Origin of the sequence: Mycobacterium sp. RTGN6, from assembly GCF_033804605.1 — a bacterium.
GTDB lineage: Bacteria > Actinomycetota > Actinomycetes > Mycobacteriales > Mycobacteriaceae > Mycobacterium.
This window is the reverse complement of sequence record NZ_JAPZKZ010000018.1, coordinates 1-55,092: the sequence shown is the minus strand read 5'-3', so window position 1 is coordinate 55,092 and position 55,092 is coordinate 1. Positions and strand designations below refer to the sequence as shown.

General features: G+C 66.8%; 58 protein-coding genes and 1 pseudogene (1 of these 59 only partly in view). 28 read left to right on the top strand and 31 right to left on the bottom strand.

What is annotated here, in order from left to right:
* On the top strand, positions 1 to 40 hold the 3' portion of the coding sequence (locus SLQ33_RS32375) for a pentapeptide repeat-containing protein (protein WP_319458030.1). Its footprint begins 1,526 nt before the window's first position; 40 of the gene's 1,566 nt are visible here — the last part of the coding sequence; its start codon lies off the left edge, out of view; its stop codon occupies positions 38 to 40.
* Between the two features lie 335 nt (positions 41 to 375).
* On the opposite strand, the gene SLQ33_RS32370 is transcribed toward SLQ33_RS32375, so the two are convergent.
* The 3 genes from SLQ33_RS32370 to SLQ33_RS32365 form a co-directional block, all read right to left on the bottom strand.
* Positions 376 to 1,566 carry a hypothetical protein gene (locus SLQ33_RS32370; RefSeq protein ID WP_319458029.1) on the bottom strand — a complete coding sequence of 397 codons (1,191 nt, stop codon included), beginning with the start codon at positions 1,564 to 1,566 and terminating at the stop codon, positions 376 to 378.
* Between the two features lie 105 nt (positions 1,567 to 1,671).
* Positions 1,672 to 2,181 carry a DUF4189 domain-containing protein gene (locus SLQ33_RS33680; protein ID WP_413653783.1) on the bottom strand — a complete coding sequence of 170 codons (510 nt, stop codon included), beginning with the start codon at positions 2,179 to 2,181 and terminating at the stop codon, positions 1,672 to 1,674.
* A gap of 205 nt (positions 2,182 to 2,386) precedes the next feature.
* Positions 2,387 to 3,199, bottom strand: a complete 813-nt coding sequence (locus tag SLQ33_RS32365) for a hypothetical protein (RefSeq protein WP_319458028.1) — start codon at positions 3,197 to 3,199, stop codon at positions 2,387 to 2,389.
* 373 nt (positions 3,200 to 3,572) lie between these two features.
* Here SLQ33_RS32365 and SLQ33_RS32360 point away from each other — a divergent pair, with 373 nt between their 5' ends.
* Both SLQ33_RS32360 and SLQ33_RS32355 read left to right on the top strand, forming a co-directional pair.
* Positions 3,573 to 4,646 carry a toll/interleukin-1 receptor domain-containing protein gene (locus SLQ33_RS32360; protein ID WP_319458027.1) on the top strand — a complete coding sequence of 358 codons (1,074 nt, stop codon included), beginning with the start codon at positions 3,573 to 3,575 and terminating at the stop codon, positions 4,644 to 4,646.
* A gap of 135 nt (positions 4,647 to 4,781) precedes the next feature.
* Entirely contained in the window at positions 4,782 to 5,621 is an 840-nt protein-coding gene (locus tag SLQ33_RS32355; protein ID WP_319458026.1) for a L,D-transpeptidase, read from the top strand.
* Between the two features lie 127 nt (positions 5,622 to 5,748).
* Here the strand turns inward: SLQ33_RS32355 and SLQ33_RS32350 are convergent, their stop codons facing one another.
* Complete coding sequence (locus SLQ33_RS32350) at positions 5,749 to 6,234, bottom strand: hypothetical protein (RefSeq protein ID WP_319458025.1); 486 nt, start codon at positions 6,232 to 6,234, stop codon at positions 5,749 to 5,751.
* Positions 6,235 to 6,998: 764 nt separating this feature from the next.
* On the opposite strand from SLQ33_RS32350, the gene SLQ33_RS32345 reads away from it, so the two are divergent.
* Positions 6,999 to 7,961 (top strand): hypothetical protein, encoded by a 963-nt coding sequence (locus SLQ33_RS32345; protein ID WP_319458024.1) that lies wholly within the window; start codon positions 6,999 to 7,001, stop codon positions 7,959 to 7,961.
* On the opposite strand, the gene SLQ33_RS32340 is transcribed toward SLQ33_RS32345, so the two are convergent.
* Positions 7,958 to 8,839, bottom strand: a complete 882-nt coding sequence (locus tag SLQ33_RS32340) for an LLM class flavin-dependent oxidoreductase (RefSeq protein WP_319458059.1) — start codon at positions 8,837 to 8,839, stop codon at positions 7,958 to 7,960. The genes SLQ33_RS32345 and SLQ33_RS32340 overlap by 4 nt on opposite strands.
* Before the next feature lie 52 nt (positions 8,840 to 8,891).
* Between SLQ33_RS32340 and SLQ33_RS32335 the strand changes: the two genes are divergently transcribed.
* Positions 8,892 to 9,305, top strand: a complete 414-nt coding sequence (locus tag SLQ33_RS32335) for a VOC family protein (protein ID WP_319458023.1) — start codon at positions 8,892 to 8,894, stop codon at positions 9,303 to 9,305.
* Position 9,306: 1 nt separating this feature from the next.
* Here the strand turns inward: SLQ33_RS32335 and SLQ33_RS32330 are convergent, their stop codons facing one another.
* Positions 9,307 to 9,732, bottom strand: a complete 426-nt coding sequence (locus tag SLQ33_RS32330; RefSeq protein ID WP_319458022.1) for a DoxX family protein — start codon at positions 9,730 to 9,732, stop codon at positions 9,307 to 9,309.
* A gap of 152 nt (positions 9,733 to 9,884) precedes the next feature.
* On the opposite strand from SLQ33_RS32330, the gene SLQ33_RS32325 reads away from it, so the two are divergent.
* From SLQ33_RS32325 to SLQ33_RS32305, 5 genes and pseudogenes are all read left to right on the top strand, one after another.
* The gene (locus SLQ33_RS32325) at positions 9,885 to 11,213 is read left to right on the top strand and encodes a sensor histidine kinase (protein WP_319458021.1); all 1,329 of its coding nucleotides are present in this window, start codon (positions 9,885 to 9,887) and stop codon (positions 11,211 to 11,213) included.
* A complete protein-coding gene (locus SLQ33_RS32320; protein ID WP_319458020.1) occupies positions 11,201 to 11,845 on the top strand; it encodes a response regulator transcription factor in 645 nt (214 codons plus the stop codon). The genes SLQ33_RS32325 and SLQ33_RS32320 overlap by 13 nt, the downstream gene beginning before the upstream one ends.
* Positions 11,846 to 11,866: 21 nt before the next feature.
* Positions 11,867 to 12,769, top strand: a complete 903-nt coding sequence (locus SLQ33_RS32315) for a DUF4097 family beta strand repeat-containing protein (protein WP_319458019.1) — start codon at positions 11,867 to 11,869, stop codon at positions 12,767 to 12,769.
* A 73-nt stretch (positions 12,770 to 12,842) separates the two neighbouring features.
* Positions 12,843 to 13,610, top strand: a complete 768-nt coding sequence (locus tag SLQ33_RS32310) for a response regulator transcription factor (RefSeq protein ID WP_319458018.1) — start codon at positions 12,843 to 12,845, stop codon at positions 13,608 to 13,610.
* Positions 13,607 to 15,126 (top strand): annotated as a pseudogene (locus SLQ33_RS32305) (sensor histidine kinase). Before SLQ33_RS32310 ends, SLQ33_RS32305 begins: the two are co-directional and overlap by 4 nt.
* Positions 15,127 to 15,205: 79 nt before the next feature.
* Here the strand turns inward: SLQ33_RS32305 and SLQ33_RS32300 are convergent.
* From SLQ33_RS32300 to SLQ33_RS32265, 8 genes are all read right to left on the bottom strand, one after another.
* Positions 15,206 to 15,505, bottom strand: coding sequence for a hypothetical protein (locus tag SLQ33_RS32300; protein ID WP_319458017.1), 300 nt, complete (start codon positions 15,503 to 15,505; stop codon positions 15,206 to 15,208).
* 152 nt (positions 15,506 to 15,657) lie between these two features.
* A complete protein-coding gene (locus SLQ33_RS32295; protein ID WP_319458016.1) occupies positions 15,658 to 16,989 on the bottom strand; it encodes a flavin monoamine oxidase family protein in 1,332 nt (443 codons plus the stop codon).
* Between the two features lie 46 nt (positions 16,990 to 17,035).
* Complete coding sequence (locus SLQ33_RS32290; RefSeq protein ID WP_319458015.1) at positions 17,036 to 18,418, bottom strand: hypothetical protein; 1,383 nt, start codon at positions 18,416 to 18,418, stop codon at positions 17,036 to 17,038.
* A gap of 11 nt (positions 18,419 to 18,429) precedes the next feature.
* A complete protein-coding gene (locus SLQ33_RS32285) occupies positions 18,430 to 18,762 on the bottom strand; it encodes a hypothetical protein (protein ID WP_319458014.1) in 333 nt (110 codons plus the stop codon).
* Between the two features lie 46 nt (positions 18,763 to 18,808).
* Positions 18,809 to 20,161: an ATP-binding protein gene (locus SLQ33_RS32280; RefSeq protein ID WP_319458013.1), complete on the bottom strand. Its 1,353-nt coding sequence runs from the start codon at positions 20,159 to 20,161 to the stop codon at positions 18,809 to 18,811.
* The gene (locus SLQ33_RS32275; protein WP_319458012.1) at positions 20,154 to 20,819 is read right to left on the bottom strand and encodes a response regulator transcription factor; all 666 of its coding nucleotides are present in this window, start codon (positions 20,817 to 20,819) and stop codon (positions 20,154 to 20,156) included. The genes SLQ33_RS32280 and SLQ33_RS32275 overlap by 8 nt, the downstream gene beginning before the upstream one ends.
* 60 nt (positions 20,820 to 20,879) lie before the next feature.
* Complete coding sequence (locus tag SLQ33_RS32270; protein ID WP_319458011.1) at positions 20,880 to 21,896, bottom strand: nitronate monooxygenase; 1,017 nt, start codon at positions 21,894 to 21,896, stop codon at positions 20,880 to 20,882.
* 1 nt (position 21,897) lies between these two features.
* Positions 21,898 to 22,428, bottom strand: a complete 531-nt coding sequence (locus tag SLQ33_RS32265; RefSeq protein WP_319458010.1) for a GNAT family N-acetyltransferase — start codon at positions 22,426 to 22,428, stop codon at positions 21,898 to 21,900.
* 55 nt (positions 22,429 to 22,483) lie between these two features.
* Between SLQ33_RS32265 and SLQ33_RS32260 the strand changes: the two genes are divergently transcribed.
* Positions 22,484 to 22,873 (top strand): VOC family protein, encoded by a 390-nt coding sequence (locus tag SLQ33_RS32260; RefSeq protein ID WP_319458009.1) that lies wholly within the window; start codon positions 22,484 to 22,486, stop codon positions 22,871 to 22,873.
* On the opposite strand, the gene SLQ33_RS32255 is transcribed toward SLQ33_RS32260, so the two are convergent.
* Positions 22,845 to 23,498 (bottom strand): maleylpyruvate isomerase family mycothiol-dependent enzyme, encoded by a 654-nt coding sequence (locus tag SLQ33_RS32255; protein WP_319458008.1) that lies wholly within the window; start codon positions 23,496 to 23,498, stop codon positions 22,845 to 22,847. The two genes, SLQ33_RS32260 and SLQ33_RS32255, sit on opposite strands and share 29 nt — an antisense overlap.
* On the bottom strand, positions 23,485 to 24,390 hold the full coding sequence (locus SLQ33_RS32250) for an alpha/beta hydrolase (protein WP_319458007.1): 906 nt from the start codon (positions 24,388 to 24,390) through the stop codon (positions 23,485 to 23,487). The genes SLQ33_RS32255 and SLQ33_RS32250 overlap by 14 nt, the downstream gene beginning before the upstream one ends.
* Positions 24,391 to 24,476: 86 nt before the next feature.
* Between SLQ33_RS32250 and SLQ33_RS32245 the strand changes: the two genes are divergently transcribed.
* Positions 24,477 to 25,097, top strand: coding sequence for a TetR/AcrR family transcriptional regulator C-terminal domain-containing protein (locus tag SLQ33_RS32245; protein ID WP_319458006.1), 621 nt, complete (start codon positions 24,477 to 24,479; stop codon positions 25,095 to 25,097).
* On the opposite strand, the gene SLQ33_RS32240 is transcribed toward SLQ33_RS32245, so the two are convergent.
* Genes SLQ33_RS32240 through SLQ33_RS32225 form a run of 4 tightly spaced genes read right to left on the bottom strand, consistent with a single transcriptional unit; the run spans position 25,094 to position 28,291 of the window.
* A complete protein-coding gene (locus SLQ33_RS32240; protein ID WP_319458005.1) occupies positions 25,094 to 25,564 on the bottom strand; it encodes an RrF2 family transcriptional regulator in 471 nt (156 codons plus the stop codon). The two genes, SLQ33_RS32245 and SLQ33_RS32240, sit on opposite strands and share 4 nt — an antisense overlap.
* A gap of 37 nt (positions 25,565 to 25,601) precedes the next feature.
* Entirely contained in the window at positions 25,602 to 26,273 is a 672-nt protein-coding gene (locus tag SLQ33_RS32235; protein ID WP_319458004.1) for a pyridoxamine 5'-phosphate oxidase family protein, read from the bottom strand.
* A gap of 13 nt (positions 26,274 to 26,286) precedes the next feature.
* The gene (locus tag SLQ33_RS32230; RefSeq protein WP_319458003.1) at positions 26,287 to 26,883 is read right to left on the bottom strand and encodes an isochorismatase family protein; all 597 of its coding nucleotides are present in this window, start codon (positions 26,881 to 26,883) and stop codon (positions 26,287 to 26,289) included.
* Between the two features lie 28 nt (positions 26,884 to 26,911).
* Positions 26,912 to 28,291: an MBL fold metallo-hydrolase gene (locus SLQ33_RS32225; protein ID WP_319458002.1), complete on the bottom strand. Its 1,380-nt coding sequence runs from the start codon at positions 28,289 to 28,291 to the stop codon at positions 26,912 to 26,914.
* Between the two features lie 201 nt (positions 28,292 to 28,492).
* On the opposite strand from SLQ33_RS32225, the gene SLQ33_RS32220 reads away from it, so the two are divergent.
* The 4 genes from SLQ33_RS32220 (at position 28,493) to SLQ33_RS32205 (ending at position 32,106) form a co-directional block, all read left to right on the top strand.
* Positions 28,493 to 29,083 (top strand): rhodanese-like domain-containing protein, encoded by a 591-nt coding sequence (locus SLQ33_RS32220; RefSeq protein WP_319458001.1) that lies wholly within the window; start codon positions 28,493 to 28,495, stop codon positions 29,081 to 29,083.
* Between the two features lie 5 nt (positions 29,084 to 29,088).
* Entirely contained in the window at positions 29,089 to 29,964 is an 876-nt protein-coding gene (locus SLQ33_RS32215) for a sulfite exporter TauE/SafE family protein (RefSeq protein WP_319458000.1), read from the top strand.
* A gap of 68 nt (positions 29,965 to 30,032) precedes the next feature.
* Complete coding sequence (locus SLQ33_RS32210) at positions 30,033 to 30,302, top strand: metal-sensitive transcriptional regulator (protein WP_319457999.1); 270 nt, start codon at positions 30,033 to 30,035, stop codon at positions 30,300 to 30,302.
* Between the two features lie 157 nt (positions 30,303 to 30,459).
* Positions 30,460 to 32,106, top strand: coding sequence for a GAF domain-containing sensor histidine kinase (locus tag SLQ33_RS32205; protein WP_319457998.1), 1,647 nt, complete (start codon positions 30,460 to 30,462; stop codon positions 32,104 to 32,106).
* Here the strand turns inward: SLQ33_RS32205 and SLQ33_RS32200 are convergent.
* Positions 32,096 to 33,070: an Acg family FMN-binding oxidoreductase gene (locus SLQ33_RS32200; protein WP_319457997.1), complete on the bottom strand. Its 975-nt coding sequence runs from the start codon at positions 33,068 to 33,070 to the stop codon at positions 32,096 to 32,098. The two genes, SLQ33_RS32205 and SLQ33_RS32200, sit on opposite strands and share 11 nt — an antisense overlap.
* A gap of 127 nt (positions 33,071 to 33,197) precedes the next feature.
* Complete coding sequence (locus tag SLQ33_RS32195) at positions 33,198 to 33,602, bottom strand: pyridoxamine 5'-phosphate oxidase family protein (RefSeq protein ID WP_413467766.1); 405 nt, start codon at positions 33,600 to 33,602, stop codon at positions 33,198 to 33,200.
* Between the two features lie 205 nt (positions 33,603 to 33,807).
* On the opposite strand from SLQ33_RS32195, the gene SLQ33_RS32190 reads away from it, so the two are divergent.
* The 5 genes from SLQ33_RS32190 (at position 33,808) to SLQ33_RS32170 (ending at position 37,359) form a co-directional block, all read left to right on the top strand.
* Complete coding sequence (locus SLQ33_RS32190) at positions 33,808 to 34,824, top strand: zinc-binding alcohol dehydrogenase family protein (RefSeq protein WP_319457995.1); 1,017 nt, start codon at positions 33,808 to 33,810, stop codon at positions 34,822 to 34,824.
* Positions 34,825 to 34,930: 106 nt separating this feature from the next.
* Complete coding sequence (locus SLQ33_RS32185; protein ID WP_319457994.1) at positions 34,931 to 35,800, top strand: universal stress protein; 870 nt, start codon at positions 34,931 to 34,933, stop codon at positions 35,798 to 35,800.
* 101 nt (positions 35,801 to 35,901) lie between these two features.
* Positions 35,902 to 36,549 (top strand): hypoxia response regulator transcription factor DosR/DevR, encoded by a 648-nt coding sequence (gene dosR / locus SLQ33_RS32180; protein ID WP_319458058.1) that lies wholly within the window; start codon positions 35,902 to 35,904, stop codon positions 36,547 to 36,549.
* A 16-nt stretch (positions 36,550 to 36,565) separates the two neighbouring features.
* A complete protein-coding gene (locus tag SLQ33_RS32175) occupies positions 36,566 to 36,934 on the top strand; it encodes an STAS/SEC14 domain-containing protein (protein ID WP_319457993.1) in 369 nt (122 codons plus the stop codon).
* An 86-nt stretch (positions 36,935 to 37,020) separates the two neighbouring features.
* A complete protein-coding gene (locus SLQ33_RS32170; RefSeq protein ID WP_319457992.1) occupies positions 37,021 to 37,359 on the top strand; it encodes a cupin domain-containing protein in 339 nt (112 codons plus the stop codon).
* 49 nt (positions 37,360 to 37,408) lie between these two features.
* Here SLQ33_RS32170 and SLQ33_RS32165 read toward each other — a convergent pair whose 3' ends face one another.
* Positions 37,409 to 38,632, bottom strand: coding sequence for a globin domain-containing protein (locus tag SLQ33_RS32165; RefSeq protein ID WP_319458057.1), 1,224 nt, complete (start codon positions 38,630 to 38,632; stop codon positions 37,409 to 37,411).
* Between the two features lie 264 nt (positions 38,633 to 38,896).
* Here SLQ33_RS32165 and arcD point away from each other — a divergent pair, with 264 nt between their 5' ends.
* From arcD to arcC, 4 genes are read left to right on the top strand one after another with little or no spacing between them, the layout of a single operon-like run.
* The gene (gene arcD, locus SLQ33_RS32160; protein ID WP_319457991.1) at positions 38,897 to 40,375 is read left to right on the top strand and encodes an arginine-ornithine antiporter; all 1,479 of its coding nucleotides are present in this window, start codon (positions 38,897 to 38,899) and stop codon (positions 40,373 to 40,375) included.
* Positions 40,372 to 41,631: an arginine deiminase gene (locus SLQ33_RS32155; protein WP_319457990.1), complete on the top strand. Its 1,260-nt coding sequence runs from the start codon at positions 40,372 to 40,374 to the stop codon at positions 41,629 to 41,631. Before arcD ends, SLQ33_RS32155 begins: the two co-directional genes overlap by 4 nt.
* Positions 41,632 to 41,657: 26 nt before the next feature.
* Positions 41,658 to 42,662 (top strand): ornithine carbamoyltransferase, encoded by a 1,005-nt coding sequence (locus tag SLQ33_RS32150; protein WP_319457989.1) that lies wholly within the window; start codon positions 41,658 to 41,660, stop codon positions 42,660 to 42,662.
* 5 nt (positions 42,663 to 42,667) lie between these two features.
* Positions 42,668 to 43,621 carry a carbamate kinase gene (gene arcC, locus SLQ33_RS32145; RefSeq protein WP_319457988.1) on the top strand — a complete coding sequence of 318 codons (954 nt, stop codon included), beginning with the start codon at positions 42,668 to 42,670 and terminating at the stop codon, positions 43,619 to 43,621.
* A gap of 26 nt (positions 43,622 to 43,647) precedes the next feature.
* Here the strand turns inward: arcC and SLQ33_RS32140 are convergent, their stop codons facing one another.
* Genes SLQ33_RS32140 through cysD form a run of 3 tightly spaced genes read right to left on the bottom strand, consistent with a single transcriptional unit; the run spans position 43,648 to position 47,158 of the window.
* On the bottom strand, positions 43,648 to 44,382 hold the full coding sequence (locus tag SLQ33_RS32140; RefSeq protein WP_319457987.1) for a 3'(2'),5'-bisphosphate nucleotidase CysQ: 735 nt from the start codon (positions 44,380 to 44,382) through the stop codon (positions 43,648 to 43,650).
* Positions 44,379 to 46,229, bottom strand: a complete 1,851-nt coding sequence (gene cysN, locus SLQ33_RS32135) for a sulfate adenylyltransferase subunit CysN (protein WP_319457986.1) — start codon at positions 46,227 to 46,229, stop codon at positions 44,379 to 44,381. Before cysN ends, SLQ33_RS32140 begins: the two co-directional genes overlap by 4 nt.
* On the bottom strand, positions 46,229 to 47,158 hold the full coding sequence (cysD, locus tag SLQ33_RS32130; RefSeq protein ID WP_319457985.1) for a sulfate adenylyltransferase subunit CysD: 930 nt from the start codon (positions 47,156 to 47,158) through the stop codon (positions 46,229 to 46,231). The genes cysN and cysD overlap by 1 nt, the downstream gene beginning before the upstream one ends.
* A gap of 120 nt (positions 47,159 to 47,278) precedes the next feature.
* Here cysD and SLQ33_RS32125 point away from each other — a divergent pair, with 120 nt between their 5' ends.
* The 3 genes from SLQ33_RS32125 to SLQ33_RS32115 all read left to right on the top strand — a co-directional run bounded on the left by SLQ33_RS32125 (position 47,279) and on the right by SLQ33_RS32115 (position 48,833).
* Entirely contained in the window at positions 47,279 to 47,881 is a 603-nt protein-coding gene (locus tag SLQ33_RS32125; RefSeq protein ID WP_319457984.1) for a TetR/AcrR family transcriptional regulator, read from the top strand.
* 154 nt (positions 47,882 to 48,035) lie between these two features.
* Positions 48,036 to 48,449 (top strand): PaaI family thioesterase, encoded by a 414-nt coding sequence (locus SLQ33_RS32120; protein WP_319457983.1) that lies wholly within the window; start codon positions 48,036 to 48,038, stop codon positions 48,447 to 48,449.
* A gap of 114 nt (positions 48,450 to 48,563) precedes the next feature.
* Positions 48,564 to 48,833 (top strand): hypothetical protein, encoded by a 270-nt coding sequence (locus SLQ33_RS32115; RefSeq protein WP_319457982.1) that lies wholly within the window; start codon positions 48,564 to 48,566, stop codon positions 48,831 to 48,833.
* A gap of 21 nt (positions 48,834 to 48,854) precedes the next feature.
* Here SLQ33_RS32115 and SLQ33_RS32110 read toward each other — a convergent pair whose 3' ends face one another.
* From SLQ33_RS32110 to SLQ33_RS32090, 5 genes are all read right to left on the bottom strand, one after another.
* Positions 48,855 to 49,895: an NAD(P)-dependent alcohol dehydrogenase gene (locus SLQ33_RS32110; protein WP_319457981.1), complete on the bottom strand. Its 1,041-nt coding sequence runs from the start codon at positions 49,893 to 49,895 to the stop codon at positions 48,855 to 48,857.
* A gap of 1 nt (position 49,896) precedes the next feature.
* Positions 49,897 to 51,168 (bottom strand): cytochrome P450, encoded by a 1,272-nt coding sequence (locus SLQ33_RS32105; protein ID WP_319457980.1) that lies wholly within the window; start codon positions 51,166 to 51,168, stop codon positions 49,897 to 49,899.
* 10 nt (positions 51,169 to 51,178) lie between these two features.
* A complete protein-coding gene (locus SLQ33_RS32100) occupies positions 51,179 to 52,582 on the bottom strand; it encodes an NAD(P)/FAD-dependent oxidoreductase (protein WP_319457979.1) in 1,404 nt (467 codons plus the stop codon).
* On the bottom strand, positions 52,579 to 52,794 hold the full coding sequence (locus SLQ33_RS32095) for a ferredoxin (protein WP_178357354.1): 216 nt from the start codon (positions 52,792 to 52,794) through the stop codon (positions 52,579 to 52,581). The genes SLQ33_RS32100 and SLQ33_RS32095 overlap by 4 nt, the downstream gene beginning before the upstream one ends.
* Before the next feature lie 137 nt (positions 52,795 to 52,931).
* Complete coding sequence (locus tag SLQ33_RS32090; protein ID WP_319457978.1) at positions 52,932 to 54,926, bottom strand: glycoside hydrolase family 15 protein; 1,995 nt, start codon at positions 54,924 to 54,926, stop codon at positions 52,932 to 52,934.
* Positions 54,927 to 55,092: the final 166 nt, after the last annotated feature.

Genomic DNA, 55,092 nt, shown 5'->3' with positions numbered 1-55,092 from the left:
GCAAAGCAGAAAAGCGAGAGGCGCAGGTGATCCGAATTGAATCACCTGCGCCTCAATGGCTTACGGATGTAACTACCGTCGTGGCGATGGTGGTACGCCAGCATGCAGACCTGGTGTCGGCCGTGATGGTGCCTGCGGTTTCGCGTCGTCGCTGGGGCTCACGATCCGTGCCTCACGGTCGTAGCCGCTACCGCCGAATTCGACAAGTGGTTGCCGCATATCTTGCATTGCCGTTGTCTCCTTTGACTTTTCGCAAATCTCGACCTGCTTGCCGTTTAAGCCCCGGTTCGTGAGCGCCGTGCAACAACCGGACGACTCGGCCGTCGGGAATCACTTCATGCTCGGCGCTGATCCTGAGGTGCCGCGTTCGACCGCCTATTTTTCGGCACCGCTCCCGTGATGTGGATTTGCTTCGGCGTTCTTGGCCGCGAGCGTCTTGGTGGGGTCCTTCGACACCGCGTCGTGCACCGCCTTGCGAACTTCGGCCGCGAGGTTGCGTAGCGGATGTGACGTGGCCGGCCGGGCGCTCGAGGACTTCGGTCCCGCCAGCTTCGAATCCGTCGCAGGACGCGAAGCTGGCGTCGGGTCGAGTTCCGCTGCCGGACCCGACGTCGCCGTCGGCTTCGAACGAATCGTCGTGCCCGGGGTCGCGGGTGTCTCGGCATCGACGGATGGTTCGGACTTGGTTGCCGCAGAGGTTGTTTGCAATGCAGCGGCGCTGCTCGTGCGCGCAGCGGGCCCGCTCGCCGCACGAATGTCGTCGACCGCGGTGACAACGGCGTCGGCGATGACCGACACGGCTGCGTTCCCCACTTCGGCTGTCTTCGCGACCCCCGCGGCGATCGCCCGGGCCGGATCGCCCGTGGCCGCCAGTTCCTGCGCGACGGCGTCAGGTACCCACGTCGTCGCGCCAAGCACCTCGTTGAAGGCCGGGAAGATGATGGCTCCCCCCACGTTGAGCAGGGACACCACGGCGACCTGTAGGACGCCGTTCGGCGTGACGGTCGGCGTGGGGTTGGGCACGATGGGTGCGTTGAGCGCGTCGAAGGTGTCCTGGCGCGCGGTCTGCACGGCCGCGAGGAACTCCGGGAGTCCGCCGGCGGCCGACGGAACCACGTTGAGCAGCCCGACCACGCCCACCTCGAAGGCGTTGAACGCACGTGGCGCGACTTCCGATCCGTCGGCGAGGATGGTCGCCGCCGCCGCGGCATTCGTCGGGCCGGTCACCGACGCGGCAGCGGCCCCGAGCGCCCTCAATAGATCACCGGTTTGCAGTGCGGCGAAGAATGTCGCGGGGGTCTGCGTCGTCGTCACGAAGGCCGTCGCCCCGGTCTGCACCAGTAGCGGGCAGATGATGGAGCAATAGATCACCTGATTGCCAAGGAAGCTGGTGACCAGTCCGCCGGGAGGCACTTCCACCGCGGCCAAGCGGACGTCCGCCGAAACCACCGGTGGCGAATGCCCGGGACCAACGGGAGCACTGTGCGCGACCGCCATCGCTGCGGTGCTCACGATCGCGAGACCTGCGGCAGTAAGGCCGGTGTGCGTGCGGGTCGACGACAGCATGATGCCCCCTCTTCGACGCTGGTACCCGTGACACGTACTGCGCGCGGGCACAGTTCAATCCGCACGACGGTCGGGCTCGAAGCGCTGGTTACCTCGCGCAGGAATTCACCGGAGGGTAGGTGGTGCGGGGAGAGGTGCTGGAGCAGGCGGTGCCGGTGAGTGAGGGTGCACAAATGAGGTTGGCGCCGGTGTATTTGGTGGTGGTGCGAGCGGCGCTGGTGAGGTACCGGCGATGAACCCGCAGGTAGATGTCACTTCGCTGCCCGGCTCGCCAAGATCGTCCATCGCGCTCCGCCTGGCGTCCGCGGGAGCGTGCGCAACCCCCCAGGAGTACAGGGACTCATTCGCGACAAGCGAGGCACAATTTGGTCTTTGAACCGTGACGACGATTTCGCAGGCAGCTCCGCCTTTGTTGCCGCAGTCGAAGAGGGCCGCGCTCCTGGCGTCGGACTCATTGGCGTGCTGCGACGACGTGCCAGAAGCTCCGTCGGCAAGCGAGTACGCGATAGCGCCCCAGTACTGCTGATCGGCGAGGGTGGGCGCGGCGGTGACGATCACCGTTGCGCCGACCACGGCGGCCGCCGCGCTCGCGGCGAGAAGTCCCTTGGTGATCATTTGCCCGCTCCCTGAGATTGAACGGACTCGGAAATCCCCGACTCCCCGTGCCATCGCAACACCCTTTACGCGGGCGCGTGGTCGATCCGCAATAATTGACGTCTACGTAAGCAGGGGCGTTTGCCGGGCGCGGGCGCGCCATATCGTGACAACGGCTCGTCGCCGGTCTCTCACACTCGTAGCGATGCGGTAGCGCGGGGCGCTGCTACACGTGTGATACGTCCGCAGTGCCGGGTGCGGAATCGGCCGGTTCGGCCGGGCGGTATTGGAAGCGGCGCAAGGCCCGTCGGCTGCGGCCGAATCTCCAGACCACCTTCAACGCCCAACTGTCCGAATGCACCTCGCCGTATTGAAGAACCAACGTCGCGCGAAGCAGCCCGGGCGCACAGACAAGATTTCCGTGATAGGTGCGGTAGCCCCAAAACAAGCAGGCGTCGCCGGGTTGAAGCGCAACGATGTACTTCTCGGGAGCGTCAAGAACCGCCTTTGTGATGCGGCGGCGGTACACCGAGTTGTAGGTCATGAGCAGATCGACGAGATGTGAAGCGACGATGCGGCGGAACGGGCGCTTGTTGCCGAAGGCTGCCAACTCACCACAGCTGCCGACAGCGGCGCGAGGAATGAATATGGGCACAACCATCGTCAGAACGCTTGCGTCATAATGGAACAGGTTCGACCGCGCCCTCGGCCCGGTACCTGCGCGAACGGGAATGTTGCTCCGTATGTTCTGTGCCGCATCGACTTTGGGCCATCGAAGGCTAGTGGTCTCGCTGAAGAGTTGTCGCAGTGCGGGGTCGGAGACGAGTTGATGCGCCGGCGAGCCGATCTCATGATCGGGCTGGGCGATCAAGAAGTCGCCTTCGCCGTGACGGGCCATGTGGTCGGTCACCGAAACACGCAGGGCTTCCAACCATTCACTCGAGACCACGTCTCGAAGCTGCACCACGCCGTGGTCATCAAGTTGGTTTGCGAGCCACGATGCTGAAATGCCGCCGAGACTGATTATCTCCTCGGTCACCGCGTGCCGCCCTTCCCTGCGGCAATGAGTCCGCTGTCGCCCCGTGTCCCCAGTGCATGCAAAATGGGCAAATCACCAACTAGTCGCAATGTGGTCAGACCTCCGTGCCGGCATGATAAGTGGGGCGACGGCGGACTCTAACATGTGTTCACGGGAATTTGCTGTGCTAGATCGACTCTGCAAACCACCCACTCCCCACGACCCGACGGTCGGCCTGGGCCACTGCATTGGCCAGCAAACTGGACCATTCGCGCATCCGACGCTGGCGAATTGGCGCCGGAAGCACGTCCTGAGAGTGCCCGCGGAACGCAACTGAATCGACGCGCGTAGAGCTAGCATGAAGACGCAGTTAGGCACCGTCATAGGGGGATCGATGCCCAGACGCGCACAGACACAGCACGGAGTCTTCATCAGCCACACTGCCGCTGAAGCGGATGTCGCCGATTGGCTGAAGACCGCATTGAATCGGGATTTCCTTGGGGCGCTGAGCATCTACGTCTCCTCCGATCGAGAGACGATAGCGGCGGGGCAACGCTGGCTTGACGGCCTCAGCCAAGCACTGAAGACGGCCGATCTCGAAGTGTTGGTGCTGAGCCGGGAGTCGATGAAGAGACCCTGGGTCAACTTCGAGGCCGGCGCAGGCTGGATTCAGGGCATCCCCATCGTGCCCGTGTGTCATTCGGGCCTGGACATGAGCGAACTCCCGGTGCCACTCAACATGCTGCAGTCGATCGTCCTGACGGCACCCGAGGGACTCGCAAAGCTCTATGACGCGATCGCAGCCATTCTTGGGCTCAACACCCCAGCAGTGGATTTCGGTAGTCTCGCCGCCCAGGCCCGTGAGCTGGAAGCAAGGCAGGCGCAGGCGAATTCCTCGATCAAGGTCATCGACGATCCGCGCGTCCTGTGTGCAGCCAGCGCTCCGTACGCGCAGCCTAGGTATGGGTTCGACTCCGACGTCGCGGTAGTGGAGAAGCACTTTCCAAACTGCGTCACCGTCGATCGGACGCTCAGCAGTTCCACCTTGCTCGACCGCCTCACCAGCGAGCGCTACGACATCGTGCATTTGGTGTTGAGGGTTGATCCCGTCACGGGGTCGTTGCTCTTCGATGCCTGCGGTCCGCAAGTCGATGTCGCGTCCGGCGACGACGTGATGACGTCCGAGGCGTTCGCATCACTGTTGAAGGAGTCGGCGACTCGGCTCGTGGTTCTTGCTACCTGCAAGGCGTTGTTGCTGGCTGTGGACGTCGCTCGCGTGGCGAACATGGCCGCGAGCGACGAGGACATCTATGCCGCAGAAGCCGTCGACTGGGCGGATCACTTCTACGGCCTGCTGGCCAAGGGGAAGTCCGTCCACAAGGCATTCGACCTAATGCGGTCACAGAACAAGTTGGCGATCCGCTCGGTGTACCAAGAGGACGTCAAGTTCGCATTGCGGCAGGGGTAACCGGCGCGGCCTACTTCACCGTAGCCGCAGCGTGACGAAGCCTTAATCGAATTGCTATGGCGGCCTTGCTCATCGAATCGCCGTGCCTCTCCTACGATCAATTGACAACTATGTAATTTGCAAGGAATTGGGGCCATGCAGCGGATCGTTCGGTACGTCCTTGCCATTAGCGTGATCGCTGCGGCCGTGGTTGCGGATCCGACCGACGCGCGCCTGGCGGCCCTGAACCAGTCGATTCCGCCCGCCATCGCGTCGGTGCTACCAAGGCAGGGCGAAGTGGTGGGCGTGGCGCACCCCGTAGTGGTGACGTTCAACGCGCCGGTCACCGACCGGCGAATGGCCGAGCGCGCCATCGAGATTGAATCGGCACCCGCGATGACGGGCAAGTTCCAGTGGCTCGACAACGAGGTCGTACAGTGGGTTCCCGACCGATACTGGCCGGCGCACAGCGCGATCGCGCTTTCGGTGGGTGGCCTGGCAACCAACTTCGCAACGGGGCCCGCCGTCATCGGTATCGCCAACATCTCGGAGCACACGTTCACCGTGAGCATCGACGGCATCGACGCGGGGCCGCCGTCTGCATTGCCGGCGCCCCACCACCGGCCGCACTGGGGAGAAGCGGGCGTGTTCCCGGCCTCGATGGGCCGGCCGGAGTACCCGACGCCCGTCGGCACCTACACCGTGTTGGCCAAAGAACGTGACGTGACAATGGATTCGAGCAGCGTCGGCATACCCGTCGACGCCCCCGACGGTTACCTGCTGGACGTGGAATACGCCGTCCGGATCACCAGCCGTGGCCTCTTCGTGCATTCGGCTCCGTGGGCCGTCAACTCACTCGGGTACGACAACGTCAGCCACGGCTGCATCAGCCTGAGCCCCGAGGACGCCGAGTGGTACTTCAACACCGTCAACGTCGGCGATCCGGTTGTCGTGCAGGAGAACAGCATCGAGGTTCCGCGACCAGTGTCGCGTTGATGGGCTTCGCGCGCCTCATGGCGTAGTCGTGGTCGAGACGCTAGCCAGCTCAGGTCCGTTCCCCGTACAGCAACTCGCCCGGCGACACCAGTCGCCGGGCGAGAAGGATCGAGCTCAGTGCGTGCCGTCAGGCGGCCGGGCCGGGCAAGATCGGCTGACCGGGCGCGGGGGCGCCGGCCGGCGCCGGTTCGATCGGGTCGCCCTTGCCGCCGTAGCCGCCAGCCATGTCGAGCAGGGGCGCGCCAGCCGCCACCGGAGCGCCCACGGGAGCGCCCGCCGGTACCACCGGAACCACAGGGACCGGCGGAGCCACGGGCACCACCGGGACCGGCGGAGCGACCGGCACCACTGGAACCGGCGGAGCCACTGGAATCGGCCCAGGCAACGCCATCGGGATACCAGCAGCCATGTCAGTGAGTGCAGCGCCGGCCGGAGCGCACGCGGCCGCAGCCGGTGCTGCACCGACGACCTCGCCCGCCGACGTCTGAATGCAGTCGTACCCGCCGGTTACCCAGGAGGCGGCGGCGACGTCCGGACTCAGAGCTATGGCGACTCCGCACAACCCAGCGCCGGCGGCCACAACCTTGATGCTCAATCGATCAAACATCGTCATCGACGTCGACTCCTTAATTCGCGCTCCGACAATCCGCGTTCACGCGGTACAGCAGTACGGCATGCCCAACCAACGTCGCGGTTGGACGGCCGCGTCAATTATCAGCAGCGGAAATCGATTTCGCGCCACGCCGCACCCGACCGTTTCCAAATGGTGACGTTGGCGTGGTCTAACGGTGAGCGGCCATCGGCCGGGACCGATGCTACTTTCACGCCTGCCTCATCGACCGCAACGACGGGTTTAGGGTGCTGCGCGTATTCCCGTATGCCAAGCCCGACGCCGCGCTCCCCTCTGGCCGCGTGCTGAAGTTCCACAAGGCTTAGGCCACCGGACTCGGCACCGTACCGCCGAGCAAGTACCCAACTCGCGTACTCCAGCCTTGCCGTGCCCGCTTCAGCGTGGGGACGATTGCCTGCAATTCGACAGGATTCTTCGCCAAGATCATCCGCTGACGACAAACAGAACATGACTCCGCGGAGCTAGCAAATTGACAAGATGCCGCTGTGCGACCCTGTCGCCCATGTCACATCTCGCCAGACCCGCGCGCGGTCACTGCGAACACATGCAGGGCTGAACGGGCCTGAACTGCCAGCTAATGGCCTATTTATACAGCTTGCTACCACTTCCTGAGAATGATCTTGGAATGTCCTGCAAGCACCCGCGACGATCACGTTCCCACGGAGAAAATCACGCGAACGATTGATTTTGGCAAGTATCAGCGCGTATCTTGCTCGAAAGGGTATTTGCTTAGCTGAAAGGTAGCCATGCCGCCGCCGTTGCTGTCCACCGAGCTCTCGGAGGAGTCGCAGCTCGAGTCCGGGCCGGCTACGCAGACGCGCACCTTGCGCGATCGGCTACCCCACGCCGTCAATGCCGTCGTACGCACATCGGCGTTCTACCGCCGCGCGCTGGTTCAATCGCCAGTCGTCAAGCCGTTGAGCGACGCCCATTACCAAGCTCGGCTGGCGCGGCACGCAGGCAGCGTCCCGACCCCCTCCACTGAGCAGTACGAGGTGCTCGCCGAAATGCGCACCGGCGCCGCAGTGCGGCCAATCGACATGCCGCGGGCCGTACGAGCATCCGCCGATCGATTCGCAGACATGCTCCGTCGCAAGCAGACCAACGATCCGTGCGTCAAGGCCACCCCGGACGAAATCAGCGCCGACCCAACCCTGTTCACGTGGGGTCTACGCCCACACTTCCTCGACCTCGCCGAGGCCCACATTGGCCTGCCAGTGCGCTACCTCGGCATGGAGGTCAAACGCGAACGAGTCGTCGACCCGGAAGTCAGCCGACTTCACGATGCGGTGCGGTGCTGGCACCTCGACCACGAAGACCGCCGGGTCGTCAAGGTCATCATCTATCTCACCGACGTTGACCTCGGCGCGGCACCGTTCGGCTACGTCGAGCAGTCGAACACCGAGCGGATTCGCGGGCTCATCCGTCACCACCAAGACGTCGTCTCCGACGAGCGGATGCAGACGGTGGTGCCCCGAGACGAATGGCACCAAGTCACGGGTCCCAGGATGACGGCCGTCTACGTCGACACCGGCCAGATGTTCCACCGCGTGTTCCCGGCGACGACGGAGGAGCGCTACTCCGTCACCTTCGCGTACTCGAGCAAGCACCCCTACTTCACGTACAAGAATCTGATGCTCCCCCGGCGCGTGCTGCGTAGCCTGCGCGACGAGCTCACCCCCCGGCAGTGGGACGCCCTGCCCGGTTAGGCGAATTCCTTGACCACGTCGGCCACCCGACGCACCTGGTCGATGTTCGCACTGGTCGGAATCAGGTGCACCTCGTCGGCGCCGATGTGCTCGAAACGCCTTAGTACGTCCAGTAATTCGTCGTCGGTGCCGGCCCATCCGGTGGTCGGTGCCATCGCGTCGACGAACTCGGCGGGAATCCAGTTCATGTAGCGCCGCAGGTGCCGGTGCACCTGGTCGCGCGCGTCGGACCCGTCACCGAGGGCGAACCAGAAGGACGTCGCCAGATACGGCTTCGGCTTGCCCGCCTCGGCCCAGGCGTTCCTCGCTACGTCGAACAGCGCGTTCTCCTTGGTGACGTCCAGGTCCAGCGTCGTGCCCGCCAGGCCCTCGGCCCATCCAGCCGCGCTGCGCACCGTCTTTGGGCCCATGGTGCCGACGAGCAGCTGCGGGCCGCCGGACTGGACGGGCGGCGGGCCGACGGGCAACACCGACTCGGTGAGCTGCTCGCCAGCCCACACCCGCTTCATGACCGCCACCCGCTCGGCCATGCTCCGCATCGTCTGCGTGGCAGGGTCGGCTCCCACCGCGTTGTAGTCCTCGTCGCGGCCGCCGACGCCGATGCCGACGGTGAGCCGTCCACCGCTGAGCATGTCACCGGTGGCGAGCGCCTTCGCCAGCATCACCGGGTCGTGCAGTTGCGGCACGATCACGGTCGTCACCAGGCGCACCCGGTCCGTCCACGCCGACAAGGCGCCGAGCAGCGTCAGCGAGTCGGGGTTGTCGAACGCAATCCGTTCGCCCCAGCACAGCGACGAGAACGGGCCGCTGTCGATCACCCGCGCCCACGCCTTGAGCATGGCCGCGTCCAGGTTGGGTTCCATTACCGGCATCGTCATCCCGATTCGCACCACGGGATTCTGGCACGACGCACCTGGCAGCATGAACGGCATGACGTTCAACGCGAACTCCGTCGCACACATCCGGCTCACCGTGACCGACATCGAGCGGTCCCGGCGGTTCTACGAGTCCGTGTTCGGATGGCCCGTCGCGCTCGAGGTTCCGGCCGACGCCGACGACGCCACCCGCGAGCAGCTGAGCTTCCTGTTCGGAGGCGTGCTGTACAACCTCGGCGACTGGCTGATCGGGCTGCGGCCGGTGGCGGCCGACACGTTCGACGAGGACCGCGTCGGCCTGGACCACCTGTGTCTGCGCGTCGACAGCAGGGCCGAATTAGAAGCGGCCGCAGCACATCTCGACGAACTGCAGGTGACCCATGAGCCGATCAAGGACATCGGCCATGGGTACATCCTGGAGTTCCGCGATCCCGACGGCATCGCACTGGAACTGATGGCGCCGCACTGACTCAGCGCGTCAGGCCCACGACCTTGAGCAGCGCGGGCCTGCGCAGCACCAATCCGACCCACATCAGCACCCCCAGGTAAACCGCGAACAGGGTGTGACTGAACAGCGGCGACTCGACGCGCATGTTCGCGGTGACCGCGCCGCCGAGATAGGCGGTGATGCCCAGTGCTCCGAGCACTGCAGTACGCGGCACGGCATAGACCAGGACACAGACGCCCAGCACGATTCCCATGACCAGCGCCTGTTCGATGGGGAAGCCGAGCGCTTCGGTGCCCACCTTGACCGGTTCGGGCACCATCAGCTTGCCGACGACGTCGAAGACCAGGAACGCGCCGACTAGCACGCTGATCACGATGCCGATAGTCCGGCTCGCCGATCGCTTGGCCGGTGCGTCGACGGTGGGGGTGGTGGGGGAAGCGATGCTCATGTCGAGCTCCTGTCTGGTGATGGAGTGGATATCTGGCAGACCACGGGTGTCGGGAAAACTCATCGCGGCGTGCGTGGGCGGGGGTTATCCCCCGCCCAACTGTCGGGGAAACGCCGTACCGGGTGACGTCGCGACTCCCTAGGTTGAGACGCATGGTTGCAGTCACCCCCGACGTTCCGGCCCCCGCGCCACCCGCCGTGCTCGACGACGCGGTACCCGGCGACGTCACGCCGCGCACCCGTCGCCTCGGCCTGGTGCCGAGCGCCTCGATGCTCGCAGGCGCCGCGATGGCCGTGGTGTGGTTTTGGATTCCGCTGACGGTCGTCATCATCGCGATCTCCTCGATCCCCTCGATCATCGGATTCGTGCTCGCCGGCGTCGTGTTCGTGTACCTGATGCGGGGTGTCGAGTGGGTCGAACGGGTGCGCAGCGAGGCCGTCTTCGGCATGGGCATCCCGATCCCGCCGCGCAGGACGTCGCACTACCAGGGTTTCCAGCGCTGGGCGCACCAACAGTGGCTCGACATCAGCAGCGCGCGGTTCTGGAAGGCCACCGCCCACCACTACCTCCGGATGGTCTACGACACGCTCGCCACCGGCGTCGCGTTGGCACTGGTGGTGTTCGCGTTCCTCGGCCCCGCCGTCGCCACCGCGCTCGACCGCAGCGACGCCGAGGCGGGCCTGTCGTTCGTCTCGCCCGCGCTGGCGTGGCTGTTGGCCGTAGTGGCGTTGGCCGCCGCCATCGCCATCGTGGTGTTCGCACCCGGCCTCGACGCCCCCATCGACCGTTGGCTGCTGTCCGCGTCGCCCACCGCCGCGCTGCAGCACCAGGTCAGTGCGCTGGCCGATGCGCGACAGGGCGCGGTGTCGTCGGCCCAGACCGAACGGCACCGCATCGAACGCGATCTGCACGACAGCGTCCAACCCAGGTTGGTGTCGTTGGCCATGACGATCGGACTGGCGCAGACCAAGTTGGACACCGACCTGCCCCAAGCCAAGGAGCTCATCGCCGAGGCACACGACGACGCCAAGAGCGCCTTGGTCGAACTGCGCAACGTGGTGCGTGGCATCGCCCCCACCATCCTGGCCGACCGCGGCCTTGACGCGGCCCTGTCAGCGGTGGTGCAACGCGTCCAAACCTCGGGCGTCCCAACGACGTTGAACGTTTATCTGCCACAACGCCTTCCGGACGAAGTCGAATCGGTGGCGTACTTCGTCGTCGCCGAGACACTGACCAACGTCGTCAAACACGCGCACGCCAGCCAGGCGGTGGTGACCGTGCGCTTCGACCCGTCAGCCGCGGCGCTGCACGTCTCGGTGTTCGACGACGGCGTCGGCGGGGCCGGGGCGACCTCCGACGAGGATGCCACCGGACTGCGCGGACTCGAAGAACGCGTGCGCGCTGCCCGCGGCACCTTCACCGTGACGAGCCCGGCGACGGGCCCGACCATCGTGACGGCGGTGCTGCCATGCGCATCGTGATCGCCGAGGACTCCGCACTGCTGCGGGCCGGCATCGAGCGCATCCTGGCCGACTCCGGGCACGAGGTCGTCGCGGGTGTCTCCGATGCGACGACCCTGCTGCGACTGGTCAACGAACTGCGACCCGACCTGGCCATCGTGGACGTTCGCATGCCCCCGACGTTCACCGACGAGGGCATCCGCGCCGCCGCCCTGCTGCGCAGCCAGAACCCGGAGTCACCGGTGCTGGTCTTGTCGCACTACGTCGAGGAGCGCTACGCGGCCGACCTCATCGCCTCTGACACAAGGGGTTTCGGCTACTTATTGAAGGACAGGGTGGCCGACGTACCCGCATTCCTCGACGCCGTCGCCGTCGTCGGTGGCGGCGGTACCGTGCTCGACCCCGAGGTGGTATCGCAGATCCTCGTCCGGTCGCGACGGCGTTCGGCGCTCGACGAGCTCACCCCGCGCGAGCAGGAGGTGCTGCAGCTGATGGCCGAGGGCAAGGCCAACTCCGCCATCGCGTCCGCTCTGCACGTGTCAGTGGGCTCGGCCGAGAAGCACATCGCGTCGATCTTCGCCAAGTTGAACCTGACTCCCGACGAGAGCGAGAACCGTCGGGTGCTCGCCGTCTTGCGCTATCTCGAATCCTGAACCACCGAAAGGACTTTCACCGTGACCACGTTCGCTCCCCCGCCGCCCGCGCCACCTGCCGAGCCGACTCCCCCGCCCCTGACACCCGGTGGGCGCACCGCGTTGCGCGCCATCATCGTCGTCGTCGCGGCCGTGCTCGTCGCCGGCACCGTGGTGTCACTCGGCATCACGGCATGGGGCTTGAGCGGAGTCCGCGTGGTCGCTGATGAGAAGGGCCTCCCGAAGGACATGAGGGCCCTGATCATCGACACCGGCGACATCCCCGCGGCCGTGCGGCTCACCACCGACCGCGACGCGACGGAACCACGGGCCTCCATGCGCATCGTCAACTCCCCAAGGGGAGGTGACCAGACGCTGGTCGTCACCGCGGACTCGGACGGCACCCGGCTGACCATCACCGGCGATGGCTCGCACTTCATGGACTGGGGCCGCGCAGGAGAGCTCACCGTGACGCTGCCAGCTGAGTTGGCGCGTCGGTTGTCGGTGACCGTCCAGCAGGACGACGGCGTGTTGCTGGCCCAGGCCGACGTCGACGAACTGGTGGCGCGCAATACCGACGGCGCCGTGATACTCAGCGGCGCGGCCCGTCGCATCGACATCAGGAGCCAGGACGGCGACATCATTGCGCGGGAACCGATCTCGGTGGTGGAGTCGTTCAATGCCAACGTCGTCGACGGCAACGTCTCCGTAGAGTTCAAGGACGCGGCGCCCCGCAAGATCGAGGTGGTGAGCGTCGACGGCGACATCGAGCTCGCGCTACCCGATCAAGGCCCGTATCTCGTCCACGCATCGGCCGACTCCACCCAGATCCGAGTGCCAGAAACCAACGATCCGGCGCGCGCGGTCGCCGAGGTGACGGCACGGTCCGACGATGGCAACGTCACGGTGTCGACGCGCGGCCGCGGCCCGCTGTCACACCGCTGAGCCAGTGAACAGCGCACATGTGAGGTCTCCATGAGTCTGGTGTGCATCGACCTGCGGTCGGCAGAATGTGTAGATGACGACATCGCAGGTCGGCGGCTCGAGCCCGCGCCAGGCCGTGCTCGGTAAATTGCCGCGGATGCACCGCGCGGATGGGTCGCCCATCCGCACGCTGCTCGTCGACGACGAACGCGCACTCACCAATCTGATCCGCATGGCCCTGCGCTACGAGGGCTGGGAGATCGACGTCGCCCACGACGCGGCCGAAGCGGTGGCGAAGTACCGGGCGAACCCGCCGGACGTGGTGGTGCTCGACGTCATGCTGCCCGACATGGATGGCTTCGGCGTGCTGGAACAGCTCCGCGACTCCGAGAGCTACACCCCGATCCTGTTCCTCACCGCACGCGACTCGGTTCGCGATCGCGTGTCCGGATTGACCGCAGGTGGCGACGACTACATGACCAAGCCGTTCAACCTCGAGGAGCTCGTCGCGCGGCTGCGCGGACTGCTACGCCGCTCAGCGTATCTCACCCCCGCCTCCGAAGAGACGTTGACGGTCGGCGATCTCGAACTCGTCAGCGCGAGTCGCGCGGTGAGCCGGGCTGGCACGCCGATCTCGTTGTCCTCCACCGAGTTCGAACTACTCCGCTATCTGATGCGGCATGCGCGCCGGGCGGTCGACAGACAGGAGATCCTCGACCGGGTGTGGAACTACGACTTCGGCGGCAAGTCGAGCATCGTCGATCTGTACGTGTCATACCTCAGGAAGAAGATCGACGCCGGGCGCGCACCGATGATCCACACCGTGCGCGGCGTTGGGTACCTCGTGCGGCCAGCCGAATGAGCGTGTTCGGGGTGCGCCAGTGGCCGCTGCGCAGACAGCTGGTGGTCGGTGTCTCGGCGGTCGTGATGACGGTGCTGATCGCCGTCGGAACCATGTCGGTGTTGACGCTGCGGGCATCGGTGGCCGGCATCGTCGACACCCAGCTGTCGGCGGCCGCCGACAGCTTCAGTCAGTCGGTGGCCAAGTACCGGACGACCCCGCTGCCCTCGGGCCAGCTTCCACCGCCAGGAGCGATGAAGCCGTTGATCAACGTCATCGGCCAGGCGCCAGGCAACATCGTCGTGCTCGTCCGCGACGGCCGGGTCGTCGACTCCGCCCTGTTCGGCGACGGTGACGCGGGTCCGGTGCCCGCCGACGCACTCGACGACCTCGTCGACCTCTCGGATGAGGGGCCCGGGTCGGTGACCGACTGGCTGTCCGACCTGGGGATGTACAGCGTGACGAGCCGTGCGGGTGGACCTGGCGAGGTGCTGTTGACGGGCGCTTCGCAGCGCCAGGCCAGCGACGCGGCGACGCGTGAGACGGTGGTCGTCGCGAGCCTGACGGTGTTGGCGTTGATCGTCACCGCGTTCGGCACGCTCGCCATCGTGCGCTTCGCCCTGCGCCGCTCGAGCGCGTCGCGGCGACCGCAGCCGAGGTGGCCGCACTGCCCCTGAGCCGCGACGAGTACGCCATCACGCCCCGCGTCCCGGCCGGTGCCAACGACCCGCGCACCGAGGTGGGGCTGGTAGGCGACGCGCTCAACCGGCTGCTCGACCACGTCGAGCGCGCGCTGACCGACGTCGCGGCGTCCGACCGCCGCATGCGGCAGTTCATCACCGACGCCAGCCACGAGCTCCGCACCCCGCTTGCGGCCATCCAGGGCTACGCGGAACTGACCCGGCAGGACAGCGCGGTGCTGCCGGAGACGACGGAATACTCGTTGGCGCGCATCGAGTCCGAGTCGGCGAGGATGAACGCCTTGGTGTCCGACCTATTGCTGTTGGCGCGGCTCGACGAGGGTCAGGATCTGGAGACCGCCGACGTCGACCTGGCCGACCTCGTCGTCAACGCCGTGAACGACGCGGCGGTGGCCGCGCCCGCCCACTCTTGGGCGACGCAGGTACCCGACGAGCAGGTGTAGGTGCGCGGAGACGCGGCCAAGTTGCACCAGGCCGTGGCGAATTTGTTGTCGAATGCGCGGGTGCACACCCCGGAGCGGACGACGGTCACGACGACCGTCACGGCCGGCTCGACGGTGTGCGTGACGGTGGCCGACGACGGACCGGGGATCGACGGCGGCCTGCTTCCGCACTTGTTCGAACGCTTCGTCCGAGCCGACAAGTCTCGCTCGCGGCAGTCGGGCAACTCGGGGCTGGGGTTGGCCATCGCGGCGTCGATCGTCGAGGCCCACGGGGGCTCGATCGGAGCGGACTCGGGGAACGGTGTGACCACCTTCACCATCCGGTTACCGGGCGTAGCGCCGTCGCGTCCGAATACCGACGAGTCAATGAAAATGGCATACAGCAATCACTGAATAGAAAGACATTGAATTGCACACGCGATTGTGCGACGCCATTCCTTGGCGTCGCACAATCGGCGTCTAATTGAGCCCGTCAGCACGCGACGTCGACGTACACCGTCTTCGCCGTCACGGTCTCCGATGGCGAACTGCCTCCGCGCGAGTCGAAGGTCGAGTGCGTCTGGCCCGGCCGGACGGCCGTCACCGAGCACGAGGACAGCGGCGCTGCGCCGGTCCGGTTCACGATCACGTGGAAACCACTGGCTTCGAGCGTGCGAACGGTTTGTTCGACCTGCGCAGGCCCTGACGGTGCGGCGTTCGCCGACCCCGCCAATCCGAGCCCGGACGCGGCGACGGCACCCACTGCCAATGCCGAGATGAGGTATTGCTTCATTTCCGTTTACTCCCTTTGGTCCTCTGCGGCTGTCGTGCCCCGCATCAATTCGACACCTCCCACGTTAATCGGATTAGCCGCATATTCCAGATGCTCATAGAGAACGCAAAGAATGGCTCCGCACCAAGACTGGCAAATGGAAGTGCTCGACATTAGGCCCTGTAGCTCGAGCTGAGGATCCGCTCCGCCTCGCGCACGCCGCTCAGGTACGCGCCGTGGACGGTGGCGAAGTACTCCTCGTGCGTTGCCTCGCCGGCGAACCCCAGCCGCTCGCTTACCGGCTCGGCGAGTGTGCGCAGATCCGCGGGGCTCGAGCCGACCGCGAGGAAGGTGTAGGAACCGCGCGCATGCGGATCCGCCGCCCAGCGCGTGACGAGTGACCCAATCGGTTCAGGTGCATCCATCGCGGCGAGCACCTCGCCGACCGCATCGCGATCGGAGAGCGCTTCGCGCGACCGCGCGGCGTCACCACCGCGCAGCCCGACAAGTAGCGGTATCCCCGCGAACGAGAGCCCGTTGACAAGATCTGCGAGGGGCTGCTCCCTGCCGACGAGCCCGATCAAGTCCGGGGACTCCGGCCAGAACGGCTCCGCGAACGCAAGCACGACCTTGTCCAGCAATCCGAACCCGAGCCGTTCGATCGCCCGGCGCTTCGGCTCGGCAAGTGGCGGGTCGAACGCGATCGTGCCCGCCTTGAGCACGCCGAGTGGGACCGTCACGATCACCCGGTCGGCGGACACGGTGCCCCTTGAGGTTCCGACGTGCACCCCCGCACCATCGTCCGCGATACGCGTGACCTCGGTCCCCTGCTGAATGCTGAGCCCACGCGAAAGATGCTGCGCCAGCTGGCCGTAGCCACCCGGGAGGATGAGGTCAGGACCGTCGAATTCACCCTCGGAGCCGAACCACGCCAGCGACATCTCGCCAGGATCCGCGGCGTACTCCGCCACGACGCTCGAGCGGACATTCCACGCGATCAGCGGATCATCGAGATCCGCGACCTCGGCGAGGCCGTCGGCGAGCGACGCGTTGTCACCGGCCTGCTCGCTCAGCGCTTGGAGCTCTGCAGCGATCTCGTCCCACGCTCCGAATGCGGCCTGCACAGCCTCGGCGGCCACCGTGCCACCCGCGTCGTACAGCACCACGTCGTAGAAATCGGTCTCAACGGTCTTGGCCCCGGCTTCGGCGGCGAGCGCGACGATCGGGTTGCCGTCCGTACCGTGGATCCACGCCGCGCCGAGGTCGATCGGTACACCCAGCGACGTGTCGGTCCAGATCCGGCCGCCGATCCGCTCGCGCGCCTCGAGCACCGTGACGCGCAGACCTTCGTCGGCCAGCCGCCGCGCCGCCGCGAGGCCTGCGATTCCGGCGCCCACCACCACGATGTGCTCGCCCGCGTCGGGTCTGCCGCAGCCGGGGAGGACCGTCGCAGCCGCGAACGCGCCGGCGCCCAACGTGAACACGCGGCGGGTGAGCGGCGGCATGGCTCCGACGCTATCCCGCACGCAATGCCACACCGCCGCCTTTCGGTCAGCGGACGCGCAATCCCCCGACCGCCCGATTCAGCGCCCCCGCGGCCTCGTCGACCGCGGGGAGGTCTTCGGCGTCGGCGGCCTGCCTAAGCGCCTGCATCGCCGTGTCTACCGCTCCAGGGTCCTGCACGCCTGGTCGGGTGCGTTCCCAGACCCGCTCCAGCGCTGCGACATCGGCGAGCACCAATCCCGGATCGCGGCCTTTGACGTCAACCGGGAGTTGGCGTGCCCACAGGGCCAGCCGGGCCAAGTCGACATCGATCACCGTTTGATACAGCAGCCGCAGATCGAGCTCATTCTGGGCGATGCGCAGTGCGGCCGACTCTGCGGCTCGCCAATCGCGCTCGGCTACAGCGCCGTCGAGCGCGTCGACGTCGACCTTCATCTGCGTCTTCAGCTGAGGCGGAACTCCCTTGGCGAGCACCGCATCCCACGCCGCAGCAAGCGACGTGGACGCTTGCGTCGCGCGCCCGGCATCCGCGGCTGCGACGGCATCGAATACCGCCGCGGCAGCTGCGGACAGCGCGACGAACTCGGCGGGAATCGGGCCCTGTCGGCTGTCAGTCGGCACCGCCAGCGACACCGCCTCCAGATCACCGCCCGGGTTCCCGGTCGAGAACTCGCCGTATCCGGGGGCGAAGACCTTGGCCTCACGCGTCCCATCCATGTGCAGTTCCATGACTTCGATGGCGCCGCTGACGTTTCCGTGCGGGCCGGGGACGGTCTGGTCGACCTTCTGGACACGCACCTCCTCGAACACGACCTCAGGGGCGTTCTCCGGGCGGTAGACGTTCCCGACGACCGGTGTGGCCGGCATGATCATCGCCACCGGCGTCGTGTCACTCGCGATCCACGTTCCCTTCGTGTCGGCGACCTTCCCGTCCTCATAGTTGAAGACGTCCTCGCCGAGGTACCACACGGAGCCGTCGTCGGCCTGCGCGTACCAGTCCAGCGCCACCTCGTGGATGCGTCCGTCCAAGTAGGCGACGTACTGGATGATCGCCGTGTCGATGGTCTGGCCGCGCCACTCGATCGGCTTGGTCCCGGACAACCGGGTCACCTCGGTGCGAAACGGCTTGTCGTCGACGTGGCCGCCCATGACGACCTGCGTGACCTCGCTCGTCGGATGCAGCGGATTGGTGATCGGCGTCGGCTGGGAGAACACCGGCGTAGCGAGGTCGACCCGTTCACTGCCCGGCGCGATGGGCAGGCAGTCGTCGGTCTTCTTCCCGGATTCGTCGATCACGTTGACGCAGTCCGCGGGGTCGGGAGCGGGCGCCGAGACGCTCGCCGGTTCGTTGCCGCACGCTACGGAGAGCGCGCAAACGACTTGGGCGCAAATCAGGATCGCGACGCCGCGGCGCACGTGCTCGGTGGTCATTCCCGGGACCCTCAGTTGCCGTCGCCGTCGGGTTCGCCATCGGCCCCAGGCGGTTCCGCCTTGTTGCCGACTACCACGAAGTTCTGATCTAGCTGGACGTCCACCTGGCTGCCGTCGCTCAGGGTCACCTCCACCTCGTAGAGGCTCTCCTCGTCGCCGACCTCGGTGGCGGTGACGGTGCCGCCGCCGGTGAAGGCCAGCGCGGCCTGGCTGGCCCGGGCCAGCGCGTCGCCGGTGATCGGGGTGCCCTCGCCGTCGTCGGGCTGCGCGGAGGCGATCCCTGCTCCAATGGCGACCGCCGCCGCGCCCACCGCTGTCATGATTCCCACTCGTTTGAGGTTCATGCCGGCCAGGATGCGCCGAGCTTCCTGACACCAGCCTGAACGGAAGTCAGTCGTCGTCAGCGGGCAGCGTGACCTCGATCCGCGCGCCGCCCAGGGGCGACCGCCCGATCGACAACGACCCACCGTGCGCACGCACCACCTCGTCGACGATGGCCAAACCCAGACCGCTGCCCCCGTCGTCGCGGGAACGTGATTCGTCGAGCCGAACGAACCGCTTCAGCACCCGTTCCCGTTCGGCCTCGGGAATTCCCGGCCCGTCGTCGCCGACCGACAGCACCACGTCGCTGCCGCGATCGGCGAGGGTGATGTCGATCCGAGTCGTCGCGTGCCTGGCCGCGTTCTCGCCCAGGTTGCGCAATACCCGCCGCAACGCGTCGGCGTCACCGTGCACGCGCGCCGCTCCCACGGCTGAGGTGTCGACCTGCAACGACGTGGCGGACCGAAGGCGACGGGATTCGTCGAACGCCAGGTCGTCGACGTCGACGGGCGCGCGTTGCGGTGGGACGGGTTCGTCGGCCCGCGCCAGGAGCAGCAGGTCCTCGACCAGTCGTTGGATCCGCAGTTCCTCCGCCAGCACGACGTCGGCCAGTTCCGTTGTGGTGGTTCCGTCCGGATGCGCAAGGGCGACCTCGGCATGCTGGCGGATCGTGGTGATGGGCGAGCGCAGCTCGTGCGACGCGTCAGAGACGAAGCGCCGCTGGCTGTCTCGGGCACTTTCCAACCGGGCCAGCATCCGGTTCATGGTCGCCGCCAATCGGCCGATCTCGTCGTCAGCCTTCGGCTGCGGCACGCGGCGGTGCAGTTGTGCGGCCGAGATCTCGTCGACCTCGCGCCGGATCGCCTCGACCGGTGCGAGCGCGCGACCCACCGTCAGCCAGGTGGTGACCGCCACCACCACCAGCAGGATGGGCAGCCCGACGATCAGCAGATGAGTGACCACCGTGGTGGTTTCGATGACCCCGAGCAACGCCCGGGCCACCAGCACGATGCGCGGGCCAGCGGTGGTCTGTGCGCCCTCCGCGACCGCAATGAACCCGTCGTCGTCGAGCGGGGTGACGACCCGCGTGGACTCACCCGGGCCCAACCGCGTCACGGCGGGATGACCGGCAACATTGGTACTCGATGCGAGCACGGAGCCGTCCGGCCCGAGCACCTGAATCAACTGCTCGTCGGTGCTGCCGCTGACCTCCAGAATCGGCGAACGGCCGGACTCGAGTTGGCCCGCCACCTCGAGCGCCTGTGAGCGGGCGGCCTCCTGTACCTCGTCTGTCAGCGTGCCGCGCAGCACGGTGAGAAGCAGCGCCGCCCCGGCGACAAGCGCAACACCGACGACGATCGTCGCGACAGCTGTGGTGGCCGCCCGCACCGTGCCCACCCGGGCGCCAATCCGGTCAAGCACCGTCGGCCACCAGCCGGTACCCGGCGCCGCGAACGGTTTCGATTGCCAGCTCCCCCAGCTTCTTTCGGAGCCGCCGCACGTAGACCTCGACGATGTTCGGGTCGCCGTCGAACTCGAAGTCCCAGACGTGGTCGAGGATGACACGCTTGGGCAGTACCTGGTCCGGATGTCGCGCTAGGTACTCGAGAATCGCGAATTCCCTTGAGGTGAATTCGATTTCCTCACCCGCCCACCACACCCGACGCGCCGCCGGGTCCAACCGCAGCGCGCCGACCTCCAGCACGGCCGGACGCGGGCGAGTCCCCCGGCGCAGAAGCGCCCGGAGCCGGGCGACCAACACCGCATGGGCGAAGGGTTTGGTGAGGTAGTCGTCGGCGCCGGTGTCCAAGCCCTCGACGACGTCGAACACCCCGTCCTTGGCGGTGAGCATCAGGATCGGCGTCCAGTTGCCATCACTGCGGAGCGTCCGGCACACCTGGTACCCGTTGGCCCCGGGCAACATGACGTCGAGAATGATCGCGTCGAACGGCTGCTCTCTGGCCATCCAGATGCCGTCGGTGCCGTTGCACGCGACATCGACGGCGAAGCCCTCGGCCTCGAGCCCCTTGCGCAGGCCCGCGGCGAGTCGCTGCTCGTCCTCGACCACCAGTAGCCGCATCGTGGGCTAATGCTCTCAGGCGGAAACTGACTCGTGGCTGAATTCCGCGGCGCGGCCAGCTCAGACCAGTCCGGCGATGATGTCGGCCACAGGTGCTGCCTTGGCCTGCCGGAAGCCCGTCCCTGCCCAGACGTTGGTGGCGTGCGGGTCTCCGGCGCGCACCGACGCCGCGCGCATTGGGCTCGTGAGGTAGTGGACTTCCGGGTATCCGAACGGCGCTTGCTCCTCGTGTTCGTCGATGAACCGGTTGCGCAGCCCGCGCGCGTACCGGCCCGAGAACGCCTTGGTGACCGCCGTTTCGGTGAACTGCGCATCGGTGAGCGCCGCCCGATGCACCGGACTGCTGCCCGCTTCGTCGGCGAGCAGGAACGCCGTCCCCAGTTGGGCCGCGACGGCGCCGCTGGCGAGCACGTCGGCGACGTCCACGGCGGTCATCAGCCCACCCGCCGCCACCACCGGCAGGTTGGTCCCGACGCTCACCGCGTGCAGAAGTTGGTGCAGCGGCTGCGACGCGGGCTCCGCGACGGGGTCGAAGGTGCCACGGTGACCGCCCGCCGCCGGGCCCTGAGCGGCCAGCGCGTCGACCCCGCAGGCGACGGCCAGCTCCGCTTCCGCGAGTGTCGTCACAGTCGCGACGGTGAAGATGCCTGCGCCGCGCATCCGGGCGACCTCGTCGGGTTGGGGCAGGCCGAACGTGAACGAGACCACCTCGGGCTTGAGGTCCATGACCACCTCGACCTTCGCGGCCCAGGCGTCGTCGTCGAACCGCGGTTCACCGAGCTCGACCTGGTAGCGCACCGCCTCCTCGGCGAGCGACTTCGCGTAGCTCTCGAGCTGTGCCGGCAGAAGCGCGCTCGGCCCTGGCACGAAGAGGTTGGCCCCAAGCGGACCGGTGGTCAGCCCACGCGCGGCCGTGATGCGCTCGGCGAAGACCTCCGCCGTGAGGTAGCCGCCCGGCACGAAGCCGAGGCCGCCGGCGTTGGAGCCGGCCGCGGCCAGTTCCGGGGTCGACGGGCCGCCCGCCATCGGCGCGACGATCACCGGACGGGTCAGCTCGAGCAGGTGGAAGGCACTCACGTCACCTCACCGCCTTTCCGAACAACAAGCAGTCCTGCGGTTCCGGACCGACATTGGGAAATATGACATACCTCGCGAGCAGGCCCTCGAGGTTCAGCCCACAGCGCCTCAGCACGCCCGCCGACGCCGCGTTGTCGGCGTGACAGTACGCCGAGACGCGGTACACGCCGGGATCGCGCGTGGCGGCGTCGACGAGCATCGCGGCCGCCTCCGAGCCGTACCCCTGCCGCCACCACTTGCGGCACAGGCAATACCCGAACTCGATCGAATGTGGTTGCGGCCGAGACCATCCGCACGTGCCGACGAGCTCGCCGGTGTCGCGCCGCTCGATCAACCACGTCGGGTCGTCACCGGTGTTGAACAGGTCGGTGATGACGTGACGCGTCTCGTCGACGTTGCGGTGCGGAGTCCACGACAGGTACCGCGTGACCTCGGGGTCCGACGCCAGCTCGGCGAACATCGTTTCGGCATCCTCGATGACCGGGCGGCGCAGCCGCACGCGCGCCCCGGTGAGCACTTCGACGTCGGCCATGGCTTCATCCTGCAATGTTGGGCACGCCTCGCCAATGGTGGTTGACTCGATTCACATGGCAATCGAGTTCAACCACACCATCGTGGCCGCTAGGAACCGCGAGGAGTCGGCAACCTTCTTCACCGAGCTCTTCGGACTTCCCGAGGCCAAGGAGTTCGGCCACTTCCTCGCGGTGACGATCGACCACGGCGCCAGCCTCGACTACGCCCAGGTCGGCGCCGACCAGGACATCCACCCGCAGCACTACGCGTTCCTGGTGTCCGAAGCGGAGTTCGACGCCATCTACGGCCGGATTCGCGAGCGCGAACTGCAACATTGGGCCGATCCGCGCGGTGCTCGCCCCGGGGAGATCAACCACAACGACGGCGGTCGCGGCGTCTACTTCCAGGACCCTTCAGGCCACTACCTCGAGATCATCACGAGGCCGTACGGCTCGGGCGGCTGACCCGGTCCGCCAGCACGGCCACCCCGTCGCCGCTCAACCGCTCGAGCATCTTGGGTCGGCTGCCCAGCACCGACACCAGTTCGTCGGCGCGGCCGACGACCTCGGGTCCCCTGCCGTGTGTCCAGTCGGCATCGGTGGCGATGAGCCGTAACCCGAGGCTGTTGCGGAACGCCGGAACGAACGGGTTGGGCAGCGTCACTTGGGCATTCAGCACCGCGACGAGTGCGGCTTCGGGAATCGCCGGCCCCCTACCGACGGCATGGAGGATGTCGAGCTCATGGGTGACGTGGTCGCCGAGGAACAGCGTTCGCGGGAAGTAGCGGCCCATCCCCTGCGGGCGGTCGGCGAGCCGGGCGAAGTCCTCGAGCAGCTCGGCGGGGCTGCGCGTCGCGGCAAGCGTGCGCGCCAGTTCGGTGTTGGCGCCGTCGAACGAACCTCGGTGCTGGCACATCTCGGCGACCAGGACGCCGAGCCGACCGCCGTAGCCGAACACCAGGTGGGCAAGCACCTCGTGGTTGGTCCACTCGTCGCACAGGCTGGGTGCCGACCACTCCGCGGCGCTCAGTTCGCGCGCGAGTGCGTTGAAGCGGGCGTCGTTGGCGCGCAGGAGGTCACGCACGGACATCGAGGTGCTCCGTCAGGAAGGCGGTCTGGTCCGCCAGCACCTGGCTCACCAGCGGTGGGTGGTAGACGTCGAAGTGGTCCGAGTCGTAGTGCTTGGCCACTCCGCGCGGGGCTCGACGGGCAACGAGCGCAGCGTATTTCGGGTCCATCAGGTTCTCGCGGTCGCAGACGCATACCAGTAGCGGAGCGGTCACCCTTCGCGCGTGCCGCAGCGCCGACGTCGTCACCATGGCGACCGCGTCGACGGCGGCGATCCGGTTGTCGAACGTGCCATCCGCGGGGACGGTCGAGTTCCATCCGATTTCGGCGCCCGCGGCGGTGACCATCGCGTAGGCGCCCGGTGGTCCGACGATGGGCACGTACCTACGGCCGCGTCGGCCCACCATCCGAAGGGCGTCCTCGACGATCGCGGGCGTCAGCCGCAGCGGGCCCAACAGCCCGAGGCTTCGGGCCGCGCCTGGGCCGTGCACGATCGGGCATTGCACCACCGCGGCGGCGACGTCGGTGCGAATGGCGGCGACGCGCACCACGTTCATGCCTCCCAGGCTGGTGCCCCACAGTCCCAGCCGGGCCGCGTCCACCTCCGGCCTCGACTTCAGGTAGTCCAGGGCGGCACCCACGTCGGCCGACTGCTCGGGAATCGAGATGTGTTGACGCGGAAGGCCTTCGGACTCGCCCGTGAAGCGGTAGTCGAACGCCAGAGTGGCGATGCCCGCCGCGGCGAAGTGCTGCTCGTACTGCGCCAGCATCATGTCGTGCGTCGCGCCGAGCCCGTGCACCAGCACCACCGCCGGATGGGGACCGGCCGTCGGCGGCACCGTCAGCCAGGCCGCGCACCGGGCGCCGCCGGACGGCAGCGCGACACGTTGGGTGGGGATCGTCGTGTGAGCCATGGGACCTCCTAATAGGTACGCTGTACGTATTGGCTACACTGCATTACGTACGTCGTACTTGTCAAGGGGTTTGCATTGGAGTCAGCGTGAAGGCACGGTTCACCATCGGCGAAATCGCCTCGGCGGCACTGGAAATCGTCGACGAGTCAGGACCCGGTGCGCTGAGCATGCGGGCTCTGGCCACCGCGCTGGGCACCGGGCCGATGACGATGTACAACTACGTCGCCGACAAGGAAGGCCTCGAGGAGCTCGTCGTCGCCGCCGTGGTGGCCGACGTCGAGGTGCCAACACCGACCGACGACTGGCAGCACGACGTCCACGCCGTCGCCACCGCGATGTGGCGCGGCGTGCGGGCCCACCCCGCCGCCGTCCCGCTGGTGCTGACCCGGAGGATGGCCTCGGCGACGGGGTTTGCAATCGCCGACGCATTGGTCGGAGCACTCGGCCGCGCCGGACTCTCCGACCGCGACCGGTTGTCCGCCTTCCACGCGGTGCTCGGCCTGGTCACCGGCGCCGCGCAGGCCGAGTTGGCCGGACCGTTGACCGGCGGCGCGGCCGAGGCGGCTGCGCGCATCGGGGCCGTGGCCGCGGGCGCGTTCCCCCACATTGCGGCGCTGTCGAAGGTCGCCATGACGACGTCGGTCGAAGACGATTTCGACGGCGGTCTGCGGATGCTGCTGGACGGAATCGCGGCGCGCGGGCGCTAGCCGTGCCCGCGCCGCTCCTCCTGGACCAGGTAGTTACCCGCGAGGTCGGCGACGTGTTTGGGCAGTGAACCCGCCGCGACATCGGCGACGCTGGTTTCCTCCAGCACCGAACGCATGCTGGCCCGCAAGGCGCGCCACACGTCGGTCAACGCGGCCGTCGGCCCCGAATACGGCAGGTCGCCGAGCCCGATGTCCCGCACGCTGGCCAGCGGGCCGTCGATGCAGCGCAACACGTCGGCGACGCTGATCTCGGACGCGGGCCTGGCAAGCTCGTACCCGCCGTCGCGGCCGCGGTGGCTGCGCACCAACCGGTCGCTGCGCAGGTCGGACAGGATGTCGACCAGGAACTGCGGCGGAATGCCCTGCGCCTTGGCCAGGTCGTCGGTCTTGACCACTTCACCCTCATCGACCGTGGCCAGCTGAATCATGGCGCGGACGGCGTACTCCGCCTTCGCCGACATCCGCATGTGTCGGATTCTGCCATTGATGCCGTTCTCGGCCGCGTTACGGCAGCGTCGGGGCGGTTCCGTCGCCTCCGCCGGACAGCAAACGCACCGACTCCGGAAGCGGGATGCCCACGGTGAGATCGGGGGCTGATAGCGGCACGCCATAGCTCACCGTCATAGGCACGACGCCGGCCCACGCCGGCCCAGCGACGTCCTCGTCGGGGTCCTCGGGCCAGCCCGCGCTGACCTTCAGCGACCAGTTGTCGACGGTGATCGGCATGCGTAGCGCCATCGTGGCCGCGAGCTCCTTGCGCGTGCTGGTGCGCAGTTCGGCGACCCGGCCGGGGATGAAGCGGTCGGTCACCTCCTCGAGGTAGCGAACCTTGTCGGCGTCCGGAATGGGTTCGAACACACCGAACAACGCCGCACTGCGGTAGCGGAACGAGGATTCGAATGCGCTGCGCGCCACGACCACTCCGTCGAGCGCCGTCACCGAAACGGCGGCAGGCGCGCCCTCCGCGAGTGCGCGCATCCACGGCGAACCGGTCGAGCCGTGGATGACGAGCTCGTCGCCGATGCGGGCGAACCCCGTCGGGAACACCACCGGGTGGCCGTCGCGCACCAAGGCGATGGTGGCCAGTGGCGTACTCGCCAGCAGTTCGTCGAGGTCGTCGCGCGACGTGGTCTGCTTCTCGCTGAGTCGAGTGATCTTGGTCGAGGGCTGAGTCACGAAAGTTCCTCGGCTAGGCGGGAATCGACGATGCGCCGGGCACCACCACGGCGAACAGGTCGGCCATCGCGGCCAGGCTGGCGGTCTGCATGACGTCGGACGGTACCGGTTCACCGGTCACCCCGGGCAGTGAGCGCGTCGCCGTCGCCGCGGCAACGACCGTCGGCGCGTAGCCAAGATTGAAGGCGCCCCGCGCGGTCGAGTTCACGCACATGTGCGTCATGAAGCCCGCGAGCACCAGATTCGAAGCGCCAAGCGACTTGAGTCGTTCGTCGAGATCGGTCTCCACGAACGAGTTCGGGTACTGCTTCACGACGACCGGTTCGCCGTCGCGAGGCGCGACCTGCGCGACGATCGCCCCGCTCTCCCCCTCGATGTCGTACAGCGAGCCGGGGCCGTCGGAGTGCTGAATGTGAATGATCGGGATGCCCGCGGACCGGGCGCGATCGAGCAGCACGGCGGCCTCCTCCAGCGCGGCCGCCACACCGTCGAGTTCCATGACGCCGTTGGTGTAGGTGTGCTGGCAGTCGATCAGCACGAGGGTCGAATCTGCGAGCGCCGCGGGCGCGCTCGGCAGGCTCGCCAGCTCACGCAGGGTGGGGTTCGTCATGCCCCCAACGCTAGCGCGAAGGGTTCGGTCAGGCGGTCTGGTGTGCCTCTTCCCAGGCGCCGAACCCGCCCAGGATGTCGCTGACATCGGTGAAGCCGTTGTGCCGCAGCAGGCTTGCCGCAACCGATGAACGGTAGCCGCCCGCGCAGTACACGACCGTCGGCTTGACGGCGTCGAGTTCGCTCAGTCGCGCGGGCAGCTGGCCCACCGGGATGGTGATCGCATTCGGGATGGTTCCCCCCTCGACCTCGCCTGGATTGCGGACGTCGACGAGCTGCAAGTCCAAGATCGACGCCGCACGCTCGTCGAACCGTATCGCGGTCAACCGCGACGCCACCTCGACGTCGCCTTCGTTGAGGACCATCACCTGGTACGGATCGGCGAGGTAGCCGATCACCCTGTCGAAGCCGATCCGGGCCAGCCGGTTCTTGCCCTCGAGCTCCTGGCCGGGCTCGGTGAACAACACGACGTCGACGTCAGACGGCAGCACCGAACCGGCGAACTCGGCGTACCGGCCCTCGAGGCCGATGTTGATCGCGTGCCGCAGATGCCCTTGGGCGAACTCCTCGGGACTGCGCCCGTCGACCAGGACGGCGCCGCCGTCGATCGCGGCGCGGACCTGGTCGCAGGTCATCGCCGTCGGCAGCTTGGTCTCGTCGAGCAGGCCGCGGTCCTTGCGATTGAGGATCGCGTCGTAGCCGAAGTAGCCGGGCGCGGGCGGCTGGCCCGCGGTGACGAGGTTCATGAAGGTCGCCTTGTCGGGAGCCCGTAGTGCGTAGTTGGTTGCCTTCTGATCGCCGATGGTCGACCAAAGGTCGGTCGACAGGTTCTTGCCGCACGCCGAACCTGCGCCGTGCGCGGGATACACCCGGGTCGCATCCGGCAGCGTCATCAGCTTGTCGTGCAACGAATCGTAGAGCTTGTCGGCGAGCTGCTCGCGGGTGAAGCCGATCGAGGCCAGCAGATCGGGCCGGCCCACATCGCCGATGAACAAGGTGTCACCGGTCATCACGCCGTAGGGCACCTCGTCACCGGCACGTTCGTAGACCACCACGCTCATCGACTCCGGGGTGTGTCCCGGGGTATGGCGGAACTCCAACGTCACGTCGCCGAGTGAATGGCGTTCACCGTCGGTGACGCCCATCGACTCGAACTCGGTCTCGGCGACGGAGGAGTAGACGATCTTCGCGCCGGTCGCCTTGGCGAGCTCCAGATGGCCTGACACGAAGTCGGCGTGGAAGTGCGTTTCGATGACCAATTCGATGGTCAAACCCTGGGCCGTGGCATCGGCGACGTACCCGGCCACGTCGCGCTGCGGATCGACAACCACTGCGCGCCCGGTGGTTTCGTCACCGATCAGGTACGACGCATGGGAGAGGCAGTCCAGGTAGTACTGCTGGAGGATCATCGCTGTCTTCTTTCTCTTCGGCCTTGGTCAACGCCATCGTGGCATGTGCCCGGATAGGTATGTCAAGTACCCCTGGGGGTATTCTATTCCTCACTTGACGATACCTAGGGGGGTATGCATATCATCCACCACACCATACCCCCGGTGGTATCCAAGCTCAAGCGGCCTTGGTCACCGCCGGCCTCTCGGAAGGACAGCGCCATGACCGCACCCGCCACCATCGATTCCCACGACCTGCGCAAACGACTCGATTCGGCAGCACCTCCACGGGTACTCGACGTCCGAACTGCTGGCGAGTTCGAGACCGCCCACATCGCCGGTGCCTACAACGTCCCACTCGACCTGCTGCGCGAACACCGCGACGAGATCATCGGCCACCTCGAGGCGGACGTGGTGCTGGTGTGTCGATCCGGCCAGCGGGCCGCGCAAGCCGAGGAGACTCTCCGCGCCGCCGGCCTGCGCAACGTCCACATCCTCGACGGCGGGATCACCGCCTGGGAGGCAAAGGGTTTCGCGGTCAACCGCGGCGCACAGCGCTGGGACCTCGATCGTCAGGTGCGCTTCGTCGCCGGCTCGATCGTGCTGACCAGCATTCTCGGCAGCATCGCCGTGCCGAGGCTCAAGTGGGTCGCGGCAGCGATCGGGGGCGGACTCAGCGTCGCCGCGCTGACCAATACCTGCGCCATGGGCATGGCGCTGTCGAAGCTGCCCTACAACCGCGCTGCCACCTGCGACGCCGCCACCGTCGTGTCCAAGCTCGTCGGCGCCTCCGCCGACCAGATCAGGGCGTAGCCGACATGATTGTCGTGACCGTCATCCTCGCAATCGCGGTGGGAATCTCGTTGGGCCTACTCGGGGGTGGCGGCTCGATCCTCACCGTCCCACTGTTGGCGTACGTCGCTGGCGTAGAACCCAAGCACGCCATCGCCATGTCACTCATGGTGGTCGGCGTGACGAGTGCGTTCGCGGCAATCACGCACGCTCGTGCCGGCCGGGTCCGGTGGCGCGTCGCGGTGGTGTTCGGGTCGGTGGCCATGGCCGGCGCCTACGCAGGCGGGCGGATGGCCCGCCTCATTCCGGGCACCGCGCTGTTGGTGGCATTCGCGGTCATCATGGTGGCCGCTGGACTGGCCATGCTGCGCACGCGCAAGGAACCCGCCGAGTCCGACGATGGCCAGCCCCTGCCCGTCGTCCGGATCGGCTTGTTGGGGATCGGGGTCGGCGTGATCAGTGGGCTCGTCGGCGCGGGCGGCGGATTTCTCTTGGTTCCCGCGCTGGCACTGCTGGCCGGTTTGCCGATGCCGACCGCGGTGGGCACATCGCTAGTCGTCATTTCGATGCAGTCGTTCGCCGGCTTCGCCGGTCATCTCACCGGCGAGCAGATCGACTGGAAGCTCGCAGCTTTGGTCACCGCCGCCGCCGTCGTCGGTGCGCTGATCGGCGGTCGTCTCGTCGCCCTGGTCGATCCAGCCACGCTGCGCCGTACATTCGGATGGTTCGTCCTGCTGATGGCGTCGGTGATCCTGGCCCAGGAGGTCGGACCGGAAGTCGGTGGGGCGACCGCCGGGCTGACCCTAGTTGCCATGGGCATCGCGTTCGCCTGTACGCGATATGCCCGCTGCCCGCTGCACCGGCTGCTCCGTCGACAGCCAACCTTCGCCGCGCCGGCATGACGTCTGTGACCATCGGGCATATACCCCCACGGGTACAGTGTTACAGCTGGTGAGCGAAAGGAGCCGCAATGGTTGGGGACGAAGAGAGCATCGTCGCAGTGCTGAATCGGCTGCGTCGCGCCCAGGGTCAACTCGCAGGCGTGATTTCCATGATCGAGCAGGGTCGTGACTGCAAGGACGTCGTCACTCAGCTCGCCGCGGTGTCACGGGCGTTGGACCGCGCCGGATTCAAGATCGTGGCCACCGGTCTTCGAGAGTGCATCACCGGAGACAGCGCCGACGGTGCGAAACCGATGACCGAGGCCGAGTTGGAAAAGCTGTTCATGGCCTTGGCGTAAAGACGTAGCGCCACCAGTCGCTCCGTTGGCTATTACTCGGTATGTCGGTGGCGTCGCGACGTAGAGTCAAGATCGACATGGGCGCGGAGGTGTCGGGGCCTTGAACGACGACAAATCAGCTCTCCCTAGGTTGGGCCGACGCGAGTTGGTGCAGGAGATGCACGAGCAACTCGACGATCTGCTTGCCGCGCGCGACCAGACCGAGAAGCTTCTTCACGTCATCCTTGGGATCACCTCCGACCTCGATCTGAACCCCACGCTCGACCGCATCGTCACCGCCGCCATCGAACTGACTGGCGCGCGTTACGGCGCCCTCGCGGTCCGCGAGCCCGACGGCGTTCTCGTGTCGTTCCTCCATCAGGGCATCGACGCCGAAACAATGCAGCGCATCGGCCCGTTGCCGGTCGGTAAGGGCGTGCTCGGCGTCCCGCTGGAGAACACCCTCGCGTTGCGGCTCGATGACCTCGCCGCACATCCCGCAGCGGCCGGTTTCCCACCCCACCACCCGCCGATGCGTGCATTTCTGGGCGTCCCAATCACCATCCGCGGCAACGTCTTCGGAAGCCTCTACGTCACCCACGAACAGCCCGGCCGGACGTTCTCGGAGTCGGACGAAGTCGCCGCCCGGGTGCTGGCGTCGGCCGCAGCGGTGGCCATCGACAATGCGCAATTGTTTGAGCGGGTACGCACCTCGGCCACATGGACACAGGCGAGCCGCGAAATCACGACGGCGCTGTTGTCCGGAGCTGAGTCGCCAACGAGGCCCCTGCATCTCATCGCCGAGCGCGCCCTGGAGTTGACCGGTGCAGAGCAGACCATCGTGCTGGTGCCTGATTCAGACCGGCAGCCCGACGAGCTCGAGACGCTGGTGGTCTCTGCCGCCGTTGGCCTGCACGCCGACGAGGTCATCGGCCAGCGCGTCCCCGTGGACGATTCCACCAGCGGCGCGGTCTTCCGATCCGGCGAGCCGGTCATCACCGAAGCACTCCAGCATCCGATCCAAGCCTTCACCGACGTCGATCAGCGCCCGGGGATCGTCGTGCCGCTGCGCGCGGAGGACGCGGTTCTCGGCGTCATCGCGGTGGCGCGCAACAAGGACGACCCTGCGTTCGACCCGAGTTACCTGGAGCTGGTGAGTGACTTCGCCAGGCACGCCGCGATCGCCCTCACGCTGGCCCGCGCGCGAAGCCGCGAACGGGAGGTCACCATCCTGGCCGATCGGGAACGCATTGCCCACGATCTGCACGACCACGTGATCCAGCGACTCTTCGCAGCCGGGCTGGACCTGCAGGGTTCGATCGCACGGTCGAAGTCACCGGAGCTCAGCGACCGGCTGATGCGCACGGTCGACGACCTTCAGGCCACCATCGAGACGATCCGTTCGACCATCTTCGACTTGCAGTCCCCCTTGGCCACGGGCGATGACTTTCGCACCCGCTTCCAGAAGCTGGTCGCAGATCTGACGGGCGACCGCGACATCGCGACGACGGTGCGATTGTCGGGCCCGCTCGGCGCCGTCAACGGTCAGCTGTCAGACCATGCGGAGGCTGTCACCGCCGAAGCGATCAGCAACGCGGTGCGCCATTCGGGCGCCAAACACATCACGGTTACCGCGACCGTTGGCGACGAATTCAGCCTCGAAGTGACCGACGACGGCCATGGCATCCCGGCGGACAACCAGCGCAGCAGCGGGCTGGCGAACATGAGCCGCCGAGCAGAACTGCTCGGCGGGACCTGCGAGATTACCTCGGCGCCCGAGTGCGGTACCAAGGTCCAGTGGACCGTTCCGGTGTTCACCGAGTGATGATGACTTCGTTGAGGGGTCGTCGCGGAGTCGACGGCAGAGGGTCGGCACCGACTGGGGCCCAACCGATCCGGAGCATCATTTGCGGGTAGTCGGTCCCACCGAAGACCTCCGACCGGATCGCTTCACGAGTTTCGGCGATCTCCAGCGGCTCGGTGACCGGGCAGCTCGACAATCCGAGGCACGTGCTGGTCAGCAATGCCATGCTGGTGGCTTCGCCGGCACGCAGGCGGTCCACGTCGTCGTCGGCACTGGTGCCCAGAGCAACGAGGACGGCATGATCGGCAGCGACGGTTGCACCCGCAGGCTGGGCCAACGCCGTACCTGCGAAGATCCGTCCGGGTAGTGGGGCGGTCGGTTCGAAGTCTGGACTATTTCGCGCAGGCACCCCGGCGGTCGACCCGTAACGTCCACTCCACCTGGTGAGCTCAGTCAGATACTCCGCATCCTGAAGGTGCTGTCGCATTGATTGAGCCACAATCGCTTTGATGTCCGTTGTCATCTCCACGTGACGAAGCCGTACCCCCATGCGTGCCGCCCTCGCACCGATAGTCGCGATGTCAGCGCGTGGCACCGGCCAGTAGCTGAAGAGCCGTCGGTCGGTGCGTCGTCGAGGGATGGCCGCCGCGAGTGACACGTCGACGTCGCTGGGCTCGTATCGGGACGCGTGAATCGATGCCAGGTGGCTGGGGTCGGCGGGATTGGGTAGTCGCCTAACCTTGCTTTGCCACCCCAGCGCCGCCAGCGCCACTGTGGCGTGATGAAGCGATGCGCCACAGCTCACCAAGAGGTCGCGCCGATCCGGATCCGCGTGCGAAAGATGTCTGGTGGTGTCGGCGTAGAGGTGCAGGCTGCGGTCACCGACCTCCCAGCGCCACGGTTGTGAGTTGTGCACGGACGGCGCCCGAATCGCCAACGACAGTGCCGTCCAAATGGTTTCGGGGTCGGGAAACTGTGCGGTCATCGGGGCGGCCCACTTTCAACAGAACACTTCACGTTTCAATAGCGTTGCGCTGCCGACACCCGCTGAACAGAGCCGGAAGTCCCCAAGTGGGCTACTCGCGGCTGCGCATTGCAATGAGACCGCCGGATCATGGTTGGTCGATGAGCTGTTCCGGCTCGGCCCCGAATTGGAACCTTCGACCGGTGATCTCGATGGGCATGATCCGGATGAAGCGCTGCTTGGCCGTCGCCGTCCACGGCAGTACCTGAGCACGGTCCGCAGCAGCGAGCTCTTCATTCGAGGACAGCACTCGCGCATGACCCTTGACCACCACGCTCCAGCCTTCCACCACGTCGTGGTCGTCGGCCTCGAAGGCCACCCGCTGATTGACGGCCACGCTCGCCAGCTTGGTGCCTTCCGCAGTGCGGATGAGTATGGTGCGCCTCTGCACGACGTAGTTGACGGGAAAGATGTCGGGGTGCCCGTCGACACTGGTGGCGAGTCGTCCCAGCGTCCTACTCGACAACTGCGCCCAGCAATCGTCGTCGTTCATGACGGTGACAGGCGCTGCGTCTGCTCTAGTCATCTCAGCCCTCGAATTCTGCTGTGACTCTTGGTATGAGTCCGCACGATCGCAACGTTATTCGCGCCTGCCGCAAGTCCTCTCGAGGCTTTTGTCACCAATGCAAGGGCCTTCGGTCGTTACTGTGCGCGGCGCAATCGATGACCCCACCTCCGGCAAGGAGGACCATGGAGAGATGACCACCGGAACGATGCGCACCTGGCGCGTGCGAACACCGGGTCCGATGAGCGCGGACCCGCTCGAGTTCGTCACCGCTGACGTCGGGGTACCCGCCGACGGCGAGGTACTGGTCGCGGTGCGGGCCTGCGGCGTATGTCGCACCGACCTGCACGTGACCGAAGGCGACCTACCGGTGCACCTCCCCCACGTCACGCCAGGCCACGAGGTGGTGGGCGAAGTGGTTGCCCTCGGGCAAGGCACCACCGGCGACGTCACCGTCGGTGACCGTGTCGGAGTGGCATGGCTGCGGCACACGTGCGGCCACTGCCGCTTCTGCATCCGTGGCCAGGAGAACCTGTGCCCCGAGTCGCGCTACACGGGCTGGGACGCCGACGGCGGATATGCCGAGTTCGTCACCGCGCCAGCGGCTTACGTCCACCGCCTGCCCTCGAGCTACTCCGACACCGAACTCGCCCCGCTGCTGTGCGCGGGCATCATCGGGTATCGGTCGCTGATGCGCGCCGACCTGCCGCCGGGCGGCCGGCTCGGCATCTACGGATTCGGCGGTAGCGCCCACATCACCGCTCAGGTAGCGCTGGCCCGCGGTGCCGAAGTCCACGTGATGACCCGCGGGGACGGTGCGCGAGAACTGGCGCTCGCGTTGGGCGCAGCGTCTGCGCAAGGCGCCAGCGACCCACCACCCGTGCCGCTCGACTCCGCCATCCTCTTCGCACCCGTCGGCGAGTTGGTGCTTGCCGCGTTGGAGGCACTCGACCGTGGCGGCACGTTGGCGATTGCGGGTATCCATCTCAGTGACATCCCGGCGCTGAACTACCAGCGTCACCTTTTTCAGGAACGTCAGGTGCGCTCGGTGACATCGAACACCCGCGCCGACGCCCGCGAGTTCCTTGCCTTCGCCGACCAGCACCACATCGAGGTCACCACGCCGGAGTATCCGCTCGACCGGGCCGATGTCGCGCTGCAGGACCTGAGCTCTGGGCGGATAGCCGGCGCGGCGGTGCTGCGGGTCTAGAAGTGACCAACGCCAACACACCAGGGACCTTCGCCCCTGATCGCCGCCACCGCGCCAGGCCTAGCGTCGAAGTGAGCACCATCCCGGAACCGCTTTGGAGTGCAAGATGCCCGAAACCTCGCCACCGTCTCCCGCCGTGGTCGTCGGAATCGACGGATCCCGCGGCGGTATCGATGCCGCATTGTGGGCCATCGACGAAGCCGTCGAACGCGACCTCCCGCTGCGACTGGTTTACGCAATCGAACCGCGTGAGGCAGGCACAGTGGACTGCGATTCCGTCGCCCACGACTTCGCGAGCGCCGAGATCGCCGTGCGCCAGGCCGCGATGGCGATCGAATCGGTGGACAAACCAGTGAAGATCGAGGTCGAGATCGTGCAGGGCCGGGCCGTCACGGCGCTGCTTGCCGCGTCGCACTCGGCTGCCGCGGTCTGCGTCGGCGCGCTCGGGATCAACCGGGCAACCGGCAAGCGCGTCGGGTCCACGGTGTCCGCACTCTTGGCCCGGGCCCGCTGTCCGGTCGCCATCGTGCGCCAGTCTGATTCGATTTCAAGCGAACCTCGTTGGGTGGTAACCGAATTCGATGGCTCGCCCGACGGCAGCACGGTCCTCGGCCACGCTCTTGACGAGGCCCGGCTACGGAAGGCGCCACTGCACGTGGTGACCTCCTGGCGCCCCGGGTTCCCCGACATCCACGACGCGCACGCGTCCGCGCAAGCGCGCAGGCAGACCAAGGCGAACCTGGAGCGGTCGTTGGCCAGATATCGGCGGCTCTACCCCGAGGTGAAGATTCGGGCCGTCGCGGTGGCTGGTAGTCCACTGAACTATCTCGTGCGTCATGCCGATTCGATCCAACTGATCGTGCTCAGCCATGAACCCAGTGACGAAATGTCCGAATTCGCAGGCCCGGCCTCGCGCGCCGCGCTCCACGGTGTGAATTGCTCAGTGCTGATTTCCGAACGGCACGGCGCGTTGTGACCTACGACCGGCACAATGGCTACCAGGTCGACGATCCTTCGTCGGTCGGCGTGGTGAACGCGCCACGGCCGCCGCGAGACGACACTTCGGAGGGCGTAGCGATGGTCACGGTATTCCTCGTCGACGATCACGAGGTGGTGCGCCGCGGCTTGATCGACCTGCTCGGCGCCGACCCCGAACTCGACGTCATCGGTGAGGCCGGTTCGGTGGCTCAGGCGATGGCTCAAATCCCGGCGTTGCGGCCTGACGTCGCCGTGCTCGACGTCCGCCTGCCCGACGGCAACGGCATCGAATTGTGTCGCGAGCTGCTGTCGCGGCTACCCGATCTACGCTGCCTGATGCTGACGTCGTTCACCTCGGACGAGGCGATGCTCGACGCGATCCTGGCCGGTGCCAGTGGATACGTCGTCAAGGACATCAAGGGAATGGAACTTGCCAAGGCCATCAAGGACGTCGGCGCCGGACGCTCCCTGCTCGACAACCGCGCGGCTGCGGCGCTGATGGCGAAGCTCCGCGGCAACGCCGAACGATCCGACCCGTTGTCCGGGCTCACCGAGCAGGAGAAGGTCCTGCTCGACCTGCTCGGCGAGGGGTTGACCAACAAGCAGATCGCCGCGCGCATGTTCCTCGCCGAGAAGACGGTCAAGAACTACGTGTCCCGACTGCTCGCCAAGCTCGGCATGGAGCGGCGCACCCAGGCGGCGGTCTTCGTGTCCAAGCTCGACCGCCCCGCCCACACCGAAGAGTGAACTGGACGAGGCTTCGATGATCGAAATGCTGCCAGACATGCCGGAGGGCGTCACAGGCATCCGTGTGTCGGGCCGGCTGCTCGGTGACGACCTGCGCGAGTTCAAGCCCGCCATGGACGATCTGCTCAAGACCGGAGAGATCAGGATCGTGGAGGTCATCGCGTCCGACTACGAAGGTTTTGGGCCTGGCGGACTGTTCGAGGATCTCAAGGTGGGTTTCGGCGCGCTCTTTCAACATCATTCGGCGTTCAAGCGAATTGCGGTAGTCACCGACAAACACTGGGTCGCTCACACCCTGCATGCGCTGGCATGGATGGTCCCCGGGGAGCTCGCCCTGTTCGGCCTCGACGAACTCGACCGCGCCAAGGAGTGGGCCGCCGGGTGACAAACAGCCCCCGTATGGTTGTGAGTGGGTTTCACCTCGTACCAAAGCTTTTGCTGGTTGAGCGCAACGACCCCGAGGGAGTTCGCATGAACAAGATGTCCTTGACCGCGCTGGCCCGCGAACAGCTGGCGGCCGCGGACCGCGCCTCCAGCGGCCGCAGTGCGCACACCGTCTACGGCGGCCACGAACACGTGCTACGCCAGACGCTCATTGCGCTGGCGGCGGGACAGCGGCTCGACGAGCACGAGAATCCCGGCGAGGCAACCGTTCACGTCCTGAACGGACGTGTGCGGCTGATCGCAGGCGATAACTCGTGGGAGGGCTCGGCAGGCGACCTGATCGTCGTCCCCGACGCTCGACACTCGCTTGAGGCAATCGAGCGATCGGCAATCCTACTTTCGGTCGCCAAGCCGGAGGCGTCGTAGGCCACTTCGGCCTCGCACGCCCCGCTGGCATGCGCGGCGAAGCCCCGGATCACGCGGCCGCAGGAGACCAGGTGTCGGGACCGAAGATCTCGTAGTGAATGTTGTTCTCGGACACACACTTCGACAACAGCTCCGCGCGGACACCGTGCATGAACGGGAGCGGTCCGCACAGGTACACCTGGGTACCCGGGGCGATGTCCACCTCACTGAGGTCGACCCGGCCGGGACGGATCTTGGCACTTGGCTGACGAGCACCCATGTCCTCGTACCACCGGTGCATGACGGCGGATGGCAACGCGTCCACCAGTTCGCTGAGTTGCGCGCGATGGGCATGGGCGCTGAGCGAGCGGTCGGCGTGCAGCACCGCAACCGGTCGGCCGTCGCCGGTCTCGGCTAGGTGTTGCAGTATTCCGATTACGGGAGTGCAACCAATGCCCGCGGAGACCAGCAGCAGCGGTGCGTCATCGTCGGGAAGCACGACGTCGCCGAATGGCGTCGTGACGTCCAGGAGGTCACCCTCGAACAGGTTGTCGTAGAGGAAGTTCGACACCTCACCGGTCGGCGCGATCGATCCGTTCGGCAGACCGTGCGTGCCGATCCGCTTGACGGTGATCCGCCAGTCTCCTGCGGTGGGTGCGGAGCACAGGCTGTACTGCCGGATCTGTCGGGCGCCGTCGGCGAGGTGAACTCCAACCGAAACATATTGGCCCGGAAGGAATCGGGGAAGCTCGGCGCCATCGGCGGAAGTGAGATCGAACGACACCGAATCCGCCGTCTCATTGCGACGCTCACTGACCACGACCTTGCGCCATACGTCGCCCGCTGCGACGCCGGCGTCGGCGTAGAGCCCGGCTTCCATCGAAACGAGCGATTCCGCCATCAGCCAGTACAACTCGTCCCACGCCGCCGCGACTTCGGGGGTTACGGCGTCGCCAAGCACCTCGACGATCGCTTCGAAGAGATGAGTGTGCACGATCTGGTACTGGTCTGCGGTAACACCGAGCGACGCATGCTTGTGGGCGATCCGCGCCAGCAACTGCTCTGAGCGCGTGGGGTCGGGGTCTAGCTGCAGGACCGCGAATCCGGCAATGGCGCCGGCGAGCGCCTTCTGCTGCTCACCCTGTTTCTGGTTGCCACGGTTGAACAGGTCGCGTTCGAGCTCGGGATGGGCGGTGAACAACTTTCGGTAGAACAGCGGTGTGATCTCGCTGATCGCGCCACCCACTGCCGGAAGGGTGGCCGCGATGATCTCCCTGGACGCTGTCGACAACATTCTGATGATTCCCATCTGCCCGGCTCGTGGCGCTGTTCGCCCTCGCTCTTGGTTCAGCCCCAAATGTGGGCGAGACGCCTCGACACAACAAGGGGCTTTGGTCCCCGCGCGCAGTGCAGTTCGGCCTTCGGTCGCCCGTCAGCCGATCGTCGGGACCTACGGCCCCGGATCGGGGACCAAAGCCTCCTCAGCTCAGCCGGCGGCGGCCATAGCGTCGATCATGCGCGGCGACCTCCCGCCGCTCCATGAGATGGAAGGACGACGATGTCTCAGACCTTGATCTCCCCGCCCCCGGACACCCGGCCCGCCGGCCGGAAGACCGGCCTGGGGCTGGCCGCCCTGACGGCGATCGTCGTCGGGTCGATGATCGGCAGCGGAATCTTCGCGCTGCCGTCGCAGATGGCCGGAAGCGCCGCCCCCGGCCCGCTGCTCATAGGCTGGGCCATCACCGGCGTCGGCATGCTGACGCTGGCGTTCGTCTTCCAGACTCTGGCTACCCGCAAGCCGGACGTCGACGGCGGTGTCTACGGTTACGCCCGTGCCGGTTTCGGCAACTACATCGGCTTCACGTCGGCGTTCGGATACTGGGTGTCGGCCTGGGTCGGGAACGTCGCCTACCTCGTCCTGCTGTTCTCGACGCTCGGCTACTTCTTCCCCGTATTCGAGGGCGGCGCAACCATTCCCGCGATCATCGGCGCGTCGGTCGTGCTGTGGATCGTGCATGCCATGGCGCTTCGCGGCGTGCAGACCGCCGCCCTCGTCAACGTCGTGGTGACCGTCGCCAAGGTGGTCCCGATCCTGGTGTTCATCGCCATCGCCGCGGTCGGATTCAAGGCCGGACTGTTCTCCGCCGACTTCTGGGGCAGGGCCACGCAGATCGAGGGCGCGCCGCTCGGCGACACGATGACGCAAGTCAAGAACATGATGCTGGTCACCGTGTGGGTGTTCATCGGCATCGAGGGTGCCTCCGTCTACTCCCAGCGCGCGGCCAAGCGCAAGGACGTCGGCCGGGCCACCGTGCTCGGCTTCGCCGGAGTGTTGGCGCTGCTGCTCATGGTGAACCTGCTGTCGTACGGGCTGATGGCCCAGGCGGAGCTGGCCGGAGTGCCAGATCCCTCGATGGCCGGGGTACTGGAGCACGAGGTGGGCAGCTGGGGCGCCGCCTTCATCTCGATCGGCCTGGTCGTCTCGCTGCTCGGCGCGTTGATCGCCTGGGTGATGCTGTGCGTCGAGATCCTGCGCCTGCCTGCCCTCGAACACGTGATGCCGAAGGCGCTGGCCCGCGAGAATGCGCACGGAGCGCCCGCGAATGCGTTGTGGCTGACCAACTTGTGCGTCCAGGCCCTGCTGCTGTGGACGTTGGCCAACGAGAGCACCTACACCAACCTGGTCTACCTGGCGACGTCCCTGATCCTGCTGCCGTATCTGTGGTCCGCGGCATACCAGGTGCTGCTTGCGGTTCGGGGCGAGACGTATGAGTCGGGCCAGGGACGCGTCCGTGATCTCCTCATCGGCGTCGTCGCGCTTGGCTATGCGGTGTGGCTGGTGTACGCGGGCGGCTGGCAGTACCTGCTGGTGGCCGCGATGTTCTACCTCGCGGGCACCGCGCTCTACCTCTGGGCGCGACGGGAAAGCCACCTGCCAACATTCACCAAGTCCGAATGGATCGTCGTCGCCGTCGTGGCACTCACGTCGGTGCTGGCCGCCACACTGATGGCCACCGGAAACCTGTCCGTCCTATGAGCGCCACCGACTCCCAGCTTGGCGTCTGGTCCGAGGCGGGCCGGCTACGACGAGTCATGGTCTGCGCACCCGGGCTGGCCCATCAACGGCTCACCCCGGACAACTGCCACGAGCTGCTGTTCGACGACGTCATCTGGCTGCAACAGGCCCGCCGCGATCACTTCGACTTCGTCGCCAAGATGGTCGATCGCGGCGTGGAGGTCCTCGAGCTCCAGGACCTGCTCGCCGACGTGGTGGCGAAACCCGACGCCCGGGACTGGCTGCTGGACCGCAAGGTGACCGACGATCTCGTCGGACCGGGACTCACCCACGAGATTCGGGCCTGGCTTACCGAACTACCGCCAGATCGATTGGCGGAGTTCCTCATTGGCGGCGTCGCCTACCAAGACGTGGTCGACGAGGTCGAAGGCAACTTCCTCTCGTTGTTCAGTTCGTTGGATCCGGCGGGGTTCGTCATCCGACCGCTGCCCAACACGCAGTTCATGCGCGACAACTCCGCTTGGATCTTCGGAGGCGTCACGCTAAACCCGATGTACTGGCCAGCGCGGCGTCAGGAAACATTGCTCACGGCCGCCGTCTACAAGTTCCACCCCGCCTTCGCCGACGAGAAGTACGACGTGTGGCTGGGCGACCCCGACGGACTGCCCACCGACCACGGGCTTGGCACCCTCGAGGGCGGTGACGTGATGCCGATCGGCAAGGGGCTCGTCGTGATCGGCATGGGCGAGCGGTCATCTCACCAGGCGATCACCCAGGTCGCCCGCAACCTGTTCGCCGCCGGCGCGGCCGAACGGGTGCTCATCGCCAGCCTGCCGAAGACGCGCTCCGCCATGCACCTCGACACCGTGTTCACCTTCTGTGACCGCGACCTGGTGACGGCGTTCGCTCCGGTCGTCGACGGGATCGTGCCGATCAGTCTGCGGCCCGACGACAGCTCACCGTCCGGACTGGACGTGCGCCGCGAACCAAAGGGCTTCATCGAAACGATCGGAGCCGCAGTCGGAGTGGACTTCCGGGTCGTCACTACCGCCGGCGACGTCTATGGCGTCCAGCGCGAGCAGTGGGATGACGGCAACAACGTCGTCGCGCTCGAACCGGGCGTCGTCATCGGCTATGACCGCAACACCCTGACCAACACGGCGCTGCGCAAGGCGGGCGTGGAGGTCGTCACCATCGACGCCAGCGAGCTGGGCCGGGGCCGCGGAGGCGGCCGGTGCATGACGTGCCCGATCCTGCGCGACCCGCTCTACACCTGAGTCTTCAACCCGAAGGAAGTTTGGCCATGGCGTTCAACAACCGAAACCGCAGTCTGCTCAGCCTGATCCATCACACCGATCGCGACCTGCTCTACTTGCTGGATCTATCTCGCGATCTCAAGCGGGCGAAGTACTCCGGCGCCAGCCGGACCAGTTTGGCGGGCAAGAACATCGCCCTGATCTTCGAGAAGAGTTCCACGCGCACCCGTTGTGCGTTCGAGGTGGCGGCCCACGACGAGGGTGCCCACGTCACCTACATCGACCCCACGTCGTCGCAGATTGGGCACAAGGAGTCGATGAAGGACACTGCCCGAGTGCTCGGCCGGATGTACGACGCGATCGAGTACCGCGGTGCAGGCCAGGAGATCGTCGAGGAACTGGCGGAGTACGCCGGGGTGCCGGTGTTCAACGGACTGACCGACGAGTTCCACCCCACACAGATGTTGGCGGACGTGCTCACGATGACCGAGCACTGCCCAAAGCCGCTGCACGACATCGCCTATGCATTCGTGGGCGATGGCCGCAACAACGTGGCCAATTCGCTGCTCCTGGTGGGCTCCAAGCTCGGCATGGAGGTACGGATCGGCGCGCCCCGAGAGCTTTGGCCGAACGACGAGCACGTGGCGATGTGCCGGGAGTTCGCGGCCGCATCGGGGGCGCGGATCACCATCACCGACGACCCCAAGGAGGCGGTCGCTGGCGTCGACTTCATCTACACCGACGTGTGGGTGTCCATGGGCGAGCCGATGGAGACCTGGGGAGAGCGGATCGACCTGCTGTTGCCTTTCCAAGTCAACAAGGAGCTGTTGGCCGCGACCAGCAACCCGCGGGTGAAGTTCATGCACTGCCTGCCCGCCTATCACAACTCGGACACCGAGGTGGGGGCGCAGATCGCCGCGCAGTACCCCCACCTGGCCAACGGCGTCGAGGTCACCGAGGACGTCTTCGAGAGCCCGGCGAACATCGCCTTCGAACAGGCCGAGAATCGGATGCACACGATCAAGGCGGTCCTCGTGGCCGCGCTGGGCTGACACACGTGCGCATCGTGATTGCCTTGGGCGGCAACGCAATTCTGCAGCGCGGACAACCCATGACGGCCGACAACCAGCGGGCCAATATCCGGGTCGCCGCCGAGAGCATCGCCGCGATCGCGCCAGGGAACGAGATCGTCGTCGCTCACGGCAACGGCCCGCAGGTCGGACTCCTCGCGTTGCAGGCGGCGGCCTATCACGATCTTGCTCATGGGGTGGCTTCCTATCCGCTCGACGTGCTCGGCGCGCAGACCGAGGCGATGATCGGCTACGTCATCGAGCAGGAACTCGGCAACCTGCTGCCCGCTGAACAGTCGCTCGCCACGGTGCTAACGATGATCGAGGTGGACCCCGACGATCCGGCGTTCGGCCATCCGAGCAAGCCGATCGGCCCGGTCTACGATCGCGAGACCGCCGAACGCCTCAAGGCCGCGAGCGGCTGGGCGATCGCCCCTGACGGCGACAAGTTCCGCCGCGTGGTCCCGAGCCCGAAACCCAAGCGCATCTTCGAGATACGGTCGATCCGGAGCCTCGTCGAGCAGGGTACCATCGTGATCTGCGCCGGCGGTGGCGGCATCCCTACGATGTACGACGCCCACGGCAAGCTGCACGGCGTCGAGGCCGTCATCGACAAGGACCTCGCCTCCGCGCTGCTTGCCGAACAACTCGAGGCCGACCTGCTGGTCATTGCCACGGACGTCGATGGCGTCTACGCGAACTGGGGGACGACGAACCAGACCAAGCTCGACTACGTCACGCCCGGCGAACTGGGCGACCTCAAGCTCCCCGAGGGATCGATGGGCCCGAAAGTCGAAGCCGCATGCGGCTTTGCAAGCAATACGGGTAACGAGGCCGTCATTGGATCGCTCGCCGACATCACCGCCATCGTCCATGGGACGGCCGGCACACGGGTCTCCCCTGCGCTGGCACCACTGGCCGGGCGGATGCCGTCATCGTGATCAGGCATTGACCGCGGCGGCGACCCTTAGCTCGCCGCCGTCACCGCCAGCACCGCATCGGCCAACTCTGGCCGACACACCACCAGGTCGGGCAGCAGCACGTCGGACTGGTTGTAGACGAGCGGCGAACCGTCGATGCGCGACGTGAAGAGCCCCGCAGCGCGGGCGACGGCGACGGGCGCGGCGGAGTCCCACTCGTACTGACCACCCGCGTGCACGTAGACGTCGGCGATGCCTTGCACCACGGAGGCGACCTTGGCTCCCGCGGAGCCCATTTCGACGAGCGTGCCGCCCAACGCATCCCGGACGGCGAGCGCGACGGCCGGCGGACGAGTGCGGGAGACGACGACGCGTGGCGCGGCCGGTGGCGGTGGCGGCGGGGCGACGTCCGGAGTGGCGAGCGTGACGCCCTGGGCGGGCAACGCCACGGCGCCCGCCACCAGTTCGCCGGATTGCCACAGGGCCACGTGCACCGCCCAATCCGCTCGGCCGAGCTCCGAGAACTCACGGGTGCCGTCGAGCGGGTCGACGATCCACACCCGCTCGGCCGAGAGCCGCACCTTGTCGTCGGCACCCTCCTCGGAGAGCACCGCATCGCCGGGTCGCTCCGCCGCGAGTGCCGCCATCAGGAAGTCGTGAGAGCGCTTGTCCCCCGCGTCCTTTCGCTCGGCAGCCGTGGCGTCGGCAAGCTCCTCGCGCACGCGGAGCAGCAGTTCACCCGCTTGGGTCGCTAGCGCCGCGGCGACCTCGTGGTCGTTCACCCCTGCCCGTTCAGCAGGGCGACCACGCTATCGGCCAGCTCGTCCGGCGACGGGCCCGGTACCAGGTGCAGGTCGGGGTTCTTGGGCCGCTGGTAGGGGCTGTCGATGCCGGTGAAGTGGGTGATCTCCCCGGCTCTCGCCTTGGCATACAACCCCTTCGGGTCACGGGCCTCGCAGTCCTCGAGCGGTGTGTCCATGAACACCTCGAAGAAGTCGAAGCCCTGCTCAACGTGCACCTTTCGGGCAAGTTCGCGGTGTTCGTCGAGCGGGCTGATCGCCGGAACCAGGACGGTGAGTCCGGAATCGGCCATCAGGGTGGCGATGTAGGCCAGTCGGCGTAGATTCTCGGCGCGGTCGGCCATCGAGAAGCCAAGGTCTGCGTTCAGTCCGTGACGCAGGTTGTCGCCGTCGAGAACATAAGCAGGACAACCGTTTGCGAGCAACTTCTGCTCGACGAGCACCGCGACGGACGACTTGCCCGAACCGGACAGCCCGGTGAACCAGATGGTGCGGCCCTTCGACAACCGGTCATCGGCGCACACCAGCGACTGGTGGCGGACGGTGTTGGGAGACGCCGCGCGGGCCGCGGCCGGTGTCGTGTCGCGGACCATGCCCGCCGCGACGGTGCCGTTGGTGTCGGGATCGACCAGGATGAACGACCCGGTGACGGAGTTGCGCGAGTATTCGTCGAGCAGCAACGGCGCCTGGGTGCGCAGGGTGATGCGCCCAAGTTCGTTGAGCTTCAACGCGGTTGCGCTCTTGTCCCGGTGCAGCGTGTTCACGTCGAGCCGGTAGTCCAGGGCGGCCACCCGGGCCCGCGTGGTGCGGGTGTTGTTCTTGATGACGTATTCGCGGCCCGGCTCCAGCGCGGTCTCGTCGGCCATCCAGCACACCGTCGCGTCGAACTCGTTCGTCACGTGGGGCTGGTTGTTGGCCCGCGCGATCATGTCGCCGCGCGAGACGTCGATGTCGTCGGCCAGGCTGATCGACACCGCCATCGGGGGGAACGCCTCAGAGACGGGACCGGTCGGACCTTCGATCTCGGTGATGCGGCTGGTCTTTCCCGTTGGCAGCACCACGATTTCGTCGCCAGGCCGCATCACGCCGCTGGCCACCGTGCCCGCATAGCTGCGGTGGTCGGCGTGCTCGTGGGTCTGCGGCCGGATCACGTACTGGACGGGGAACCGCACGTCGACCAGATTGCGGTCACCGGCGATGTAGACCTCTTCGAGGTGGCTCAACAGCGCGGGACCCTCGTACCACGGGGTGACGTCGGACTTGGTGACCACGTTGTCGCCGTTGAGCGCCGACAGCGGGATGGTGGTGACGTCGTGGATGTCGAGGCGCGCGGCGAACTCGTGGAAGTCGTCGCGGATCTTCTCGAAGCGTTCGCGATCCCAGTCGACGAGGTCCATCTTGTTGACGGCCAGCACGATGTGCTGAATACCCAAGAGCGAGGCCAGGAACGCGTGGCGGCGAGACTGTTCGAGCAGTCCGTGCCTTGCGTCGACGAGCACGATCGCCAGCTGCGCGGTCGACGTGCCGGTCACCATGTTGCGGGTGTACTGAATGTGGCCCGGGGTGTCGGCGATGATGAACTTGCGCTTCGAGGTGGCGAAGTAGCGGTAGGCGACGTCGATCGTGATGCCCTGCTCGCGCTCGGCGCGCAGGCCATCGGTCACCAAAGCCAGGTCGGTGTAGTCGTTTCCGCGTTCCTTGGAGGTGCGCTCGACGGCTGCGAGCTGGTCCTCCATGACGGCCTTGGAGTCGTACAGCAGCCGCCCGATCAACGTCGACTTGCCGTCGTCCACCGAACCGGCGGTCGCGATGCGCAATAACGTTGCCATCAGAAGTAGCCCTCTCGCTTACGGTCTTCCATGCCTGCCTCGGAGATTCGATCGTCGGCGCGGGTGGCGCCTCGCTCGGTCAGTCGGGAGATGGCCGTCTCGGCGATCACCTCGGATACGGTGGCGGCGGTCGACTCCACGCAGCCCGTGCACGTGACGTCGCCGACGGTGCGGAACCGCACGGTCTTCTCGATGATCGGCTCGTCCTTGCGCGGCTGCAGGTACTTGTGGACGGCCAGGAGCATGCCGTCGCGTTCGAACACCTTGCGTTGGTGCGCGTAGTAGATCGCTGGGAGCTTGATCTTCTCGGCGCCGATGTAGGACCAGATGTCGAACTCGGTCCAGTTGGATAGCGGGAAGACGCGGATGTGCTCGCCCTTGTGATGCCGTCCGTTGTAGAGGTTCCACAGTTCGGGGCGCTGGGCCTTGGGATCCCACTGGCCGAACTCGTCGCGGAAGCTGAATACGCGCTCCTTGGCGCGGGCCTTCTCCTCGTCGCGGCGGGCGCCACCGAACGCGGCGTCGAACTTGTTCTCGCGGATGGCACGCAGCAGCGTGAAGGTCTGCATGGGATTGCGCGACGGGATGGTCTCGACCACGCGGCCCGCGTCGATGTCGTCCTGAACCTTGGCCACGACGAGCCGCACTCCCGACTCGGCGACGAGTTCGTCGCGCGCCTGGAGCACTTCGTCGAAGTTGTGGCCGGTGTCGACGTGCATCACCGGGAACGGCAGCCGTCCGGGCCGGAATGCCTTGATCGCCAGGTGCAGCATGACGATGGAGTCCTTGCCGCCGGAGAACAGCAGCACGGGCTTCTCGAACTCAGCAGCGACCTCGCGGATGATGTGGATGGCCTCGGCCTCGAGCGACCTCAGATGGCTGAGTTCGTACTTGCCGGTGGCCTGATCGAGTTCTCCCGTAGCCGTCACGACTTCCTCTTTAAGTTGGTAGAGTTAGCTAGAATTGCAATCATGCCCAGGAATGTACCGACGACGGGGCCGACGTGTCAACGGCGCGCGACGTTTAATTACGTTAGTCTTTGACACGTAATGGACGCTCCCACCACTTCCGCGCCTGCGGTCGGCCGCCCGCGCAACCCGGCCAAGGACGTCGCCGTCCTTCAGGCCACCCGCGACCTGCTGGTCGAAGCGGGCTATCAGGGCACCACCGTGGTCGCGATCGCGCGGCGGGCCGAGGTCGGCGCACCGACGATCTACCGGCGCTGGGCCACCAAGGAAGCGCTCGTCGAAGACGCCGCGTTCGGCCACGAGCAGCCCGCCCTGCTCCCCGAGCCGACCGGCGACCTACGCGCTGACCTGCACGCATGGGTGTCGACGTTCCTCGACTTCCTCGCGAACCCGGTGACTCGGGCGGCGCTGCCGGGGCTGCTCGCGGCGTATCACCGCGACGAGGAGAGCTACGAGCGTCTGGTGCTGCGGTCGGAGGCCGACGTCCGCCACCTGATGGCGGGGCTGCTGTCGGCGGCTCGGCCGGCGACGTCGATCAAGGATCTCGACGATCGCGCCGACACCGTGTTCGACGTGCTGGTGGCGATGACCGTCGCACGGGCAATGACCCGCGGGCTCGTCGACCGCGAGGCGTTCTGCGATCGCACCACCGACGCGCTGGTGACTCTGGCGCGGGCTACCTGACGAACGCGCCGAGACTGCGGGGAGATCGCGAATCTGCGAAGTTTCGCGATCTCCCCGCAGTCTCGAGGGTGGCGGTTGAGCCGGGGCGCGTAGCGAATACCCCTACCCGCGAGGTAATTGAAACGGCGCGACACCTCGTCGACACTCGTGAACCATGAGCACTCCCACCGGCGCCGAGGTCATGGCGCAGTTCCTGCCCCAGTCGCCGTTCGTGACCAAGCTCGGCATCGTCGCCGAGACCCTCGACGGTGACGAGGTGCGGCTGCGCATGCCGTGGGATCCGACCAACGTCACGCTGGGCGACATGGTGCACGGCGGCGCAATCGCCACGCTCGCCGACGTCACGGTGATGGCCGCGGCCTGGGCAGGCGTGGCCGCCGCCGAGTCATTGCGCGGTGTCACGGTCTCGATGTCGATGCAGTTCCTCGCGCCGGCCCGGGCCACGGATCTGATCGGGGTGGGACGGGTGCTGCGGCAAGGCAAGACGCTGGTCAACTGCGACGTCGACGTCGTCACGCCGGACGGCGAGCTGGTCGCGAAGGCAATCGCCACCTACAAGGTCGGGTAGCCGGAGCGCCGTCACTGCGCGTGGGCAATTTCGCGAACGTCAAAATTGGTTGAGACCGATTGCTGTCAGTCATATGCTTGGGCAGGGTCGGGGAAGGACCAAAGGGGGCCAGCGATGGCAGCCATGGTGCACCGCTTGGCAATCATCGGCGCGGCGACGTTGGTGCCGCTCGCGTTCATCACGGTGGTTTCGCCGGGGACGAGCAACGCAATCGAATGCGGGCTGGGAACAGTGTTCGATCCCCCGTCCAATACCTGCGTCGCGGCAGCGTTGCCACCGCCTCCACCACCGCCGCCGCCAGCGTGGAACGGCGACCTCACGCCGTACTTCTCGGTCGGTATCTGCGCGCCCATTCCGTTCGTGGCGCTGTGCACCGGCATCTGAGCCGGGTCTCGACGGTGTCCGTCAGACGTTCGGCGTGATGACGGCGCGGCCCTGAATCTGGCCGTGGTGCAACAAGTCATAGGCCTCGGCGGCCCGGTCCAACGGGAAGTGCTCGACGAGCATGTTGACCTTCCCGGCCTGGGCGAGCCTGATGACGTCGATGAGCTCGGGGATGGAGCCCCAGAACGGCGACGCGACCGAACACTCCTTCGCCGGGCTGTGGAAGTTGACGGGCAGCGCCGCGTTCCCCAATCCGACGATGGTGAGGTGGCCGAGCACCCGCGACACCTGCGCGGCCATCGTGAGCGTCGCGTTCACGCCGACGAAGTCGAGCACGAGCTCGGCGCCATGACCCTTGGTGATGTCCCTGATGTAGGTAACCGCATCGTCGCCGGAAAGCAGCACCTCGTCGGCACCCATCGTCTTGGCGATCTCCAACTTGTCTGCCGAAGTATCCACCGCGACAACGGTTGCCGCCGAAGCCAGCGCCTTGAGCACCTGGATGGCCATCTGCCCGAGACCGCCCGCGCCAATGACGACGGCGGTCGACCCGGGGCCCAGCAGGTGAACTGAACGCTTTACGGCGTGATAGCTGGTCAGCCCGGCGTCGGTCAGCGGCGCCGCCTCGCGGGGGTCCAAGTCGCCCAACGGAATCAGATAGCGCGTCGCCGGCACGAGCAGATACTCGGCCATGCCGCCGTCGGTGCCGCCGAGGCCGCCCGGGCTGGGCTTCCCGGGCGTCTGACAGTAGTTCTCCATGCCTTGTCGGCAGTTGATGCACAGCCCGCAGCCCCACGGGCCGTAGACGATGACGGGGTCGCCCGGTGCGAAACCCGTTGCCCCTGGCCCCATCGTCTCGACCCAGCCGGCGTTCTCGTGGCCGAGGGTGAACGGCAGCGTCATCGACACCGATCCGGCGGGCGCTTCCAACAGGTGAAGATCCGAGTGGCAAGCGCCGGCGCCTCCAACCTTGACCAGTACCTCCCCCGGGCCAGGCTCGGGCACCGGCACGTCCCGAAGTTGGCCCGGCTGTTGCCATTCGACGAACTGGAAGGCCTTCACCTCAACCGATCCGGTCGAACTCGACCTCGAGGTGCAGCGGTCCACGGAACACCTGGTTCACCCGGTACGGCGGCGGATCGACGACCAGCCGCGGGTTCTCGACGCGCCGCAGGAACGTCTCCAACGCAAGGTTGACCTCCAGGCGCGCGAGCGGCCCGCCGACGCAGCTGTGCACGCCGCGGCCCCAGCCCACGTGTTGGTTGTCCGGGCGCAGGACGTCGAACTTCTCGGGGTCGGGGAACCGGCGCGGATCGCGGTTGGCCGCGCCGTAGACCAGGTGCACCGCCGAACCCGCGGGGATGACGGTCCCGCCGACCTCGACGTCCGCCGTCACGCTTCGGCTTGGGAAGAACTGGACGGCCGACTGCAGCCGCAGCACCTCCTCGATGGCCTTCGGGATCAGGTCCGGCTTCTCGCGCAGCAACCCGATGGACTCGGGATTGCGCAGCAGGGTCAGCACGCAGTGCGCGATGGTGTTGACCGTCGAATCGTGCCCGGCGATCAGCAGCAGCATCGCGTTGGCCGCGGCCTCCTTGGGCGTCATCGGCCCGTCCGGACCGTCCTTGTCGTTCACCAGCTTTGACAGCACGTTGTCCTTCGGCTCCGTCAGGAACCCCTGGATCAGGTCGGCCATGTATGCGGTCAGCGCCGCGGTGCTTTCCTTACCCTTCTGTGCGCGCGCCTGCCCTTCTTCGGTGGCGGCCTCCGGGCCCATGTCGGCGCCCGCCATGAAGTCGAAGATCCAGCCATGAAAGGTGGGCTCGTCCTTCAGCGGCACCCCCAGGATCTTGCAGATGACCGCCACCGGAACCGGATAGGCATAGTCGTCGACGACGTCGAAGGTGTTGCCGCCCTTGGCCTTGACCTCGTCCAGCAATCGGTCGCACAGCGCCTGGATGTCGGCAGCCATGTTGGGGATGACGTCCGGCGAATGTGGCGGCGCGAAGTGCCGCATGACCTGTCGGCGCTGCTTGTCGTGCTTGGCCGGATCGGACACGATCAGGCTCGGCTCCCGGCCGTATGCCTGCATGTGCTCGGCACCGACGTCGGGCGCCTCGGCCGCGGGCTTGGCCGAGATGGGACTCTTCGAGATGTCCGAGCTGACATGGGGGTCGTGGGCAAGCTGCACGAGTTCCTGGTGTCCGGTGACGACGTAGACCTTGTCGGCGACCTGCACGACGGGTGTCTTCCGAAGCTCGTCGAAGAACCGGTACGGGTCATGGCGGTTCTCGTACTTCATCGCCTCGGTCCAGGCGGTTTCTGCGGTTGTCATCGTGCTCCGTTCAGCGGGCTTTAGGGCGGAACTCGGCGCCCCGGGAGGTCGGGTCGTGGCCGGTGAGCACGACGTCGGGAATCCCGGTGGGTTCGCGCGGATCGGGGAAGCGGGCCGACATCGGCTCGGAGTTCGTGGGTACGTCATAGCCCGGCGGCGGGGGCGGGAAGGGCGCCGACTGTTCGATGAGCCTGCCGTAGTACTCCAGCCACTTGCCGTGGTTGAAGGTGATGGCTCCGACGATGCGACCGTTCTTGCCGAAGGCGGCGGCGAAGCGCAGGTCTTCGACGGAGCCCTGGGTGAAGACGATCTCGTCCCCGAAGGAGCACACACCGCAGCCCTTGATGTTGACGCCGAACTGGCCCGACCAGAACTGCGGCAGCGGCAGGTGCGGGCGGCGTCCTCTCTCGAGGTTGACCATGTTGTGTGCTGCGGTCTGGGCGCCCAACACCGCGGCATCCACGTGCTCGATGGCCATGAATTGGTACTCGTACAGCACGTGCGGGGCCCGCGCGATGTCGCCGGCGACGAAGATGTTGTCGGTCACGACGCCGTTGATGTCGAAGGCCCGGCAGCCGGCGTCGCAGGCCACGCCCCAGAACCCGGCGGCCAGTTCGGCGCCTTCGAGCCATTCGATGTTGCGGACGGATCCCAGCGACGCCACCACCACGTCGACGTCGAGCAGGGTCCCGTCGGACAACTGAGCCTGCCGGACGTGCCCGTCGGCGTCGCCCTTCAGCGCCTCCACCGCCACGCCGGTACGCAGGTCGACGCCTGCGTCACGCTGCATCTTGGCGGCGATGTCGCCGATGACCCCGCCGAGCGGTCCGACCAGCGGTGCGCTGGAACGTTCCGCGACCGTCACGTCCAACCCGAGGTCACGGCAGACCGAAGCCATCTCGGAACCGATGAAGCCCGCTCCGACGATGAGCACCCGCTTGGGCTTGGCCTTCAACGCGGCCTGTAGCTCGGCGGCGTCGTCGCTGGTGCGCAGTGTGTACAAGCCCTTGAGCTTGGCCTCCTCCGGGTTGAACCACGCGCGGGAGCGGACGCCGGTGGCGATCAGCAACCGGTCGTAGGGCACCTTGTCACCGTTGGCCAGCAACACCTCCCGGCTGTCGCGGTCCAATCCGGTGGCCGCCACGCCGAGCCGCCAGTCCGCGTTGACCTCCCGCAGCCGCGGCAGCTTGGTGTTACCCGCAGGCACCCATCCCTTGAGCACCTGCTTGGACAGCGGCGGCCGGTCGTAGGGCTCGTGCACTTCGTCGCCGATGATGGTCAGCGAGCCGGTGAACCCCTCGTCGCGCAACGCCTCCGCGGCACGCAGTCCGGCCAGCGACGCACCGACGATGACGATCCGCCCCTCCGCCTTGAAGGTCCTGACGATGTCGTCGATCAGCGCGTGCGTGCTCACTTCGTCGTCCTGTCCGACGGCGGATCCATCTCGGCGATGATCGCCTGCACCGGGCAGGATGCGACGGCCCGCGCCACTTGCTGACGTTGCGAGTCATCGGGATTCGGGTCGTAGGCGAGGGCTTCCTCACCGTTGAGTTGGAGCACCTCCGGCGCCAGCGGGACGCACTGCGCGTATCCGAGACAGCGATTCAAATCGACGACGATGCGCATGCTGATTCGGCTCCTTCTCAAGGAGCGCTGAGGGCTGGTCAGCGCTGCTCCGAACTCGGAGTGATTGCGCTGACGCTACGGTAAATATGGCTTCAGAAAGCAACTTTCGACAGAGTCTCGCGGCTCTGACGTTTCGGCTACATCGGTGCGTTGGCCGGCTGAAAGTCACCCGAGTTATCCGGGTCGTCCTCGGCGCGGATGACGTGCACGACCGCGTTGATCAGCGCCAGATGAGTGAAGGCCTGCGGGAAGTTGCCGAGGTGTCGACCAGTGCGCGGATCGATCTCCTCTGCGTAGAGGTGCAACGGGCTGGCGAACGACAACAGCCGCTCGCATAGGTGCTTGGCCCGGCTGAGCTCGCCGATCTCGACCAGTGCAGACACCAGCCAGAATGAGCAGATGGTGAACGTGCCCTCCTCGCCGGACAGTCCGTCATCGGTCTCGTGAGTGCGGTAGCGCAGCACCAACCCGTCCTCGGTCAGTTCGTCGGCGATGGCCAGTACCGTCGCGCGCAGCCGCGGATCGTCGGACGGTAGGAACCGGTTCAGCACCGCCAACAGCAGCGAGGCGTCCAGTGCGTCGTCGCCGTAGCGCTGGGTCAGCACGCCTCGGTGATCGACGCCGTTGGCGAGGATGTCGGCCTTGATCTCGTCGGCTATCGCAAGCCATTGCTGCGTGAAGTTCGTCCAGCCGTGCAGTTCGGCGAGTTTCGCGCCGCGGTCCAGCGCCACCCAGCACATGATCTTGCTCGACGTGAAGTGCTGCGGCTCGCCGCGCACCTCCCAGATGCCGCGATCGGGTTCGCGCCAATGCTTGATCGCCTCTTCGACCTGACTCTTGAGCACCGGCCACAGGCTCTCGGCGATCTGCTCACGGGACCTCGAGTGCAGATAGACGGAGTCCAACATCGAGCCCCACACGTCGTGCTGCATCTGATCGAACGCGCCGTTGCCGATCCGTACCGGCCGGGCGTTGTCGTAACCGGAGAGGTGGTTGAGCTCGCCCTCCACGAGCGTCCGCTCCCCACCCACGCCGTACATCACCTGAAGTGGTTGCTGCTCACCGTCGTTGGCGCCGGAGACCTCAGCGATGAAGGCGAAGAAGTCGTCGGCCTCGCGGTCCAGTCCCAACGTGTAGAGCCCCCACAATGCGAATGTCGAGTCCCGGATCCAGGAGTAGCGGTAGTCCCAGTTGCGTTCGCCCTGAGGCGTTTCCGGAAGTGACGTGGTGCTGGCCGCCAGCAGCGCTCCGGTTGGCGCGTAGCTCAGCCCCTTCAGGGTCAGGGCGCTGCGCTGTAGATAGGTCTTCCATGGATGGTCGGGGAAGTTGCCAACGTTCATCCATTGCCGCCAGCACTCGCTGGTCTTCCACATCTTGTCGGCCGCTTCGGCATACGTTTGCGGAGCAGCATTCGAGGAGAAGCTCAACGCGACGAAGACGTCGTCGCCCTCCTTCAACCTGGTCCGTGCCCGGGCCTGGCGACCGTCGAGTCCGAGGCGGAGGTTGGTCGTCAAGCGCAGACTCGGGTGGGCGTCCGGGTCGGTCTTGGCCCGTGCCACCGCCTCGCCGTATCCGTCGGACGAGTACTCCCACCTCGCGGGGATGCGGTGGTAGTCGAAGGACGGTTCGCAGTCCACCACCAACTCGACGGTGCCGTTGACGCACCGCACCGTGCGCAGCAAGACGTGCTCGGCATCCCAATCCATCGGAGCGCGGCGATGCGTGCGCGAGCGTCTTTCGATGTCGTGCCATTCACTCATCACCAGGGTGTCCCGAACGATCATCCAGCCGGTGTGGGTCTGCCACGTCGTCTCGAGGATCAGGCTGCCCGGCAGATACCGGCGCGCGGCGGGGACCGTCACTCCGTACGGATTGATCCTGAAGTGTCCAGCACCGCGATCCAGGATCGCGCCGAACAAGCTGGGTGAATCCGGCCGCGGCGCACACAACCACTCGACCGACCCGGCCGAAGAGATCAGGCAGGTGTTCTCGCAATCGGAGAGGAATCCGTAGTCGGCGATCGGCGGAAACGGGCTTCGCGGATGACTCGAGGCATACGGGATGGACGGCGCGGAGTCGAGTCCAACGGCCGCACCGTTCTCGTCGGCGGGCGTCGCGCTCTGCATGACCATCTCGACATCATTGACCGCCGAGCGCTCCGGTCGGGTGACTTCGGGGGGGGGGACATAGGGATGCGGGGGGGTTACAGCCCGAAAAAGGAAAACCGGGTCGGGAAGTTGTTTTGGGGGGCGACCGGGCCCACCCCGCACCCCCACAAAACCAGAGTGGGGTGGAGAC

Coding starts and splice junctions, on each gene's coding strand:
- SLQ33_RS32370 (WP_319458029.1), bottom strand. CDS start 1,566: ATGCTGTCGTCGACCCGCACGCACACCGGCCTTACTGCCGCAGGTCTC.
- SLQ33_RS33680 (WP_413653783.1), bottom strand. CDS start 2,181: ATGATCACCAAGGGACTTCTCGCCGCGAGCGCGGCGGCCGCCGTGGTC.
- SLQ33_RS32360 (WP_319458027.1), top strand. CDS start 3,573: ATGCCCAGACGCGCACAGACACAGCACGGAGTCTTCATCAGCCACACT.
- SLQ33_RS32355 (WP_319458026.1), top strand. CDS start 4,782: ATGCAGCGGATCGTTCGGTACGTCCTTGCCATTAGCGTGATCGCTGCG.
- SLQ33_RS32350 (WP_319458025.1), bottom strand. CDS start 6,234: ATGACGATGTTTGATCGATTGAGCATCAAGGTTGTGGCCGCCGGCGCT.
- SLQ33_RS32345 (WP_319458024.1), top strand. CDS start 6,999: ATGCCGCCGCCGTTGCTGTCCACCGAGCTCTCGGAGGAGTCGCAGCTC.
- SLQ33_RS32340 (WP_319458059.1), bottom strand. CDS start 8,839: ATGACGATGCCGGTAATGGAACCCAACCTGGACGCGGCCATGCTCAAG.
- SLQ33_RS32335 (WP_319458023.1), top strand. CDS start 8,892: ATGACGTTCAACGCGAACTCCGTCGCACACATCCGGCTCACCGTGACC.
- SLQ33_RS32330 (WP_319458022.1), bottom strand. CDS start 9,732: ATGAGCATCGCTTCCCCCACCACCCCCACCGTCGACGCACCGGCCAAG.
- SLQ33_RS32325 (WP_319458021.1), top strand. CDS start 9,885: ATGGTTGCAGTCACCCCCGACGTTCCGGCCCCCGCGCCACCCGCCGTG.
- SLQ33_RS32320 (WP_319458020.1), top strand. CDS start 11,201: ATGCGCATCGTGATCGCCGAGGACTCCGCACTGCTGCGGGCCGGCATC.
- SLQ33_RS32310 (WP_319458018.1), top strand. CDS start 12,843: ATGACGACATCGCAGGTCGGCGGCTCGAGCCCGCGCCAGGCCGTGCTC.
- SLQ33_RS32300 (WP_319458017.1), bottom strand. CDS start 15,505: ATGAAGCAATACCTCATCTCGGCATTGGCAGTGGGTGCCGTCGCCGCG.
- SLQ33_RS32295 (WP_319458016.1), bottom strand. CDS start 16,989: ATGCCGCCGCTCACCCGCCGCGTGTTCACGTTGGGCGCCGGCGCGTTC.
- SLQ33_RS32290 (WP_319458015.1), bottom strand. CDS start 18,418: ATGACCACCGAGCACGTGCGCCGCGGCGTCGCGATCCTGATTTGCGCC.
- SLQ33_RS32285 (WP_319458014.1), bottom strand. CDS start 18,762: ATGAACCTCAAACGAGTGGGAATCATGACAGCGGTGGGCGCGGCGGCG.
- SLQ33_RS32275 (WP_319458012.1), bottom strand. CDS start 20,819: ATGCGGCTACTGGTGGTCGAGGACGAGCAGCGACTCGCCGCGGGCCTG.
- SLQ33_RS32265 (WP_319458010.1), bottom strand. CDS start 22,428: ATGGCCGACGTCGAAGTGCTCACCGGGGCGCGCGTGCGGCTGCGCCGC.
- SLQ33_RS32260 (WP_319458009.1), top strand. CDS start 22,484: ATGGCAATCGAGTTCAACCACACCATCGTGGCCGCTAGGAACCGCGAG.
- SLQ33_RS32255 (WP_319458008.1), bottom strand. CDS start 23,498: ATGTCCGTGCGTGACCTCCTGCGCGCCAACGACGCCCGCTTCAACGCA.
- SLQ33_RS32250 (WP_319458007.1), bottom strand. CDS start 24,390: ATGGCTCACACGACGATCCCCACCCAACGTGTCGCGCTGCCGTCCGGC.
- SLQ33_RS32240 (WP_319458005.1), bottom strand. CDS start 25,564: ATGCGGATGTCGGCGAAGGCGGAGTACGCCGTCCGCGCCATGATTCAG.
- SLQ33_RS32230 (WP_319458003.1), bottom strand. CDS start 26,883: ATGACGAACCCCACCCTGCGTGAGCTGGCGAGCCTGCCGAGCGCGCCC.
- SLQ33_RS32225 (WP_319458002.1), bottom strand. CDS start 28,291: ATGATCCTCCAGCAGTACTACCTGGACTGCCTCTCCCATGCGTCGTAC.
- SLQ33_RS32220 (WP_319458001.1), top strand. CDS start 28,493: ATGACCGCACCCGCCACCATCGATTCCCACGACCTGCGCAAACGACTC.
- SLQ33_RS32215 (WP_319458000.1), top strand. CDS start 29,089: ATGATTGTCGTGACCGTCATCCTCGCAATCGCGGTGGGAATCTCGTTG.
- SLQ33_RS32210 (WP_319457999.1), top strand. CDS start 30,033: ATGGTTGGGGACGAAGAGAGCATCGTCGCAGTGCTGAATCGGCTGCGT.
- SLQ33_RS32205 (WP_319457998.1), top strand. CDS start 30,460: ATGCACGAGCAACTCGACGATCTGCTTGCCGCGCGCGACCAGACCGAG.
- SLQ33_RS32200 (WP_319457997.1), bottom strand. CDS start 33,070: ATGACCGCACAGTTTCCCGACCCCGAAACCATTTGGACGGCACTGTCG.
- SLQ33_RS32195 (WP_413467766.1), bottom strand. CDS start 33,602: ATGAACGACGACGATTGCTGGGCGCAGTTGTCGAGTAGGACGCTGGGA.
- SLQ33_RS32190 (WP_319457995.1), top strand. CDS start 33,808: ATGACCACCGGAACGATGCGCACCTGGCGCGTGCGAACACCGGGTCCG.
- SLQ33_RS32185 (WP_319457994.1), top strand. CDS start 34,931: ATGCCCGAAACCTCGCCACCGTCTCCCGCCGTGGTCGTCGGAATCGAC.
- dosR (WP_319458058.1), top strand. CDS start 35,902: ATGGTCACGGTATTCCTCGTCGACGATCACGAGGTGGTGCGCCGCGGC.
- SLQ33_RS32175 (WP_319457993.1), top strand. CDS start 36,566: ATGATCGAAATGCTGCCAGACATGCCGGAGGGCGTCACAGGCATCCGT.
- SLQ33_RS32170 (WP_319457992.1), top strand. CDS start 37,021: ATGAACAAGATGTCCTTGACCGCGCTGGCCCGCGAACAGCTGGCGGCC.
- SLQ33_RS32165 (WP_319458057.1), bottom strand. CDS start 38,632: ATGTTGTCGACAGCGTCCAGGGAGATCATCGCGGCCACCCTTCCGGCA.
- arcD (WP_319457991.1), top strand. CDS start 38,897: ATGTCTCAGACCTTGATCTCCCCGCCCCCGGACACCCGGCCCGCCGGC.
- SLQ33_RS32155 (WP_319457990.1), top strand. CDS start 40,372: ATGAGCGCCACCGACTCCCAGCTTGGCGTCTGGTCCGAGGCGGGCCGG.
- SLQ33_RS32150 (WP_319457989.1), top strand. CDS start 41,658: ATGGCGTTCAACAACCGAAACCGCAGTCTGCTCAGCCTGATCCATCAC.
- cysN (WP_319457986.1), bottom strand. CDS start 46,229: ATGGCAACGTTATTGCGCATCGCGACCGCCGGTTCGGTGGACGACGGC.
- SLQ33_RS32125 (WP_319457984.1), top strand. CDS start 47,279: ATGGACGCTCCCACCACTTCCGCGCCTGCGGTCGGCCGCCCGCGCAAC.
- SLQ33_RS32120 (WP_319457983.1), top strand. CDS start 48,036: ATGAGCACTCCCACCGGCGCCGAGGTCATGGCGCAGTTCCTGCCCCAG.
- SLQ33_RS32115 (WP_319457982.1), top strand. CDS start 48,564: ATGGCAGCCATGGTGCACCGCTTGGCAATCATCGGCGCGGCGACGTTG.
- SLQ33_RS32105 (WP_319457980.1), bottom strand. CDS start 51,168: ATGACAACCGCAGAAACCGCCTGGACCGAGGCGATGAAGTACGAGAAC.
- SLQ33_RS32095 (WP_178357354.1), bottom strand. CDS start 52,794: ATGCGCATCGTCGTCGATTTGAATCGCTGTCTCGGATACGCGCAGTGC.
- SLQ33_RS32090 (WP_319457978.1), bottom strand. CDS start 54,926: ATGGTCATGCAGAGCGCGACGCCCGCCGACGAGAACGGTGCGGCCGTT.